Source organism: Microcystis wesenbergii FACHB-1317, from assembly GCF_014696875.1.
GTDB classification, from domain to species: domain Bacteria; phylum Cyanobacteriota; class Cyanobacteriia; order Cyanobacteriales; family Microcystaceae; genus Microcystis; species Microcystis wesenbergii_A.
In genome coordinates this window covers 1-45120 of the sequence record NZ_JACJQV010000205.1, presented here as the reverse complement: position 1 = coordinate 45120, position 45120 = coordinate 1, and the positions used below count along the sequence as shown (strand labels likewise).

The 45120-nt window shown below is 42.8% G+C and carries 56 protein-coding genes and 4 pseudogenes; 31 read left to right on the top strand and 29 right to left on the bottom strand.

The window, feature by feature from the left end:
- The coding region (locus H6F92_RS21575; RefSeq protein ID WP_190359426.1) for an IS607 family transposase at positions 1 to 396 on the bottom strand (396 nt) is incomplete at its 3' end.
- A 322-nt stretch (positions 397 to 718) separates the two neighbouring features.
- Here H6F92_RS21575 and H6F92_RS21570 point away from each other — a divergent pair.
- Entirely contained in the window at positions 719 to 1171 is a 453-nt protein-coding gene (locus tag H6F92_RS21570; protein ID WP_190359425.1) for a DUF29 domain-containing protein, read from the top strand.
- An 8-nt stretch (positions 1172 to 1179) separates the two neighbouring features.
- Here the strand turns inward: H6F92_RS21570 and H6F92_RS21565 are convergent, their stop codons facing one another.
- The 13 genes from H6F92_RS21565 to acsF form a co-directional block, all read right to left on the bottom strand.
- Complete coding sequence (locus tag H6F92_RS21565) at positions 1180 to 1968, bottom strand: hypothetical protein (RefSeq protein WP_190359424.1); 789 nt, start codon at positions 1966 to 1968, stop codon at positions 1180 to 1182.
- A 348-nt stretch (positions 1969 to 2316) separates the two neighbouring features.
- A complete protein-coding gene (locus H6F92_RS21560) occupies positions 2317 to 2823 on the bottom strand; it encodes a type IV pilin-like G/H family protein (RefSeq protein ID WP_190359423.1) in 507 nt (168 codons plus the stop codon).
- Between the two features lie 314 nt (positions 2824 to 3137).
- The gene (locus tag H6F92_RS21555; protein ID WP_190359422.1) at positions 3138 to 3662 is read right to left on the bottom strand and encodes a type IV pilin protein; all 525 of its coding nucleotides are present in this window, start codon (positions 3660 to 3662) and stop codon (positions 3138 to 3140) included.
- A gap of 133 nt (positions 3663 to 3795) precedes the next feature.
- Complete coding sequence (locus H6F92_RS21550) at positions 3796 to 4161, bottom strand: DUF4164 family protein (RefSeq protein ID WP_052278089.1); 366 nt, start codon at positions 4159 to 4161, stop codon at positions 3796 to 3798.
- Positions 4162 to 4246: 85 nt separating this feature from the next.
- Positions 4247 to 4591, bottom strand: a complete 345-nt coding sequence (locus H6F92_RS21545) for a DUF4164 family protein (RefSeq protein ID WP_190359421.1) — start codon at positions 4589 to 4591, stop codon at positions 4247 to 4249.
- A gap of 86 nt (positions 4592 to 4677) precedes the next feature.
- Positions 4678 to 4989 carry a DUF4164 family protein gene (locus H6F92_RS21540; RefSeq protein ID WP_190359420.1) on the bottom strand — a complete coding sequence of 104 codons (312 nt, stop codon included), beginning with the start codon at positions 4987 to 4989 and terminating at the stop codon, positions 4678 to 4680.
- Positions 4990 to 5047: 58 nt separating this feature from the next.
- The gene (locus H6F92_RS21535) at positions 5048 to 5377 is read right to left on the bottom strand and encodes a coiled-coil domain-containing protein (RefSeq protein ID WP_190359419.1); all 330 of its coding nucleotides are present in this window, start codon (positions 5375 to 5377) and stop codon (positions 5048 to 5050) included.
- Between the two features lie 44 nt (positions 5378 to 5421).
- The gene (locus tag H6F92_RS21530; RefSeq protein ID WP_190359418.1) at positions 5422 to 5697 is read right to left on the bottom strand and encodes a hemolysin XhlA family protein; all 276 of its coding nucleotides are present in this window, start codon (positions 5695 to 5697) and stop codon (positions 5422 to 5424) included.
- A gap of 44 nt (positions 5698 to 5741) precedes the next feature.
- Positions 5742 to 6116 (bottom strand): coiled-coil domain-containing protein, encoded by a 375-nt coding sequence (locus tag H6F92_RS21525; RefSeq protein WP_190359417.1) that lies wholly within the window; start codon positions 6114 to 6116, stop codon positions 5742 to 5744.
- Between the two features lie 44 nt (positions 6117 to 6160).
- Positions 6161 to 6421, bottom strand: coding sequence for a DUF4164 domain-containing protein (locus H6F92_RS21520; RefSeq protein ID WP_190359427.1), 261 nt, complete (start codon positions 6419 to 6421; stop codon positions 6161 to 6163).
- 250 nt (positions 6422 to 6671) lie between these two features.
- Complete coding sequence (locus tag H6F92_RS21515; protein ID WP_190359416.1) at positions 6672 to 7133, bottom strand: shikimate dehydrogenase; 462 nt, start codon at positions 7131 to 7133, stop codon at positions 6672 to 6674.
- 11 nt (positions 7134 to 7144) lie between these two features.
- On the bottom strand, positions 7145 to 7312 hold the full coding sequence (locus H6F92_RS21510; RefSeq protein ID WP_190359429.1) for a hypothetical protein: 168 nt from the start codon (positions 7310 to 7312) through the stop codon (positions 7145 to 7147).
- Positions 7313 to 7396: 84 nt separating this feature from the next.
- Positions 7397 to 8455: a magnesium-protoporphyrin IX monomethyl ester (oxidative) cyclase gene (gene acsF / locus H6F92_RS21505; RefSeq protein ID WP_190359415.1), complete on the bottom strand. Its 1059-nt coding sequence runs from the start codon at positions 8453 to 8455 to the stop codon at positions 7397 to 7399.
- Between the two features lie 189 nt (positions 8456 to 8644).
- Here acsF and rpmF point away from each other — a divergent pair, with 189 nt between their 5' ends.
- Both rpmF and H6F92_RS21495 read left to right on the top strand, forming a co-directional pair.
- Positions 8645 to 8827 (top strand): 50S ribosomal protein L32, encoded by a 183-nt coding sequence (rpmF, locus tag H6F92_RS21500; RefSeq protein WP_004161392.1) that lies wholly within the window; start codon positions 8645 to 8647, stop codon positions 8825 to 8827.
- Between the two features lie 88 nt (positions 8828 to 8915).
- Positions 8916 to 9515 (top strand): sulfite oxidase-like oxidoreductase, encoded by a 600-nt coding sequence (locus tag H6F92_RS21495; RefSeq protein WP_190359414.1) that lies wholly within the window; start codon positions 8916 to 8918, stop codon positions 9513 to 9515.
- A gap of 281 nt (positions 9516 to 9796) precedes the next feature.
- Here H6F92_RS21495 and H6F92_RS21490 read toward each other — a convergent pair whose 3' ends face one another.
- The gene (locus tag H6F92_RS21490) at positions 9797 to 10048 is read right to left on the bottom strand and encodes a BolA family protein (protein WP_002737239.1); all 252 of its coding nucleotides are present in this window, start codon (positions 10046 to 10048) and stop codon (positions 9797 to 9799) included.
- A gap of 71 nt (positions 10049 to 10119) precedes the next feature.
- On the bottom strand, positions 10120 to 10767 hold the full coding sequence (locus H6F92_RS21485) for a hypothetical protein (protein ID WP_190359413.1): 648 nt from the start codon (positions 10765 to 10767) through the stop codon (positions 10120 to 10122).
- A gap of 232 nt (positions 10768 to 10999) precedes the next feature.
- Between H6F92_RS21485 and H6F92_RS21480 the strand changes: the two genes are divergently transcribed.
- Entirely contained in the window at positions 11000 to 11563 is a 564-nt protein-coding gene (locus H6F92_RS21480; RefSeq protein ID WP_190359412.1) for a Uma2 family endonuclease, read from the top strand.
- A 132-nt stretch (positions 11564 to 11695) separates the two neighbouring features.
- A complete protein-coding gene (locus H6F92_RS21475; protein WP_190359411.1) occupies positions 11696 to 12265 on the top strand; it encodes a Uma2 family endonuclease in 570 nt (189 codons plus the stop codon).
- A gap of 58 nt (positions 12266 to 12323) precedes the next feature.
- Here H6F92_RS21475 and H6F92_RS21470 read toward each other — a convergent pair whose 3' ends face one another.
- Both H6F92_RS21470 and folD read right to left on the bottom strand, forming a co-directional pair.
- Complete coding sequence (locus H6F92_RS21470) at positions 12324 to 13334, bottom strand: hypothetical protein (RefSeq protein ID WP_190359410.1); 1011 nt, start codon at positions 13332 to 13334, stop codon at positions 12324 to 12326.
- A gap of 115 nt (positions 13335 to 13449) precedes the next feature.
- Positions 13450 to 14307, bottom strand: coding sequence for a bifunctional methylenetetrahydrofolate dehydrogenase/methenyltetrahydrofolate cyclohydrolase FolD (gene folD, locus H6F92_RS21465; RefSeq protein WP_190359409.1), 858 nt, complete (start codon positions 14305 to 14307; stop codon positions 13450 to 13452).
- 89 nt (positions 14308 to 14396) lie between these two features.
- On the opposite strand from folD, the gene H6F92_RS21460 reads away from it, so the two are divergent.
- From H6F92_RS21460 to H6F92_RS21440, 5 genes are all read left to right on the top strand, one after another.
- Positions 14397 to 15095 (top strand): single stranded DNA-binding domain-containing protein, encoded by a 699-nt coding sequence (locus H6F92_RS21460; RefSeq protein ID WP_190359408.1) that lies wholly within the window; start codon positions 14397 to 14399, stop codon positions 15093 to 15095.
- Between the two features lie 71 nt (positions 15096 to 15166).
- A complete protein-coding gene (locus H6F92_RS21455; RefSeq protein ID WP_190359407.1) occupies positions 15167 to 15520 on the top strand; it encodes a four helix bundle protein in 354 nt (117 codons plus the stop codon).
- Between the two features lie 73 nt (positions 15521 to 15593).
- A complete protein-coding gene (locus H6F92_RS21450) occupies positions 15594 to 16013 on the top strand; it encodes an NUDIX hydrolase (RefSeq protein ID WP_190359406.1) in 420 nt (139 codons plus the stop codon).
- A gap of 142 nt (positions 16014 to 16155) precedes the next feature.
- The gene (gene ctpB / locus H6F92_RS21445) at positions 16156 to 17481 is read left to right on the top strand and encodes a carboxyl-terminal processing protease CtpB (protein WP_045359621.1); all 1326 of its coding nucleotides are present in this window, start codon (positions 16156 to 16158) and stop codon (positions 17479 to 17481) included.
- 240 nt (positions 17482 to 17721) lie between these two features.
- Positions 17722 to 17913: a hypothetical protein gene (locus H6F92_RS21440; protein ID WP_190359428.1), complete on the top strand. Its 192-nt coding sequence runs from the start codon at positions 17722 to 17724 to the stop codon at positions 17911 to 17913.
- A gap of 130 nt (positions 17914 to 18043) precedes the next feature.
- Here the strand turns inward: H6F92_RS21440 and recR are convergent, their stop codons facing one another.
- On the bottom strand, positions 18044 to 18634 hold the full coding sequence (gene recR, locus H6F92_RS21435) for a recombination mediator RecR (RefSeq protein ID WP_071823408.1): 591 nt from the start codon (positions 18632 to 18634) through the stop codon (positions 18044 to 18046).
- A 149-nt stretch (positions 18635 to 18783) separates the two neighbouring features.
- Entirely contained in the window at positions 18784 to 19317 is a 534-nt protein-coding gene (locus tag H6F92_RS21430) for a DUF4330 domain-containing protein (RefSeq protein WP_004162552.1), read from the bottom strand.
- Positions 19318 to 19595: 278 nt separating this feature from the next.
- On the opposite strand from H6F92_RS21430, the gene speA reads away from it, so the two are divergent.
- From speA to H6F92_RS21400, 7 genes and pseudogenes are all read left to right on the top strand, one after another.
- Entirely contained in the window at positions 19596 to 21635 is a 2040-nt protein-coding gene (gene speA / locus H6F92_RS21425) for a biosynthetic arginine decarboxylase (protein WP_190359404.1), read from the top strand.
- 77 nt (positions 21636 to 21712) lie between these two features.
- Positions 21713 to 23728, top strand: a complete 2016-nt coding sequence (locus H6F92_RS21420) for a ribonuclease catalytic domain-containing protein (RefSeq protein ID WP_190359403.1) — start codon at positions 21713 to 21715, stop codon at positions 23726 to 23728.
- Positions 23729 to 23900: 172 nt separating this feature from the next.
- Positions 23901 to 24086 (top strand): annotated as a pseudogene (locus H6F92_RS26305) (hypothetical protein).
- 219 nt (positions 24087 to 24305) lie between these two features.
- Positions 24306 to 24581 carry a UPF0175 family protein gene (locus H6F92_RS21415; RefSeq protein WP_190359402.1) on the top strand — a complete coding sequence of 92 codons (276 nt, stop codon included), beginning with the start codon at positions 24306 to 24308 and terminating at the stop codon, positions 24579 to 24581.
- Complete coding sequence (locus H6F92_RS26865) at positions 24578 to 25063, top strand: PIN domain-containing protein (protein WP_190359401.1); 486 nt, start codon at positions 24578 to 24580, stop codon at positions 25061 to 25063. The genes H6F92_RS21415 and H6F92_RS26865 overlap by 4 nt, the downstream gene beginning before the upstream one ends.
- Positions 25064 to 25295: 232 nt before the next feature.
- On the top strand, positions 25296 to 25775 hold the full coding sequence (locus H6F92_RS21405; protein ID WP_002785264.1) for an excisionase family DNA-binding protein: 480 nt from the start codon (positions 25296 to 25298) through the stop codon (positions 25773 to 25775).
- A complete protein-coding gene (locus H6F92_RS21400) occupies positions 25759 to 26319 on the top strand; it encodes a PIN domain-containing protein (protein WP_190359400.1) in 561 nt (186 codons plus the stop codon). The genes H6F92_RS21405 and H6F92_RS21400 overlap by 17 nt, the downstream gene beginning before the upstream one ends.
- Positions 26320 to 27201: 882 nt before the next feature.
- On the opposite strand, the gene H6F92_RS21395 is transcribed toward H6F92_RS21400, so the two are convergent.
- The gene (locus H6F92_RS21395) at positions 27202 to 27921 is read right to left on the bottom strand and encodes a PEP-CTERM sorting domain-containing protein (protein WP_190359399.1); all 720 of its coding nucleotides are present in this window, start codon (positions 27919 to 27921) and stop codon (positions 27202 to 27204) included.
- 425 nt (positions 27922 to 28346) lie between these two features.
- On the opposite strand from H6F92_RS21395, the gene H6F92_RS21390 reads away from it, so the two are divergent.
- Both H6F92_RS21390 and H6F92_RS21385 read left to right on the top strand, forming a co-directional pair.
- Complete coding sequence (locus tag H6F92_RS21390; RefSeq protein ID WP_079209850.1) at positions 28347 to 28649, top strand: hypothetical protein; 303 nt, start codon at positions 28347 to 28349, stop codon at positions 28647 to 28649.
- Complete coding sequence (locus H6F92_RS21385; RefSeq protein WP_079209849.1) at positions 28624 to 28983, top strand: DUF5615 family PIN-like protein; 360 nt, start codon at positions 28624 to 28626, stop codon at positions 28981 to 28983. The genes H6F92_RS21390 and H6F92_RS21385 overlap by 26 nt, the downstream gene beginning before the upstream one ends.
- 125 nt (positions 28984 to 29108) lie before the next feature.
- Here H6F92_RS21385 and H6F92_RS21380 read toward each other — a convergent pair whose 3' ends face one another.
- Together H6F92_RS21380 and H6F92_RS21375 are read right to left on the bottom strand one after the other, a co-directional pair.
- Entirely contained in the window at positions 29109 to 29360 is a 252-nt protein-coding gene (locus H6F92_RS21380) for a type II toxin-antitoxin system RelE family toxin (RefSeq protein ID WP_004162546.1), read from the bottom strand.
- Entirely contained in the window at positions 29339 to 29533 is a 195-nt protein-coding gene (locus tag H6F92_RS21375) for a hypothetical protein (RefSeq protein ID WP_004162545.1), read from the bottom strand. Before H6F92_RS21375 ends, H6F92_RS21380 begins: the two co-directional genes overlap by 22 nt.
- Before the next feature lie 419 nt (positions 29534 to 29952).
- On the opposite strand from H6F92_RS21375, the gene H6F92_RS21370 reads away from it, so the two are divergent.
- Together H6F92_RS21370 and H6F92_RS21365 are read left to right on the top strand one after the other, a co-directional pair.
- Positions 29953 to 30204: a UPF0175 family protein gene (locus H6F92_RS21370; RefSeq protein WP_002764591.1), complete on the top strand. Its 252-nt coding sequence runs from the start codon at positions 29953 to 29955 to the stop codon at positions 30202 to 30204.
- Entirely contained in the window at positions 30197 to 30685 is a 489-nt protein-coding gene (locus H6F92_RS21365; RefSeq protein ID WP_190359398.1) for a PIN domain-containing protein, read from the top strand. The genes H6F92_RS21370 and H6F92_RS21365 overlap by 8 nt, the downstream gene beginning before the upstream one ends.
- 506 nt (positions 30686 to 31191) lie before the next feature.
- On the opposite strand, the gene H6F92_RS21360 is transcribed toward H6F92_RS21365, so the two are convergent.
- Together H6F92_RS21360 and H6F92_RS21355 are read right to left on the bottom strand one after the other, a co-directional pair.
- Positions 31192 to 31689 (bottom strand): type II toxin-antitoxin system YhaV family toxin, encoded by a 498-nt coding sequence (locus H6F92_RS21360; protein WP_190359397.1) that lies wholly within the window; start codon positions 31687 to 31689, stop codon positions 31192 to 31194.
- A 2-nt stretch (positions 31690 to 31691) separates the two neighbouring features.
- Positions 31692 to 32027, bottom strand: coding sequence for a type II toxin-antitoxin system PrlF family antitoxin (locus tag H6F92_RS21355; protein ID WP_190359396.1), 336 nt, complete (start codon positions 32025 to 32027; stop codon positions 31692 to 31694).
- A gap of 274 nt (positions 32028 to 32301) precedes the next feature.
- Between H6F92_RS21355 and H6F92_RS21350 the strand changes: the two genes are divergently transcribed.
- From H6F92_RS21350 to H6F92_RS21340, 4 genes are all read left to right on the top strand, one after another.
- Positions 32302 to 33480, top strand: coding sequence for an AI-2E family transporter (locus H6F92_RS21350; protein WP_190359395.1), 1179 nt, complete (start codon positions 32302 to 32304; stop codon positions 33478 to 33480).
- 714 nt (positions 33481 to 34194) lie between these two features.
- Positions 34195 to 34389, top strand: a complete 195-nt coding sequence (locus H6F92_RS27230; protein ID WP_012267246.1) for a TLTLP motif-containing protein — start codon at positions 34195 to 34197, stop codon at positions 34387 to 34389.
- Between the two features lie 161 nt (positions 34390 to 34550).
- Positions 34551 to 35060: an inorganic diphosphatase gene (locus H6F92_RS21345; protein WP_004162542.1), complete on the top strand. Its 510-nt coding sequence runs from the start codon at positions 34551 to 34553 to the stop codon at positions 35058 to 35060.
- A gap of 145 nt (positions 35061 to 35205) precedes the next feature.
- Positions 35206 to 35889, top strand: a complete 684-nt coding sequence (locus tag H6F92_RS21340) for an N-acetylmannosamine-6-phosphate 2-epimerase (RefSeq protein ID WP_190359394.1) — start codon at positions 35206 to 35208, stop codon at positions 35887 to 35889.
- 40 nt (positions 35890 to 35929) lie between these two features.
- Here H6F92_RS21340 and H6F92_RS21335 read toward each other — a convergent pair.
- Positions 35930 to 35998: pseudogene (locus tag H6F92_RS21335) on the bottom strand (DUF4164 domain-containing protein); the annotation flags it as partial.
- 252 nt (positions 35999 to 36250) lie between these two features.
- On the opposite strand from H6F92_RS21335, the gene H6F92_RS21330 reads away from it, so the two are divergent.
- On the top strand, positions 36251 to 38452 hold the full coding sequence (locus tag H6F92_RS21330; protein ID WP_190359393.1) for a PhoX family protein: 2202 nt from the start codon (positions 36251 to 36253) through the stop codon (positions 38450 to 38452).
- 65 nt (positions 38453 to 38517) lie between these two features.
- On the opposite strand, the gene H6F92_RS21325 is transcribed toward H6F92_RS21330, so the two are convergent.
- On the bottom strand, positions 38518 to 39891 hold the full coding sequence (locus H6F92_RS21325) for an ammonium transporter (RefSeq protein ID WP_190359392.1): 1374 nt from the start codon (positions 39889 to 39891) through the stop codon (positions 38518 to 38520).
- Between the two features lie 295 nt (positions 39892 to 40186).
- On the opposite strand from H6F92_RS21325, the gene H6F92_RS21320 reads away from it, so the two are divergent.
- Positions 40187 to 41512, top strand: coding sequence for a serine/threonine-protein kinase (locus H6F92_RS21320; protein WP_190359391.1), 1326 nt, complete (start codon positions 40187 to 40189; stop codon positions 41510 to 41512).
- Here the strand turns inward: H6F92_RS21320 and H6F92_RS21315 are convergent.
- Complete coding sequence (locus tag H6F92_RS21315; RefSeq protein ID WP_190359390.1) at positions 41509 to 42732, bottom strand: NB-ARC domain-containing protein; 1224 nt, start codon at positions 42730 to 42732, stop codon at positions 41509 to 41511. The genes H6F92_RS21320 and H6F92_RS21315 overlap by 4 nt on opposite strands.
- A gap of 174 nt (positions 42733 to 42906) precedes the next feature.
- Between H6F92_RS21315 and H6F92_RS26610 the strand changes: the two genes are divergently transcribed.
- From H6F92_RS26610 to H6F92_RS21300, 4 genes and pseudogenes are all read left to right on the top strand, one after another.
- On the top strand, positions 42907 to 43038 hold the full coding sequence (locus H6F92_RS26610) for a hypothetical protein (RefSeq protein WP_265795411.1): 132 nt from the start codon (positions 42907 to 42909) through the stop codon (positions 43036 to 43038).
- Between the two features lie 294 nt (positions 43039 to 43332).
- Positions 43333 to 43629, top strand: coding sequence for a hypothetical protein (locus H6F92_RS21310; RefSeq protein ID WP_190359389.1), 297 nt, complete (start codon positions 43333 to 43335; stop codon positions 43627 to 43629).
- Positions 43630 to 43725: 96 nt separating this feature from the next.
- Positions 43726 to 44391 (top strand): hypothetical protein, encoded by a 666-nt coding sequence (locus H6F92_RS21305; RefSeq protein WP_190359388.1) that lies wholly within the window; start codon positions 43726 to 43728, stop codon positions 44389 to 44391.
- 34 nt (positions 44392 to 44425) lie between these two features.
- Positions 44426 to 44638: pseudogene (locus tag H6F92_RS21300) on the top strand (hypothetical protein); the annotation flags it as partial.
- Between the two features lie 368 nt (positions 44639 to 45006).
- Here H6F92_RS21300 and H6F92_RS21295 read toward each other — a convergent pair.
- Positions 45007 to 45120, bottom strand: a pseudogene (locus H6F92_RS21295) (IS5/IS1182 family transposase); the annotation flags it as partial.

Below are 45120 nucleotides of genomic sequence, written 5' to 3'. Positions count from 1 at the left end.
AAATCTAAGTAATCTATCCTTATGAGTTAAGACCAATCTCTCTACTTTACTATCAACAATCAACCGAATTAATCGCTTTAATCCTTTTTTGTTGTAGTTAAGTCCTGAACCTAAGTCGTCTATAATTTCAACTTGCCAACCGTTTTGAGCGCAAAACAATTCGACAACTTCTTTTTGACGTTCTAAATCTTTCTTTTGATCATGACTAGAAACGCGACAATAGCCAACAGTATAGGAAAGATTCTCTTTTACTCCAAGCAACTGAGAGACGGTATAACGTCGATGCCCGTTAGCAGTTCTTTCTGGTATTAGTTTACCTTCAGACTCCCAACGTCTTAATGTCGATACGCTTACACCTTTTAATTTAGCCGCTTCTGATCTGGTCAACTTACTCATAGGACTATTATAGCATAAGTCATGAGTAATTTTGGATAGTATTAGTTAGGTTTTTGGTTTCTGTGATTAACCCTCGATCGGTGCAGTTTGTGGCTTGTTAGTTGTTGGGTTTTGGGGGCATCCCATATCACAGAAAACGGGTTTCTCCGAGAAACCCGTTTTCTCTCGGAGAAACCCGTTTTCTCTCGGAGAAACCCGTTTTCTACTCATGCACTCATGCAAAAAGGAGAATAAATAATCAGTCTTTGATAACCGGATTTAGTATGAATTGGCGAAGTTTCGGTAAAATAAAGGTAATTAGTCAACAGAGGAGGTCAAAATTATGACTTTAGCCAAGGTGAAAAATCTTTATGATCGAGATTTTGCTTTGTGGATAGAAGCAACCGTCAAGCAATTAAAATCTGGGGATTTATCTCAGGTTGATTTAGAGAATTTGATCGAGGAGGTGGAATCTTTGGGAAGACGAGACAAAAGAGAACTAAAAAACCGTTTAATTACATTATTTGAACACGCTTTAAAACGGCGTTATCTTCCTTTGTCCGAATGTTATCGAGGTTGGGAAGTAACAATTAAACGCTGTCAATTTAAGTTAAAAGATATTCTTAAAGATTCTCCTAGCTTATGCAGTTTTTTAACCGATATTTGCAATGATTGTTATCAGGAAGCACTGGAGAATATGCGAATTGAATATGATGCTAGTTTTCCCGATGTTTGTCCCTTTGCTAAGGATATTGATGGCTTATTAAATCATAAGTTTTGGCAGGAGGAAAAATAGGCCAGTTCCTAATCCTTGGGGGGAATTGCCATTACTTGATTATCATTAACCACAACCAATTTACCGCCCAATTTTTCGATATTTTCCTTAGCTAACCTGCGGGTTTCTTCTTCTTTGCTATTCAGCCAGACTAACATCCAGGCACCGACTCTGGGGGCGCGACTATCGGGATTAGTTTCTAAAAATTTTACCGTTCCCCTAGCGGATTTTTCGATAAATTCATTACCAGCAATTTTTGCCCAATCAGCGGCCCTTTGATTAGATTTTTTCGCCGCAGGAATATCACCTAAAAATAATAGTTCATCCACTCCTTTATATAACCAAAGAAAATAGGCATCGGTGACATCAGGAGTGAGTTTTGATAAACCTTTATTCATCACTTCAATGGTTCTTTCGGGTTTGCCAGCATTCACGGAAGAAGCCACGGACATCATCAAATAAGCGCGGATAAATTTCGGGTCATTTTTGGTGACAATCTCCATAAAATCGGGACTTAAACCGTAACCAGTTTCCCGGCGAGCATCCACATCGCCATAATACTGAATAAACTGCAACATTGCCCAATTAGCTAACATATTATCAAAGCCAAAGGAAGGTATATTTTTTAATAACTCAACCTGAGCATTTTCTAGGCGAGATTCTTGAGCATAATTCCTCTCTAATAACTTTTCTTTAGTCAAGGTTTTCACCTTTTCCTGTTGCATTTCCACAATAGCCATGATTAGTCCACCGATAATGGCGACTAAACCAAGAGTTTTAAGTAAGGATAGATTGAGAGATTTTTTTGCGCCTAACATATCTTTGAATAAAAGTCAATAATCAGTAACGTAAGTAGCTGGTTTTAATTAAATTAAAACATGGATTTTAGGTTCGATCCCCCCTGCCCCCCTTGATAAGGGGGGTGCCGATAGGCGGGGGGATCTTCCCTTTATCCCCCCTTAATAAGTAGGGTTAATTCATGAATTAACCCTACCATCGCGGTTAATTCATGAATTAACCCTACGATGAATTAACCCTACGATGAATTAACCCTACGATGAATTAACCCTACGATGAATCAACCTACGATGAATCAAGCTACAAAACACGACCTTCATAATTGAAACCATTTACTTATCAACAAAAAAAAGATTTTTGGGGTTATTTTAATTAATTCTAATGCCATCAACACAGCTAAGAATGCCGGCGGAATTACTGGTAGAAACATTATCTTCTAAAGGAGTTTCATCCTCACAAATAATACCGGTATAGGCCCCCGCTGCCGTTTGTCCGGCTGCCCCTGCATAATTTTTAATCTCGTCAGCAAATTGAGTCACAGCATTCCCTTGATAGGCGGCTCCAAAAGCATCGGGACTTCCTACGTCGCTGATATTATAGAATTTTAGGGAACTACTGCCAACTTCCAGAGATAGGTCAGACAAACGACCAAAAGTCCCTTTTTCATAACGATAACCCTGTTGGGCGCGATTGATCAAACCGAGAGCGACTCTAGCTTCTGCTTGCCTACCTTTGGCGACTTGTCCTAACAGAGTGGGTAAACTGATGGCAGCGAGAACTCCCAATAAAATCACCACTACTAACAATTCTATTAAAGTAAAACCCCTCGCTTTTTTTTCCTGTGATTTGATTGCTGAAAAAAGAAGGTATTTCATGGTTAGTACCTGGCAATATTGACTATATTTTGGGTGTTGGGGTTATCAGTTATCAGTTATCAGTTATCGGGAGACAGGAGACAGGAGACAGGAGACAGGAGACAGGAGATTGGTTTTATTTATTCTCCCCACTTCCCACTTCCCCCATTCCCCACTCCCACACTTCCCCACTTCCCAAAAAAACCAAAAGCGCAAGGTTTGCAAGAGAATATTCTCCTGCCACCTTCCGCTAAAGTATGATTAAAGTTGAGTTGTGAAATTGCCATTGTCAGAGAAGTATGCAAGCGCACCCCGCACACTCTTCTAGACTGGGATTACTTGATCTCACGAGCGTTGTTACAAGCTGCGCGTGCAGTAGCAGTACCCGGGGTAGTTAAATCACCTGGGTCTACGGTAGCACTGGGGTTAGTGGTTTGTTCACAGATAACAGCACTGTAAGTACCGTCCTGTTGTTGACCAACAGCAGAACCGTAATCGAGAATATCGTTTGTATAAGTATCGTTAGCTGTGGCAGAGTGCTCTGCACCAACAGCACTGGTAGCACCACCAGCAACGTTGCTATAGTAGGTAGAGGTGGTGACGACAGGTAAGTTACCAATAAGACCAAAGGTGGCGTTTTCCAAGCGGTAAGCTTGTTGAGCGCGGTTAACGGTACCTAAGTTGTTGCGAGCTTCCGCTTGTCTGCCTTTGGCTACCTGACCGAGGAGGTTGGGGAGAGCGATGGCGGCGAGTACACCGATGATGATAACGACAACTAGGAGTTCGATGAGGGTGAAACCTTTGTTACCGTTCTTTTTGTTGAGAGCTTGGATGAGTTTGAATTTGAAAGTAGAGTTCATGGGCGTATCGTTGTGTTAGGTAGGTGTGGTTTTTCTTTCCTACAAACAACTTACCCACCTGTTTCAGGAAACCTATCACCCCTGGCAAAAATTTTTTTTGAGGATTTGGGGGGGCTGTTTCCACAGGACACTTCTAGGGATTGGGGAAAAAACCAAAAAGTTTAGCAGCACCTCCTAAAACAGCAACCACTAAAGCGATGAGAATCCCCCGGTTGGTGAACTCCTGATAACCAACCCGTGCCGTTAATCCCTCGATTTTCTCGTCTAATACTTTAATATCGCCTTTTAACTCGGCCTTGAGTTCGGCCTGTCCGATTTCTACTTTGGTTAGCCGGTCCTCTACCTTGTCAAATCTCTCATCTACCTTGTCAAATCTCTCATTCATCCGCTTTTCAAGGGAGTCGATTTTCTCATCCATCCGTTTTTCCAGAGAGTCGATTTTACTCTCAATTCTGGTTAGGACAGCTTCTAGGGAATAGGTGACGGTTTCGTTAGACATTTGCTATACTCCTATGGGGTTTTCGGGTTTTTGAGCGGCCATTTATTATGATCATAAGGCCTCTAGCCTTGCCTAGGAGCCAGTTCTAGGGATTGGGGAAAAAACCAAAAAGTTTAGCAGCGCCTCCCAAGACAGCGACCACCAAAGCTATCAGAATCCCCCGGTTGGTGAACTCCTGATAACCAACCCGTGCCGTTAATCCCTCGATTTTCTCGTCTAATACTTTAATATTGCCTTTTAACTCGGCCTTGAGTTCGGCCTGTCCGATTTCTACTTTGGTTAGCCGGTCCTCTACCTTGTCAAATCTCTCATTCATGCGTTTTTCAAGGGAGTCGATTTTCTCATCCATCCGTTTTTCCAGAGAGTCGATTTTACTCTCAATTCTGGTTAGGACAGCTTCTAGGGAATAGGTGACGGTTTCGTTAGACATTTTGCTATAGTCCTATGGGGTTTTCGGGTTTTTGAGCGGCCATTTATTATGATCATAAGGCCTCTAGCCTTGCCTAGGAGCCAGTTCTAGGGATTGGGGAAAAAACCAAAAAGTTTAGCAGCGCCTCCCAAGACAGCGACCACCAAAGCTATCAGAATCCCCCGGTTGGTGAACTCCTGATAACCAACCCGTGCCGTTAATCCCTCGATTTTCTCGTCTAATACTTTAATATTGCCTTTTAACTCGGCCTTGAGTTCGGCCTGTCCGATTTCTACTTTGGTTAGCCGGTCCTCTACCTTGTCAAATCTCTCATTCATGCGTTTTTCAAGGGAGTCGATTTTACTCTCAATCCTGGTTAGGACAGCTTCTAGGGAATAGGTGACGGTTTCGTTAGACATTTGCTAAACTCCTAAAGTTATCAATAGTTTTCTTTTCGGGGTGTGAGACTGGAGAATTTTAGGGATTGTTACCGAGGAAAAGAATTCGGATAGCAACAGTGATAATTGCACCGATAGCGGCACTCATGGCACCGATAAGGATAGGGACAATCAGACCTCGAAAACCCTGTAGGTCAGAAATAGCCTTAACTAGAGTGGATTGCTCGTTTTCTACTTTTTCTAGTCTTTTATCCATCCCTTCGACTTTCTCGGTTAGTTTAGCTTGTCCTACCTTTAAATCATTTACATCTCTTTGCAAAGTATCGATTTTCTGATTGACTTCCTTGATGCTGTCTTTAATTTCCTTAAGGACGGATTCAAGGGAATAGGTGACAGTTTCGTTAGACATTTGCTAAACTCCTAGGGTTATTGGCTAAGATAAAATTGGGAATTTTAGGGATTATTGGTAAATAGCGCTCGCAAACTGACGGTGATTAAAGAACCACCCAAGAGGGTAATTAATGCCCAAATTTGATTTTTTTGAGTGCCTTTCATGTCTCTAACCTGTTCTTTTAAGTCTTTAACTTCGCTTTTGATTTCTGCTTGGGCTATTTTTATCTCGGTGACATCTTTTTGCAAGGTGTCCATTTTCTGATTGACATCCTTGATGCTGTCTTTAATTTCCTTAAGAACCGATTCAAGGGAATAGGTGACAGTTTCGTTAGACATTTGCTAAACTCCTAGGGTTATTGGCTAAGATAAAATTGGGAATTTTAGGGATTATTGGTAAATAGCGCTCGCAAACTGACGGTGATTAAAGAACCACCCAAGAGGGTAATTAATGCCCAAATTTGATTTTTTTGAGTGCCTTTCATGTCTCTAACCTGTTCTTTTAAGTCTTTAACTTCGCTTTTGATTTCTACTTGGGCTATTTTTATCTCGGTGACATCTTTTTGCAAGGTGTCGATTTTCTGATTGACATCTTTTTGCAGGGTATCGATTTTCTGATTGACATCTTTTTGCAGGGTATCGATTTTCTGGTTGACATCCTGTTGCAAGGTGTCCATTTTCTGATTGACTTCCTTGATGCTGTCTTTAATTTCCTTAAGGACCGATTCAAGGGAATAGGTGACAGTTTCGTTAGACATTTGCTAAACTCCTAGGGTTATTGGCTAAGATAAAATTGGGAATTTTAGGGATTATTGCTAAATAGCGCTCGCAAACTGACGGTGATTAAAGAACCCCCCAAGAGGGTAATTAATGCCCAAATCTGATTTTTTTGAGTGCCTTTCATGTCTCTAACCTGTTCTTTTAAGTCTTTAACTTCGCTTTTGATTTCTACTTGGGCTATTTTTATCTCGGTGACATCTCCTTGCAAGGTGTCGATTTTCTGATCGACATCTTTTTGCAGGGTATCGATTTTCTGGTTGACATCCTTGATGCTGTCTTTGATTTCCTTGAGGACGGATTCAAGGGAATAGGTGACATTTTACTAAACTCCTAGACTTATCAATAGTTTTCAGGGTGTGACTTTCTAGAACGTAGGTTGGGCTTCGGCCGTGAGATCAGCGTTCGACCGAGCGTTCGACTGATCTCACGCCGAAGTCTCACGCCGAGGTCCGAACGGTTGAAGCATGAAACCCAACGCCCGATTATGTTACGCTACCGCTAAGCCATCCTACAAATAATTGTGCTGGGGAATTTTAGGGATTGTTACCGAGGAAAAGAATTCTAATCGCAACAGTGATAATTGCACCGATAGCGGCACTCATGGCACCGATAAGGATAGGGACAATCAGACCTCGAAAACCCTGTAGGTCAGAAATAGCCTTAACTAGAGTGGATTGCTCGTTTTCTACTTTTTCTAGTCTTTTATCCATCCCTTCGACTTTCTCGGTTAGTTTAGCTTGTCCTACCTTTAAATCACTTACATCTCCTTGCAAGGTGTCGATTTTCTGGTTGACATCTCCTTGCAAGGTGTCGATTTTCTGGTTGACATCTCTTTGCAAGGTATCGATTTTCTGATGGACATCCTGTTGCAAGGTATCGATTTTCTGGTTGACATCTCTTTGCAAGGTGTCCATTTTCTGGTTGACTTCCTTGATGCTATCTTTGATTTCCTTGAGGACGGATTCAAGGGAATAGGTGACAGTTTCGTTAGACATTTGCTAGAGTCCTAGTGGGTTTTCGGGTTTTTGAGCGGCCATTTATTATAATCATAGCGATCTGTTTCTTTCTCCACCGGGTTTCCACTGCCCAAGGCATTGAGGTACACTTCCCTGTCCGAGTCAGTTTCAGCAAATCCCGCCGGCCGCTCAAAAATTCTTCGAGAAAAACTTTCCATGATTAACTCTTTTTGCGCTCGTCTTCAAACCTCAAACTCAGTCAACTGAAAACTCAAGTCTGATAACCGATCACTGATCACTGATTAAAGTACCATTTCTCTGGTGGCTTCTGCATCTATGGGTTTAATCAGATACAATCGCCATAGATCCCCGACGATACCTAACTGTAAGGGTAACTTACGCAATGTTTTTAGCCATTGGGGAACGCTACTTTCATCGATCGCTTTTAATTGTAAATTACGTTCGGCACAACGGTTTAAACGGGGGAAAAATTGGGGATGGTCCACATTTAAAATGGTGGGAAAAGCGCGAGCGGAGGTATTATTAGTCTGACGAATTACCTCTTGATCAAAAGCGATCGCATCCATTCCTAAAGCATCATAAAAGTCTGAGCGTTCCCGTACAGTTAAACTATGGGTAGCAAAGACGGAAAGCAGGAAAAAACGACTCCATAATCTCGATCGCCAATTATTCCACAATTGCGGTTGAGCGCGCAGTAAGGTTTTAAAGATATCTCCGTGGCGATTTTCGTCCTGACACCAACTCTCGAAGTAATTAAAAAGAGGATTAAATTTATACTCTGGATGTTCTTCTAAATGACGATAAATGAGGATATACCGCCAATAACCGATTTTTTCGGAGAGATAGACTGTATATAATACCCATTCAAGGGGGAAAAAGGTGTAGGTACGGGTTTTGGTAATTTTGGCTAGATCGAGGGAAATATTAAAGTCAGCCATGGCTTTATTGAGAAATCCTGCATGGCGCGCCTCATCTCTAGCCATAAGATGAAATATCTCCCCTAACAAGGGATTACGGCTTTTTAGTTGTCGTGACAGTTCCTTAAATAACAAAAAGCCAGAAAATTCGGAGATACAGGAGCGTTCTAGGTAATCTATAAAGGCGTTTCTGGTTTTTTCATCGAGATTGTCTTGATAGTTCTCAAATTCTTGCTGACGTTCAAAGTGATGCCGGTTATAATCGGTCCGCATCTCCTCTAACATCGCTTTGATTTCGGTTTCTTGCAAAGAAAGGTCAAAATTAGCGGCAGCCTCAAAATCGGTGGTGTAAAAACGAGGGGTGAGGATAGTTTCGCGCAGAACAGCTTTTTTCTGGGAGAGGGGTTCGACGGTAGTTACCATGATGGAAATTACTTGACTACATAGCTATATAGGATTTTAAACATAAATAGGTAAGCCAATGATAATTATTAACTTTTATCAATATTTTGGGCAGTAGTGAGCGAGGGAATCGGACAAGGGAGCGAGCCGATTAGGGAAATAGGGAGTAGAATAGAAAGGTTGTGAGTCTATAACTATCGTTAAAATACTATGGCTTGTCCCAAGAAGAAAACCTCAAATGCCAAGCGCGACCAACGGAGAGCGCACTGGAGAAAGCAAGCGGAGCGGGAAGCGCAAAAAGCCTTATCTTTGGGTAAATCTGTTCTTTCTGGTCGTTCTAACAGCTTTGTCTATCCCACTAAAGAGGAAGAAGAAGGGGAAGACGAGGAATAACTTGATAGTGGGGAGTGAGGTAGAGAAAACCTTTTCGCTCCCTAATATTTTAAGATTTGTTGAAAATTTTCGTTGCGAGTCTCAAATAATGTTAGGCAAATTCTTTAAAAAACCAGCATCTCCCGATCAAGACCGAGTTCCTCCGGGCCAATATCTCGCTAGTGGTTTTCCTGTGCTTACCTACGGGGATACTCCCCAAATCAAGACCGAGGAATGGTTATTCAAGGTTTGGGGAAAAGTGGCCACGACTAAAACTTTTAACTGGTCGGATTTTATGGCCCTACCGCAGTCGGAATTTACCAAGGATTTTCACTGTGTCACCCGCTGGTCAAAATTAGATGTGACTTGGACGGGAGTTAAGGTATTGGATTTTATCACCTTAATTGACCTGCTGCCGGAAGCTACCCACGTCATGCAACACTGTTACGGGGGTTATACCACTAACCTGACTCTAGAGGAGTTCCTGCACGAGGATAATTTTTTCGCTTTTCAATTGTTTGGTCAACCTTTACCCCCCGACCACGGTGGCCCGCTGCGCTTAGTTGTCCCCCATCTCTACGCTTGGAAAAGTTCTAAATGGATTAATGGCTTAGAATTTCTCGATCGAGAGCAATCGGGTTTCTGGGAACGTAATGGCTACCATCGACGAGGCGATCCCTGGTTAGAGGAACGTTATGGCGGTTTTTAACCAGTTTTGGCTTAAAATCGGGTGAGATAAGCAATCAAGTCCGCTAATTCATATCATTAAAACAAGCAAAAGTCAAGGGGTAAGCAACAAATTTTTACTCGATCGCAACTGGTTAATTATAATTGCCGAATTGCCTGATCACAATATTGAACATATCCTGCTAATCGGTCTCGCGTAGCGAGCGCGTTGCGACCGCCAGCAGAACTGTATCTTAGAATACATTTTACCCACCAAACCTAAGAGAGCCAAAAAATCAACTGATAACTGATAACTGATAACTGTTATTTTTCTGCTGCCCAACTGTCGGGAGTGTAGGTTTTTAATGCCAAAGCATGGATGGCTTCGGTAGCCAGTGCCGATTGTAAAGCGCCGTAAACCATTTGATGCTGTTTAACGCGGGTTTTGCCGGCAAATTCGCCAGAAATAACCACCGCTTCCAAATGATCGCCACCTCCCGTTAAATCCCGAATCATCACCTGTGCATCGGGGATTTGTTCTTGAATCATCGCTTCTACTTGGCGAAAGTCAACCATCGTAACTCCTCAAAACAATTAAAGATACTCTGATCCCATTTTTACCGAAAGCTCGTCAATGGGGATAAAATTCACTGCCGTGGGGGGGGATTGCTAGGAGTTGCGGAGGTGGGAGTCGGTGCGGAGATGGGTGTGCTGACAAATCCCATCTCGTAGAGTTGTTGATAGCTTTTTTGTCCTAATTCACTGGTGGGGTTTTGGGATTGAATCACCTGAATTAACAAAGGAACCGCCAATTCTGGCTGATTTTGCGCCCTATGGACCAAAGCAAGCTGATAGGTGGCTTCATCCCGCATTTGTCCCGTGTTTAAAGCACTTTGACGCTGAGAATCGAATACTTTCGGGTCAATTCCTGAGAAACTATTAGCTAATTGCAGATGATAGTTAGATAGTTGGTTAAAAATCCGACGCGCTTGATTGAGTTTGTCCACCGCGACATCGTATTTAGCGGCATTAATAGCGGCGTTCGCTTCTTCCACTAAACGTTGTCCCCCCTGAAGACTCAGGACACTATCGGCTTGATTTAAGGGTTTTAATTCGTTAGGATCGCTGGTGGGATTGTTAGAGTCGGGGGTTTGTGCTTGTCCGTCAGGTGCGATCGCAATCACTAAACCGATCACCAGAGTGAGCAGATAAATTAAACTATAAGGCTGTTTTCGCTTAACCATAAAATTTCTCGACTTAATGTTCCTGAGGGGAACGGCTATTTTTTTTAACATCGACAACTGACCTATAGTAGCTTTTTTGGGGCAGTTTCGATCCGACCCCAGCTTTCTAGACGTTAGATTTAGCGGTTTTGTCGCCATGGCAAGCGATGATTTTTCCCGAAGAATCAGCATAAGTCCCAAAAAAAGTTAGTTTATTCCCCCCGATTAATGGTTTAAATACCGATAATTCCCCCCTTGCAAGGCTGTCCAGATAGAATAAAGAGAAAGTAGGAGTTTAGTTAAAATGTCTTTATCGCTGATTACCCGTAAGTTTACGGTGGAAGAATACGAAAAAATGACAACCGAGGGAATAATCAAACCCGATGAAAAAGTGGAATTAATTCGAGGAGAAATTATCAAAATGTCACCGATGGGAACCCGTCATGCTGCTGGTATAGATAGATTAATACAATTATTCTCTCAAAAGTTAGGACAGAAAATTATTCTCAGGGTGCAAAATCCGATTAGATTAAATAATAATTCTCAACCAGAACCAGATTTAAGTTTACTAATACCTCGAGCGGATTTTTATGTTGCTGCCTATCCTTGTCCTCAAGATATCTATTTAATTATTGAAGTTTCCGATTCTACCCTCGATTATGTTCGCTATACTAAAATCCCTCTTTATGCAGAAGCAAATATTCAAGAAGTTTGGATTGTCAATCTCAAGGAAGAATGTTTAGAAGTTTATCGCCATCCTCTGCATGGTAGTTATCAAGCTATTCAGAAATATTATCGAGGTGAAAGTGTTTTTATTGAATCCTTTCCCGATATAGAATTCACTATTGCAGAAATTTTAGGAGTTTAGATGAACGTAGGTTGGGTTGAAGCATGAAACCCAACGCCCCGATGGGTTACGCTACCGCTAACCCATCCTACAAATGATTGTGCCTCCCTACTTAGAATTCACTATTGCAGAAATCTTAGGAGTTTAGTTAAAATGTCTTTATCACTGATTACCCGTAAATTTACGGTGGAAGAATACGAAAAAATGGCAACCGAGGCAATAATCAAACCCGATGAAAAAGTGGAATTAATTCGAGGAGAAATTATCAAAATGTCACCGATGGGAACTCGTCATGCTGCTGGTATAGCTAGATTAACTCAGTTATTTTATCGAAAATTTGGCGATCTTATTCTCTTAGGAGTGCAAAATCCGATTAGATTAAATAATAATTCTCAACCAGAACCAGATTTAAGTTTACTAATACCTCGAGCGGATTTTTATGTTGCTGCCTATCCTTGTCCTCAAGATATCTATTTAATTATTGAAGTTTCCGATTCTACCCTCGATTATGTTCGCTATACTAAAATTCCTCTTTATGCGGAAGCAAATATTAAAGAGGTTTGGATTATCAATCTCAAGGAGGAATGTTTAGAAGTTTATCGTCATCCGCTGCAGGGTAGTTATCAAGCTATGCAGAAATATTATCGAGGTGAAAGTATTTTTATTGAATCCTTTCCAGAAATAGAGTTAACTTTAATTGAAATACTCGGTAATATTTATTAAATTAAATTCTAGAGCGTTTATGATACCATTTTCTTTATTTCTGGCAGGCATCCTACTATTATTTTTCTAAGAGATGGCGGTACTTTTCTCCGAGATTTTCCGTTGCTTTGGTTAATTTCCCCTTTTCGTCTAGGATAGGCAGTTTCATGATTTCCGATGAAGCTTTAATTAAAAGTAGTACCTCCCGAAACTTGGCCACGTCTTCCTCTAGATGAGGATTAAAATTAGCTCGTGACTCCAGTTCGGTTAAACTCTGAATAGCTCTACTATTCAGACTATTAACGAGGTATTGTAACTCCTTAATTCTGCGCTGAACTTGTCCTAAAAAACCCTTACTTTTATCTAACTGAGCTATTTTATTATTCACTTCCTTGGCGTATTCGATAGCTTTACTTAGGGCTTTTTTGCCTTCTCCTCCTAAGACAAAACCACCAATCATTAAAGCAGGTCCAACGGTAATACCTCCTAAAACCACTGTTCCCAAAGCCATGCCACCGCCACCAGCAGCTAAAGAACCACCTCCTAACCATGCTAGGGTGGCATTCCAAGCGGCTGCCCCACTAAGTCCACTAATTGCTGTTCCTGTACTAGCAGTACCGAAAAGACCAATTAATCCTAGGGTTCCCTGACTGGCTGCCGAAGCGACTCCCACTACTTTTAAACCCCCCACAGCCAAACTTTGCGCGTCTAACACTTCTGCTTTAAATTCCTTGAATTGTTGGGCAGAAAATCCCTCAAACCCTTCTAAGAAGCGTTGATGGGATGGGGAGGAATTTTGACCAATTCTTTGACTATTTCTTAGATCAATTCGTCGAACAAACTTAACAAATCTGCCGATGGTGTTGATTTTGACATTAATTTGCAGTTGACCGTATTCTTCCGCAAATTTTTGGGTAGCTTGAAACTTTTTTTCTAGGGATTTATTGGCTTTTTTATATCTTTGTTCGGCACTTTTGCCAATTTTTTCCGCCTTTTGTAGCTTAGAGACACCATTAGCACCCGCACTAACTCCCACACCAGCAGTAACTAAGGCAGCCGCACCAAGAATAATCGGGATAATAAAGATCATGACCGAAAAGCTCCTAGTCTATCCAGTTTTGTAAAATTCTACCAACATACTTAAAAAAAAATCAAGGATTATATCGGTAGAATCACTGAATAGCTGATAGCTGGTAGCTGCGGATTTATAACTTGCGTTCGTAACTTAACAAGGTATTTTTTAATAACATTGCCACTGTCATCGGACCGACACCCCCGGGGACAGGAGTAAGATAACTAGCCACTTCTAAAACCCCAGCATAGTCCACATCTCCCACCAAACGGTCAGCGACGCGATTAATCCCCACATCCACCACCACTGCACCAGGTTTTACCATATCTTTAGTGATTAAATTGGCTTTACCGACAGCAGGTACTAAAATATCGGCACTTCTGGTTATTTCTGCCAGATTTTCCGTGCGCGAGTGAGCAATAGTCACCGTAGCGTTTTCCTCCAATAACATTAAAGCTAAAGGTTTCCCCACTAGAATACTGCGACCCAGCACCACCGCGTGCTTACCGGCTATGGGAATATTATATTCTTTCAGCAGTGCCATGACCCCCGCAGGAGTACAACTGCGGATACAGTCCTCACCCCGCACTAAACCGCCTAAATTGAGAGGATGTAAGCCATCAGCATCTTTTTTCGGGTCAATTTGGTAGAGAAGGGAAACCGCATCTAAATGCTTAGGTAAGGGTAATTGAATTAAAATCCCGTCCACCCGCTCATCTTGATTGAGACGGACAATTTCCGCTAAAATTTCTAGTTCACTTGTATCGGTGGGAAAATGACGACCAAAAGAGGCCATACCGATTTTAGTACAAGCTTTCTCCTTATTGCGGACATAAACGGCACTAGCGGGATTATCCCCCACCATCAACACCGCTAACCCCGGAGGTCGTCCCATTGAAGATTTTAGCGTCTGGATGCGCTCTCTTAGACCAAGCTGGATTTTTTGAGCTAAGGCTTTCCCGTCGAGAATTTGGCAAGTAGTTACGGACATTCTATGATAATACCGAGAACAAAAATCTTTCGGATCTATTCTATGGTCAAAAAGATTGGCTAATCGCACTCGTTAAGGTTAAAGCAAGAATGTCTATTCAGACTCGTGTAGGGCGCATCGGCAGTTTATTATTATTGCTAGGGTTATTCGGTTGTAGTACCCTTGCTGACCTCGGTATTGCCGTTCCCTACATCGGTGATCCTCCCCTAACAGCGATCGAGCAATTACAGGAAAAACCAAAAGGCTCTTTAGTTTATCTTAGGGGAACTGTGAGCAATTATGCCCCTTTTTTAGCGGGAGGGGCCTATCTTTTGCAGGATGGGTCCGGGAAGATTTGGATTCGCACCAATAGCAATAAATTACCCCGTCAAGGCGAGGAAATCGTTATTAAGGGCAAAATTGACTTTGAGGCTATTCCCCAGGGTTCCCAAACTGTTAACGAATTGTATGTGGTGGAATTAGAACAGATGGATGCAGTAGCGGTTAATTCTGTTCCTACTCCTTCCCCGTCCCCAGAAATTAAACCTTCCCCCACCTCAGAAGTTAAACCCCCAGAAAATAATTCTCCCCCGGTCTCCACTAAACCCCTGGAAAATCCCCGACAGGTGACAATTCCCAGCGCAGCTGAAACGAAACCCCCAGAAACTCCCGTCCTTACCCCCATTAAACCCAATCCCCCCGCACAACCCGTCGCGGAAGCGATTCCCCCCAAACCCACGGCAGTGATTAAACCCATCCCAGATCCCCTTGATGCTTTCTTTTTACCCCATAAACAAAACGAGAAATAGCAATCAGTAATCAGTAATCAGTAATTAGTAATTACTAATTACTAATTACTAATCAGTAGCGGGGTAAACAGATGGAGAGTAAAGTTTATGACAAAGCTTATAAATTTGCCCTTAGGATTGTTAAAGGCTATAAATATTTGTGTGAAACTAAACAAGAATATATTTTGTCAAAACAGCTATTAAGGAGTGGCACTTCAATCGGGGCTAACATTGCCGAGGCTAATGGAGCTATTTCTCAAGCTGATTTTCGAGCTAAAATGTCAATAGCCTATAAAGAATGTCTAGAAACAAAGTATTGGCTGTCTCTATTGAAAGACACGAATTACATAGAGGAAAGAGCCTTTCAAAGTATCAATGATGACGCGGAGGAAATTGGGAAAATGCTTATTCTAAAAACCTGCCAAGAAAATACCAAAAACCGATAACTGATAACTGATAACTGATAACTGATAACTGATAACTGATAACTGACAACTGATAACTGATAACTGATAACTGATGATATTTGTTGCTTTGGCGATTTTGGAACAGGACGGTCGATTTTTAATGCAGTTGCGCGACGACATCCCGACGATTCTCTATCCGGGGGTGTGGGGTTTATTTGGTGGTCACTTAGAAGCGGGTGAAAGTCCAGAAATAGGGTTAAAACGAGAGTTAAAAGAAGAAATTAACTACGAAGCCCCTAGTTTACGCTATTTTCGCTCTTATAACGATGATAATCTCTCCCGTTATCTTTATCATGTACCCCTGACCGTGGAATTAGAAAAATTAGTGCAAACGGAAGGGCAAGATTTAGCCTTATTACCCCCAGCTGCCATCCGTCAAGGGGAATACTATTCCCAGAAGATTAATCAGACTCGTCCTTTAGGAAAAATTCATCGCCAGATATTGCTCGATTTTATAGAACTAGAATTATAGTGGATATTAGAGCCAGACAAGGAACTCCCTTATCTATACAGAAGTCGTAGTTAACACTGCTCCTCACCTCCCTCGAAGGCAAAATGCTCCCGCTTTTTGAATGGCTTTATTGAAACGTCAATCTTATTTTGGCTTTGTCTTTATGAACCAGTCGCGTCCCTCGTTCGTTTCCGTGCAGAAACTCCTATCTGGAGGTGCGATCGCTACCCTAGCAGTTAGTTCCCTGATGGTTCTCACCCCCGCAGCCAAAGGGGAAAAACCCTTAGAAGATAACCCGAAAGCAGTCATCGACCAGGTTTGGCAAATTGTTAATAATGAATTTGTAGACCGTAGTTTTCATCAAATTGATTGGCAAAAAAAACGTCAAGAATTGTTAAGCAGAAATTATACTAATCCCCAACAAGCTTACACGGCAATCCGGGAAGCTTTAAAGGAATTGGGTGATACTTATACCCGTTTTTTAACCCCTAGTGAATTTTCTGTCCTCACCAGTCAAACTTCTGGAGAATTATCGGGAATTGGCATACGTTTAGCCCTCGATAAACGCACTAGCGATCTGATCGTTGTCGATACGGTGAAAAAATCCCCCGCCAAGGAAGCAGGAGTAAAAAGCGGCGATCGCCTGATCAGAATTAATGGCAAACCCACCGCTTTAATGACCTTAGAACAGGCAATGGAGGCACTACAGGGAGAAGTGGGTACTAGCGTTAGTTTACAGCTTGCCCGTCCCGATCAAGGGGTATTTGAAGTGACTTTAACCCGGGTAGATATCGAAATCCCCTCGGTTAGCTATACCCTGAAACAGGAAGGTGGGGTGAAAGTTGGTTATATTAAATTGGATGAATTTAGTTCCCACGCAGCCGAACAAATGAAAGAGGCGATCGAGGAATTAAGTCAACAACAGGTATCCGGCTATGTTCTCGATCTGCGGGGCAACCCCGGCGGGTTACTATTTGCTAGTGTCGATATCGCTCGTATGTGGATGAAACAGGGCAAAATCGTTAGCACTATCGATCGACGGGGCGGAGATCGTCAATTTATCGCCAATAACACCGCTATTACCGATTTACCCCTAGTAGTCTTGGTTAATAAAGGTTCAGCGAGTGCCAGCGAAATCCTCGCTGGAGCGCTAAAAGAAAATGGCCGGGCGACTTTAGTAGGTACATCGACTTATGGCAAGAGTACCGTCCAATCGGTACACACCCTCTCCGATGGTTCCGGTTTAGCGGTGACAATTGCTCGTTATTATCCCCCCAACGGCGAAAATATCTACAAAAAAGGCATTAAACCCGATGTGCAGATCGAGTTAACCCAAGAACAACAGCTGCGCTTCCGCGATGATCCTTCTTTGCTGGGAACTAAGGATGATCCCCAGTATCAACAGGCGATCTCGCTGTTACAATCCCATAGTGTTAAACGTCCAGGCACTGGCAATCTCAATAACCCTTTGAGTAGTCGGGCCGAATAATTGTCCTCAATAATGTCTAAGTAGGTAGGTGGAATTAAATATAAGATGAACGTAGGTTGGGTTGAAGCATGAAACCCAACGCCCGCTCATGTTACGCTACCGCTAACCCATCCTACAAATAATTGTGCCTCCCTACTTAGGGTTGGCGGCAAAAAGTACGGGCGAAGCATTCGGATAGAAAATCTACGTTTCACCGATAGGTTATTGCCCGAATGCTTCGCCCCTACAGGACACGGGCCGATGAAGACGCAAGGTGTTGAAGCACGATTCTTTCAAAATCTTGCACCTGTTTCACGAGAAAAGCCACAAAACCCTTACCTTGCCTACATTTCACATTTATTCAGCAAACCCTACTTAATGGGACTTAGGCATTTTCGGGCAGCAAAAAAGGCTCAAACCATTACGGGACAAAGGGTTAACCTCGATTTATGATTTTCCTTGATCTATCTGGGTTTCAGCGATTTTGGGCTTCTCGAAGTAAATCCCAAGCAGGGATTGGGGTTGAGGCTTTTCTCGATTTGTTTTTTGTCTAAGTCCCATTAATCCCAACCTTGGCGAGATTTTACAATTCCCGACGACCTTCTAAAGCTCTCGCTAGGGTTACTTCATCAGCGTATTCTAGATCACCACCCATGGGCAACCCAAAAGCGATACGGGTAACTTTAGTGAAGGGTTTCAGTAAACCCCCGACATACAAAGTCGTGGTTTCCCCTTCGACACTGGGACTGATAGCTAAGATAACTTCCTGAATTTTTTTCTGGCTGACTCTGGTGACTAAAGACTGTATATTTAATTGATCCGGTCCAATCCCATCCATAGGCGAGATAACACCGCCCAAAACGTGATATTTGCCCGAATATTCCCTTGTTTTCTCCAAAGCAATCACATCTCTGGAGTCAGCTACCACACAGATAGTCCCCGTTTCTCGGTTAGGATTGCGGCAAATTTCACAAATCGGTTCGGCCGAAAGATGAAAACAAACCTGACATAATCCTACTTGTTTTTTCGCTGCCACGATCGCCTGGGCCAATTCGATCGCATCTTGTTCCGGTCGTTTGAGAATATAGAGGGCCAGACGTTGAGCGCTTTTGGGTCCCACCCCGGGTAATTTTTGTAACTGCTCGATCAAACGAGCTAAAGGCGGTGTATAAATAGCAGTTAATCCTCTTATCAGTTATCAGTTATCAGTTATCAGTTATCAGTGGGTAAGTTATCAGTTATCAGATTTGAGTTTTCAAGTGAGCAGTGTTACATGGAAGTTTCCTGCTGTCTTTTCACTGATTACTGCTCACTGTTTACTAACTAAGACCTTTTTGGTAAACGGACATCGATAACACTGGTGTTGAAATTATAATTATCTCCTTCTAACTCGATTAAAGTGCCAATTTTCACCTTTTGACCGCCAACAACCGCACCAGTATCAGTAACTTCCGCTTGACCACTGAGAGTCATAATCATATCTTGAGAATAGTTTTCCGTGCGGGGATCGGGTAGGACTTTCACACTACCATCCGGCTGCGGAACTAAGACATTTCTCGATAAAGGTTTAACATTTTTTATATCCACTTGACCAGCCGGTTGATTACGAATAACAATATTAGTTTTCTTCTCGGTATTGAATTGATTAATCAAAGCATTGGGATTGAGAACACTTAAACCCCGGACAATAACATCCACTTCTATGGGTTCTTTGGTAACTTGAGCGATCGTACTTTTACCACTCGTCCCCGGGACAACAAAAATCCCGATAATTGTCAATAAAATTACTAAGGCCGCTCCAATATCAAGCAAGCTAAATTTACCGAATAAACGTCCTTTTGAGTCTAATAATTTCATAAGCGGTTCACTATAAAATTTTGGGGAGAAGGGAACAGGGGAACGGGGTGATGGGTAGGGTTGATTCATGAATCAACCCTACTATGAATCAACCCTAGGGTGATGGGGGATGGGGAGAAAATACAAATAATCTCCTATCTCCTGTCTCCTGTCTCCTGACTCCTGAATCCTGCCTCCTAACGGCTAGTAAATTCTATCACGATCGGAATCTTGGTCGCGGACAGGAAGTCTGACTTAAGATAGAAGATCGGAGTCTCACACGGAGCGATCGATAGACAATGGCGGGTAAAACTCAACTTAAGAAACTAGAAAAGCAATTATCTCAACTTGATCTGGCCCCTTCTGACGGTAACAACCTCGAAAAAGTTGCCCCCGTTAAACATTGGTCGATCGAAGATAGCGAAAATCTCTATCGCATCCAAGGCTGGGGAGAACCCTATTTCTCAATCAATGCCGCAGGAAATATCACCGTCTCGCCTCAGGGAGAAAGGGGCGGTTCTTTGGACTTATACGAGTTAGTTTCGGCGATTAAGCGGCGGAATATCGGTTTACCCCTGTTAATTCGGTTTAGTGACATCCTTGAGGATCGGATCGAGCGCCTGAATGCCTGTTTTAACCGAGCGATCGCACGTTATAATTATCCCAATGTCTATCGCGGTGTCTATCCGATCAAGTGCAATCAACACCGTCACATCGTCGAGTCTTTAGTGCGTTTTGGCAAACCCTATCAATTTGGGTTGGAGGCTGGTTCAAAACCAGAGCTAATGATTGCTTTAGCGACCCTAGAACCTTCCTTAAACGGCAAAAATGACAAAACACAACCACTGCTAATTTGTAACGGCTATAAGGACAAAGAATACATCGAAACCGCTCTTTTGACCACCCGTCTCGGTCATCGGCCTTTGATTGTCATCGAACAATTGGAAGAATTATATTTAACCCTGCGCGTCAGTCGTCAGTTAGGAATTGCCCCACATTTGGGAGTGCGTGCGAAACTGGGGACAAAAGGGGTGGGCCGTTGGGGATGTTCCACGGGAGACCGGGCAAAATTCGGTTTAACCGTCCCGGAAATCTTAACGGTGGTGACGGAATTAGAACAAGCGGGGATGTTAGATTGTCTGCAACTGCTGCACTATCATATTGGGTCGCAAATCTCCGCTATTAGCGTCATTAAGGATGCCATTCGCGAAGCTAGTCAGATTTATGTGGAATTAGCGAAATTAGGGGCAAATATGACCTATCTCGATGTGGGGGGTGGTTTAGGGGTCGATTACGATGGCTCAAAAACTAACTTCTACGCCTCAAAAAACTACAATATGCAGAATTATGCCAATGATATCGTGGCTGAGGTCAAGGAAGCTTGTGAAGATGCCCAGATTTCACCCCCAATTCTCATCAGTGAAAGTGGCCGGGCGATCGCTTCTCATCAATCGGTGTTAGTCTTTGATATCTTGGGAAGTAGTGAGGTTCCCCAAAATCCCCCCGATCCCTGCAATGGGAAAGAACATCTTATCCTCCGTAATCTCTGGGAAACCTACACGGGTATCGATGAGCGCAATTATCAGGAAGCTTATCACGATGCGGGACAGTTCAAAGAGGAGGCGATTAGTCTGTTTAATTTCGGTTATCTCAGTCTCAAAGAACGAGCTAGAGCCGAACAATTGTACTGGGCTTGTTGTCACAAAATTCTGCAAGTGGCCCGACAAGAGGATTATGTTCCCGATGACTTGGAAGACTTAGAGCAAATTATGGCCTCAATTTATTATGCCAATCTCTCGGTTTTTCAGTCAGTTCCCGATAGTTGGGCGATCGATCAACTATTTCCAATTATGCCGATCCATCGTCTCGATCGAGAACCTACTCAAAGAGGAATTCTCGCCGATTTAACCTGTGATAGTGACGGTAAAATTGCCCAGTTTATCGATTTGCGCGGGGACGTAAAATCAGTTTTAGAATTGCATCCTTTGGAGTACAAAAACGGTAAACATTCTCCGGAACCCTATTATCTAGGAATGTTTCTGGTGGGTGCTTATCAAGAGATTATGGGCAATTTACATAATCTTTTTGGCGATACTAACGTGGTACATATTCAGATGAGTCCCAAGGGGTACGATATCGAGTATCTAGTCAAAGGAGATACGATCACGGAAGTATTAAGTTATGTGCAGTATTCTGCGGAAGACCTGTTAGAAAGAATTCGTCTTCGTTGTGAACAAGCTTTGCAGGAAAATCGCATGACTGTGGAAGAATCCCAATTACTCCTACAGGATTATGAACGCAGTTTGCGACGTTATACCTATCTAGTGGGTGGGGATTGATGATTGCTCTTGCCGATCGAGTAATCGATCGAGGATGATAGAAAATAGACAAAATAGATAGGCAGTAAGGGGAAGCAGTGGAAAAGGGAACGCTGGTAGAATTTCGCGTCCAAGGAGAAAGGCGCTTAGGGGTGATCGATCGCCCAGAAGGGAAAAAAGATTGGATCGTCATCGATCAAGGGGGAAACCCGCATAAACTGCGTCCCCAACGCTTCGATTACATTATCAAAGCAGGTCCGTCCAACTATAAAGAGATTGGCAATTTTCTGCGGGAAGTCCAACCCTATCTAGATGCTAGTGGTTTAGAAGTGGCCTGGGAATTATTAGCCGGGGAAAATCAGTTAGTCACTCCCGAAACCATGGCCGAGATTCTCTTTTCCGATCGCGGTCCGCAGTTTTGTTATGCGGCCCATTGTCTCTTGAGTGATGATAAAGTTTATTTTAAAAATAAAGGGGATGGTTACGAGGCCCGATCGGAAAATCAGGTAGAGGAAATCAAACACCAGCTAGAGGTGGAACAACAGCGTCAACGGGAAAAAGGCCAATTTCTCCAACGTCTCCAACAGGCCCTGGCCGGTGAAACGGTAGAATGGTCAGAAAGCGATCGAATTCGTCTGGAATCTCTAGAAAAATTTATCCTCCAACCCGAACAAAAATATCCAGCAGCCATGGACATACTCTCGCTGCTGGGCCGTTCTCAAACCCCCGAGGCCGCTTTTGAATTGTTAGTCGATTTGAAATGGTGGAGTAGTCACGAAAACCTTTTCCTGCGACGCAGTTCCTACCCCGTTCAATTCTCGAAAAAGGTACTTGATGTGGCGCGTCTTAATTTACTCAATCCCCCTGCGGATGCGGATGTCAACAATCGTCTCGATTTAACCCACCAAAAAATTTATACCATCGACGATGAAAGTACCGAGGAAATCGATGACGGATTATCGGTGGAAATGCTTGCGGATGGTGGTCATCGTCTCTGGATTCATATTGCCGATCCTAGCCGTTTAGTGCGTCCCGATGATGAATTAGACCTAGAAGCGCGTCGTCGCAGTACCAGTCTTTATCTTCCCACGGGAATGGTTCCCATGTTTCCCCTAGAGTTGGCCGCCGGTCCAATGAGTTTGGTACAGGGTAAACTTTGTCCCGCATTGAGTTTTGGGGTAATCCTCGATGAAACGGGGGCGATCGCCGATTATCGTATCCATCCTAGTACAATTAAACCTACCTATCGCCTCACCTACGAAGATGTGGACGAAATGTTACATCTGGATCTGCAGCATGAACCGGAAGTAAGGATTCTCAACCGTTGGGCAAAACAACGCCACGCATGGCGCAAATCTCAGGGATCGATTAACATCCAAATGCCAGAATCATCGATTAAGGTGAAGGATAACGACGAAATTATCGTAGAATTGCAGGAAGTTTCCCCATCTCGGCAATTAGTGGCGGAAATGATGATTTTAGCTGGAGAAATCGCCGGTCGCTACTGTCAGGAACACGAGATCCCCGTGCCTTTCCGCGGACAACCACAACCGGAATTACCCCCCGATGAGGAGTTAATTTTACTACCTGCGGGCCCGGTGCGTTCCTGTGCCTTGCGTCGCTGTATGCCGCGCAGTGAGATGACGACGATTCCTAACCGTCATGCTAGTCTGGGATTGAATACCTATTCCCAAGTAACTTCGCCAATTCGCCGTTATACCGACCTTTTGACCCATTTTCAACTAAAAGCCCATCTCCGGGGCGATAAACTGCCTTTTACCCGGGATAGAATGCAGGAAATTCTCTATAGTGTCGCTAGTTCGGCCCAAGAAGCCACCTCGGTGGAACGACAAACTAATCGTTATTGGAGTTTGGAATTTTTGCGACGACAGGGAGATCAAGTCTGGCAAGCTTTGGTTTTACGCTGGCTGCGGGAAGAGGAAAATTTAGGCTTGATTTTATTGGAGGAATTGGGGTTAGAATTACCCCATCGTTTTGAGCGCTCGGTATCTTTAGGCGATCGCTTTCAAGTACAAGTTAGTCGCTCTGATCCCCACCGCGATGAGATCCGTTTTCGCGAGTTATCGGGTTTTGTCTCCTCCCAAGCAAGTTAATCTCTCGCGGAGTCAGTATTCAGGAGTCGGGAGATAGGGTGATAGGGATTTACGGGGTTTAGGGAAATTTCAGCCAAATGCTCCACTACCCTACTACCCCACACCCCCACACCCTGCCACCACCGAAAAGCTTTTTGCCGCAAACCCTAAATAAGGTTCTTCGGTTTGTGTTATGCAATGGACGGAGGTTATAAGGGATGGAACCCTTATAGAGAAAGGCATTTGGCGATTTTGATCAATTGTTTTCGATCTAGAGGGAACTAATCAATTAAATCTCTTGCCAGATAAGAATTTAGTCGATTTATGCCACCCTATCGAACTATACCAAGTAACGAAGAACCGTCTGTTTTTACTCTAGAAAAATGATAGATCAAATCAACCTACGGGCGAAAATCTGTTGTAATACTAAATCTGGTTATTAAAGACTGATTATTTATTCCCCTTTTTGCATGAGTGCATGAGCAGAAAACGGGTTTCTCCGAGAAACCCGTTTTCTGTGCGTTACTCAACGGATTTAGTATAAAATGTTAGTATCTGGCAGTTAAAAGAGCCAAAAACTTCTGCATAATCCCAACGTATGACCATAACAATACGATTTGATTTGCCTATTAATATCTCGGAATCTCTCCATTCACAAGCAGAGGAACAGGCTAAGATAGCATATATCATGACTTTGTTAAAACATGGAGAAATTAGTAGTGGGATAGCTGGCAGGCTATTGGGAATCTCTCGTTTAGAAGTTCTCGAACTTATGGGTCAATATGGGGTTGCCATCTTTCCCGACCAAAATCGAGAAGAGTTAGAACAAGAAATTACAGAAACCCTCCAATTATTGGAAGATTCTCCCCCGTGATTATTGTCTCTAATACCACTCCGTTAAGTGAGTTAGCTAAAGTTGGTCAACTTAACTTACTCCAAAAACTCTTTGGCAAAATTATCATTCCCCAAGAAGTTTATAATGAAGTCACCACAGGAAATCATCGGGCTGCTTCGGTTGTTCCTGCTGCTAAGTGGATTGAGGTATTTACCCTTCAATCTCCCGCTCAATTATCACAATTGCAAATTCAGTTTAAACTAGATTTGGGTGAAGCGGCTACAATTATCTTGGCAGAAGAATTAAAAGCGAATCGAGTCTTAATAGACGAAAAATTAGGAAGAAAAGTCGCTCAGTCTAGAAATTTGCCCGTAACTGGAACAATTGGACTTTTATTAATCGCCAAGAAGAAAGGAATTATTATTGAAGTTAAACCCATTTTAGAGCAGTTTTTGAGTCAAGGTAAAAGAATTAGCCCAATTCTTTATCAAGAAATATTAGGAATGGCTGAAGAAAGCTAGAAATTAATTCCACACACAAACCAGAAGAGCCAAGTGAGATCTTCTAGGTTGTGTGTGAGGATGGTATAACTGGAATTCCTCGTATAAATATACTAGCTATGGCTAAAAGTCTTACAGAGCCTGAGTTAAATCAATACAATTGATGTATCGATTTCAGGGTTCTTGTCCCCCTGTCAGATTGGTATGTTAAAATGAGGTGAAATAATATCAATGCGTGGAGTCATTCTTTGATATGAGTAAATATTCTAATTTTGACCCAACTCATTTTGTTGTCGAACCCGAAGAAACTGAACAAATAACCCAATTAAATCAGCTGCTTAATAGAGAAATACCGACGAGACTCGTAACTGAACAGGGAGAAAATGTCCATATTCCCGAATCGGTTTTAATGGTACTTCGTTACAGTGTAGCTGCCTTAGCATCGGGACAGGTAATTCAGTTAAATGTTACCCCTCAGGATTTAACTATAGAAGAAGCGGCTAATTTGTTAAATGTTTCTAACTCTTATCTAATAAAATTACTAGAACAGGGGCAAATTTTATCGACTAATGTAGGCAGTGATAAACGAATAAAACGAGAAGATTTGCTAATATATAAAGAGAAAAAATATCGAGAAAGAGAACAAATTTTAAATAACCTTGTAGCCATGACTGAAGCGGAAGGACTATACAGAAAAGATGAGGAATTAAACCTAGATGACAGCAGAGCCTAGGGTTGTTTTAGATGCTTGTGTTCTTATTCCTCAGTATTTACGCGATACTTTATTATCAATTGCTTGGCGAGGTTTATACTCCCCTTACTGGTCGAAATTAATTTTAGAAGAAACAACCCGCAATCTGATTAATCGATATAATATAACTTCAATAAAAGCCCTTAATTTAGTGGAGACAATGAAAGCAGCTTTTCCCGAAGCCATGATTGAAGTGCCATCTGGTTTAATTGAGTTAATGACAAATGACTTAAAAGACCGTCATGTTCTAGCAACTGCTGTTATGGCTAAAGCTAATCTAATTTTAACTAATAATCTTGCCGATTTTTCCCTGTCAGCTTTAGAAACTTGGGGTATAAAGGCTCAATCTCCTGATACTTTTTTAAGTCATTTGTTCGATGAATATCCCGAAGAAATTAAATTCAGTCTAAATCGGCAGGTCGAGAAATATAAAAATCCTCAAAAATCTCTAGCTGAATTACTAGAGTTTTTAGATAAAAAAGCTAATTTATCTAATTTTTGTCAAAAGATAACTAAAATTCTTTGATATAACTGAACTTCTCCAGTGTAAATGTACTAGCTATCTAAACATGGCTACAGAGGGAATCGCTTACTCTAGAGATTGATGACACTATCTGTTACGATCAAGTTAGCGATCGCTATACAGCGAACTCTAGGGAATCGCTCCACTCCAGATACAGTCAACGGTAAAGCCATTTTCAAGTGAAAAATGTACCCAGTAGCCTCTTTTCAATTTTTTCTGAGAAGCTCCATAAGGGTTTTGTTAATTTTTTAGTATTTCTGTATGGGGGAAGTCCAGTTATTACAGGATTCAACGTTTCTGACCCTGATGTTCTCTATTCTCTGGTTACTCATCAACCCATTCAACTCTTACAAAAAAGCCAGAATCAAGATTCTTTAAGTCAGGCAATTGTTTAGACCTCTTGCAAAAGTCTTAAGTCGATCCTTGTACAGCAACATTTTTGAAGATTATCAACTACTAATAAATAATTAACTGAAAGTCCCTCCCATTATTGTTTCTATCGTTTGTTTTCGGATTTATGCAAGAGACCTTTTAGATTAACTTGATTGCCTGGGAATTCAGATTGGGATGACTAATTAACGTGAGTACGGGTTAAGCTGAAACTCTTATTCTGTCGTTGGCTTGAACACTGATTCCCTCGTTGAGGAAGTCTCAAAATAGCCTTAACGCGAACATCAGATTAATTTAACCACGAGTTATGATCGCAAAAAAAGGTGATTTTTTAATTATCGATACTTATCAAGGGATTCCAATTATCAATTCAGCCGAGTTTCTCACCCTTTTCTAAGATCACTGAGATTTTTTTTGGGTTAAAAAAGATGGTAAAAATAAACCCCTTCAAGAGAGTGAATGAAGGGGCGATCGCAAGTTTTTTATTGATGGTTTTTAGGAGACTGTTGTGGTTTCCTTTTCTGTCGATTTAGAGGGTTTCAGTTTGCGTTTGAGGGTTGAGGCTGCACCGAGAGTGCCAAGGGCGAGAAGGCTGAGAGTGGAAGTGGGTTCAGGCACCACTTCTACAACCCCAACGCAAGAACCGGGACAGCCTGCATAGTCAGAAAAGCCTGGTGGGTTCGACCAAGTTGAGTTAAAATCTGAGCGGGCGAATACTTGATAGGGTTCTATCAAAGTTCCTTCTTGGATATTGAAAGCTATACCACCAAAAGAAAATTTACGGAATGTGTCTCCTACTGGCAATAATGGGAAGTCCGGTGCAAATCCACCATCGGGATTGAAAAGGTTGTCTGTAGGGGAATGAGGAATCTGATCACCAGCAGCGGAAACAATCGAACCAACTGGAAGAAGTCCAACAATAGGATATGTGATGCTTTCGTCGGTGTATGTCCCCGACACCGACGTGACTCGGTAACCAGTAAAGGTATAAGCTGGGGAAGTACCAGCGAGTGGCCCCCACAGAGGGTCAGTGTAAGACGGATAACTTTCAGTTATTAGTGTATCTTCAGTGGTTAGGATTAAATCGAATGAATCATCATCAGTTCGTAACCCATCGAACCGGAATGTAAGAGCGTGAGCGGATTCAGCAACCAAGCTAAGAACTGTAGTAACTACAGCAGTCCCAAGAGCCAAAGCTAATGTGCAATTTTTCATTTTTTACTCCTGAGTAGTGTTTTTGTTGGTGTAAGGTTGTAGTTTTACTTTTTCAGGTTCGGAGTGCGATCGCCCCTCTTGCAGCCTAGTTCAAACAACAGCCCAACTCAACAACAAAGATGGACAACAGAACAATACACGCTCCCCCCCCGATAAAGTATCAAAAGCTACAATTTTAACAAATCTTTATATTTCTCTCCCTAGCAGCGACTCCCAAAGGAAGGAATCTCAATTAGTTTCCCCTGTTTTACTCCTTCTCTGGCGAACATCCTCTTCCGTGAGGGATTGTGGCGCGGTATGTCGGATTCTCCTTTGCGTTCTCCCTTGACTGCCCCTCAACTCGATCGCTAACCCAAATTAAGCACGATTACCCCGCACCAACCAGATGATAGACTAGGGATACGAGCTTTTATCAAGGCATCGCCATGACCACCAACGCAGCAAAAACCCAATGGCAGTATTTAGAGAAGCGTCCTCATTCCTGGCGACAGCAGCTTTACCTTAAGGGAAAGAAACTAAGAGCCTATACAGTTTGGTCGGATCTGCTGGTCAACGGTGATACCGTCCTAGAAGCAGCAGATAATTGGGATTTACCCTTAGCCGCGATTCAAGAAGTTATTTGTTATTGCCAAACCCATCAGTCTCTTTTGCAACAAGAGGCAGAAGAAGAACGCCGTTATTTAGAAGAAAGGGGAGTAGTGCTTGAGCCTTCGGTTACTCATCGATGAAGACTCCCTCGCCAAGGTTCTTGTCAAAATACTGAGAGTTGCTGGTCACGATGTCATAACGGTCAACGAAGTAGGACTTTCTGGACAGCCTGATCCTGTTGTCTTGAACTATGCCCGACAAAACAATCGAATCCTGCTAACTCATAATTGCCGAGATTTTGAAGCCCTCCATCAAGAAAGCCCCCGCCATTCAGGTATTTTGGCCATTTATGAGAATAGGGACTACTCAAAAAATCTCAGTAGAGGGGAGGTTGTTAAGGCAATCGCCAATCTTGAAACGGCTAACATCCCTCTGTCTAATCAGTTCATCTCCCTGAACCACTGGAACTACTAATCCTAGCTCTTCCTGAACAGCGACTCACAGAAGAAACAGTCTCAGGTGCTTTCCCCCGTTTTACTCCTTCTCTGGCGAACATCCTCTTCCGTGAGGGATTGTGGCGCGGTATGTCGGATTCGGTATTATTTATAAATATCACCACGAGAACCGATCTCAGTGATAATGAAAAGCCGTTCTTCTCGATTGACTTGCATTAATACCCGATAATTACCAACTCGCAGACGATAACCCTCACGTCCTTTAAGTTTTTTGAAATCTGTCTGAGTAGGACTAACCAGCAATTGATCCAGTTCATTTAAGATACGCTCTTGGCTACGAGGCTGTAACCGTTTTAGGTAACGCTCGGCTGGTTTTAAGATGATGTAACGCCACATCCTAATTCAGCCTTTAACTTAACTAAGGATTTGCCAGGATCGCGCCCTTCTAGATACTCCTGATAGGCTTTCTCTGCCGCTTCAATTTCTTCGGGAAGCACGTCATCAGCCGTCTCAGAAGTTTCTAAATACTCTAGGAATTGCTCAATATCTACAGCACTTTGGTCGTTCATGCTACTGCCCTTACCTCCTTATTGTTTTTCTGGCTTTCATTTTAAATTTCACCACATTTATAAGTGTATCCTAAGATTGCGATCGCAGCGATTCACAGGAGAAGGAGTCTCAAGTATTTTCCCTGTTTTACTCCTTCTCAGGCAAATCATCGTCTTCCGTAAGGGATTGTAGCGCGGTATGTCGGATTCGCCTTTGTGTTCTCCCTTGACCACCTCTCAACTCGATCGCTAACCCAAATTAAGCACGATTATATTGCCATAAAGCCGAAGAGGCTTGGTCTCCAACCCCTTGAGGACAAGATAGACTGCACCTGCTCATTCTGTCGGTTGGAGAGGGGAAACCTGTTACTAATTCTGCTCACAGAGAAAGACTAATTTTATTGGTGTAGAATAGAGACAATTATTGAGAGAGAAAGAAAATGAGCACTATTTCCCTTGAAATTCCTGAAGAAATCTTAATTAGTCTCAAAGAAACTCCTGAAAATCTATCAAGAGAATTAAAAATATTGGCAGCCGTTAAACTTTTTGAACTTGACAAACTATCTTCAGGACGTGCAGCCCAATTAGCCGGAATGTCACGAGTAGAATTTTTAACTATTTTGGGGCGTTATCAAGTCTCCCCTTTTTCTTTAACGACTGAACAATTGGAACAAGATATTGTCAATGCCTAATCCTCAAGTCATTGTCAACACCTCTCCTCTACTGTACTTACATCAAGTGGGCTATTTGGAATTGCTCCAACGCTTGTATTCTCAAATCTTGACTCCTCCAGCAGTAATCGAAGAATTAGCAATCGGTAAAAATCAAGGAATTGATGTTCCCAATATTCAGGTAATTGAATGGATTTCAATTACTCTGGTTAAATCAGTCAGTCTAATTCCAGCTATTATTGATTTAGGGCAAGGAGAAGCAGAGGTATTAGCTTTGGGATTAGAAAATCCAGATAGTTTACTGATTTTTGATGATCAGTTAGCCCGACGTATTGCCGATTTATATCGCTTGAAATATTCAGGAACGCTTGGTGTTTTAGTTAAAGCGAAGCAGCAGGGCTATCTATCTTCTGTTGCTCCCGTTATTGCTAAGTTACGCCATCAAGGAATGTGGCTAACTGATAAAGTTGTCAATGATGTTCTTCGATTAGCTGGAGAGTAAGTATGCTTAAAAAAAAGGCTCTTCGTTACTTGGTATGGTTCGATAGGGGAGCATAAATCGACTAAATCCTTATCTGGCAAGAGACTTAATTGATTAGTTCGCTCTAGATCAAAAACAATTGACAAAAATCGCCAAATGTCTTTCTCTATAAGAGTTTCATTCCTTATAATCCTGTACGTTGCATAAGACAAACCGAAGAGCCAGATAACTAAAATTCTTTGATATAACTGAACTTCTCCAGTGTAAATGTACTAGCTATCTAAACATGGCTACAGAGGGAATCGCTTACTCTAGAGATTGATGACACTATCTGTTACAATCAGGTTAGCGATCGCTATACAGCCAACTCTATAGAATCGCTCTACTCCAGATACAGTCAACGGTAAAGCCATTTTCAAGTGAAAAATGTACCCAGTAGCCTCTTTTCAATTTTTTCTGAGAAGCTCCATAAGGGTTGTGTTGATTTTTTAGTATTTATGTATGGGTAAGTCCAGACATATCTATCATTAAATTTCGGTTTCAGCAGCTTCGCGTAAACGGCTAATTGTACTTTTCGCCTCTTTGAGTAGGTCATTCCAATCATCTGGAGGATGACCGGTCTCCAGCATTTTTCTAAAGACTCTATAAGCGTCTGTACTACTCTCATAAGCTCGTTTAGAGTTTTCATCATTGACCCAAGCGAGAAGAATTATTTTACTCTCTTGATGATATCGAAAAAACAGTCGATACTGCTGAAAAAACTTGGCTCTAAACCAGTGTTTGTAATCGTCTCCAAGCGCAGTTCCCTGTCGATAATCACTGCGAGTTGGGTCTTGAGGAATAGTATCAAAGGCTAACTTTGCTATGGCAGCTAGACGCTTTGTCGCATTTTTCCTTTTATAATCTTTAGGAAACTTGTGACGCAGCTCTTCAACCTGCGTCACAAGTTCTTCAAACTGTTCAAGGAACAGAGGATGAGCAAATATGTTCCATCCATTAATTATTAGGGGCTGATCTATAGACAACCTTATTCGTCCTCATCCAGAAGTGGTGCATCAAGCTCCAGATCAACGCCAGAGACCAAGTATTGAACATGATTGACTAGGTTAGAACTAATTGGCTGTATGTGTTGAGGGTTCTGTTCCATATCTTGGGCAAGAAAATTCAGAAATTTCCCAAGCACTGGATCATTTTCTTCTGTCCCGTCAGCCCTGGAAATCCATACTTTGCCGTCGGGCTGTATGTTGTAGCAGATTTTATCGCGCTTATTCAAGCCAAGGGCTTTGCGAACGGAATCGGGAATTGTAGTCTGATAGCGATCGGTAAGAGTGGATTCTGGGCATGGGGCCATCGTTGCAGCCATAGCGACCTCTAAGCCTGTCTATAAAAACTAGATATTGATGGTAATGCAACTGCATTGTCTTGTCAAGTATGGAGTGACTAGATCTACAGCCTAACGGATGCGTTCACCTTAAATGTCGGCAGCATGCCCCCGTTACACCCATAAGGTTGTTGTAATAAACCTACACCTGTCAGCATCCCACACCCCATCACCCCACTTCCCCCCGGTTGAGTTAGCGGGTTCGGCTTCGATCTGTCAGAATACAAGTATTGAAACAACCCTTTTAAGAGGCTTCATGGTGGAAGTTAAAGTCGTTCCCCCGAAACGCAATTGGGTTCAGACGTGGTGGCAATCCCTGAATTCCTTATCCCGCTTACTGGTGATTGCTCTAGCTGCACCACTTGTCGTCCTGAATGTCTGGGCATTATCGGCAATTTTTGGCTATTTTGAATCTTTATTTGTTATTTTACTGATAGCGGCCGTTCTATCTTTTCTCTTGGGTTATCCGGTGACTTGGTTGGAACGTCAGGGATTAAAACGGGGTTTAGCTGCGATCGTGGTTTCCCTGATCACGATTTTAATTTTTGTGGCCGTGGGAATAACCCTAGTTCCCTTAGTCTTCACCCAAGCACAGCAATTTGTCAACAGATTGCCAGAATGGTTAGACTCGGGACAGCGCCAACTGATGCAACTAGATACCAAAATCGACACGATGAATCTGCCGATTCCGATCAGTTTCGATGGTGTTATCGCTCAGTTTAACAGTCGTTTAGGGGCAGAATTGCAGATTCTAGCGGGAAGAAGCGTTAATTTAGCCCTTAATCTCACCGTTTTTACCGTGGTGCGCGTGCTTGATGTGCTGCTAACCATTATCCTCACCTTTTATCTACTTCTCCACAGTCCCGATATCTGGAGGAGTATTATCCAATGGTTGCCCAAACCCGTCCAACAACCCTTTTCCCTAACCCTACGGTTAAGTTTTCAGAATTACTTTGTCGGCCAGGTAATTTGTGCCACTTGCATGGCCCTGGGATTAGTCACGGCATTTTTATCGATTAAAGTCCCTTTTGGTCTCCTATTCGGCCTCTTGATTGGCACCATGGCTTTAATCCCTTTTGGGGGAACTGTCGGCATTGTCACAGTGACAGCTTTACTAGCTTTGCGCGATATTGGTTTAGCTCTGCAAGTTTTAGCCGTAGCTGTAGTGGTGCAGCAAATTGTCGAAAACGGCATTGCTCCCCGTATTTTGGGCAGTGTCACCGGGTTAAATCCCTTTTGGGTGTTAGTCTCGGTCTTGACGGGGGCGCGAGTGGGCGGTTTACTGGGGGTGATTGTCGCGGTTCCCATGGCAGTAATGATCAAGGAAGCTTTGGAGGTTATCCGTCAAGTGACACCAGAGGAGACAAAACACGGGATAATTAAACCCTCTCTCCCCCTAGAATCAGAATCCTCTAGCGAGGTGGTTTCTCGCTGAAGAATGACTGACGGCATGATCTGAGGTGATCGGCATTTTTCTCGCAGGTTCTTGGCTTTTCTCCCTCGATCGAGTTATGATATCTATATTGGTGGATTAACTCCACTTGCCCTGATCGCTGTCCATGGCAAGCAAGGACAAATCAAGGCTTGAGGATGCCTTGCTGGTCTCTGAGACCTAGCTTATGGGGAAATTATTACTAACCAATTATCTCTAAACTCGGATAATTTCTAAGAAAAGGTGATTGTCTATCCCGATAAATCAGCAAAAAATCGATATTTTGGTTAAATAGGCTACATTAACAGCCAGGTTTCTATCGTAAGCTCAAAGTTAAGACATAAAGTCAATATCACCCTCCGATTGCAATGAAAGAATGTTTGGATCGCTTAATATTTAAGCCTTTCAGACATTTTTTTTGTGGATTGATACTAAATCCAGTTATTAAAGACTGATTTAGTATGACATGGACAAACACCAACAGACCATGATCTGGAGAGATCGTCAAGAAAAGTATCAGAGTGAACTCTTGGAAAAGAATTGGTAAAATATAATTAGTAGGGAGAGTATTGCCGTTAATGTTTCGCTTTTTAACGGGACATTAACCAAGCTCAAAAGCAAAAAATAGCAGTAATTTGCCAAAAGCTCAAGGCCGATGGCTGACTGCTCTATATATCTCTCGTATTCTTTACTTGTCGAGTTCAACACGACCCCTTTATGGAATCAAGCAACCCGTCAGGGAAGACTTCCGAACCTCCTAGTCATAGGTGGGCCAATTTACTCGGAACCATGATCGCAATTCTGACCCTAACGTTACCCTTGTTAGCGATTGGATATAACTCCACGCCTAACTATACCGAAGAACCCCTTACCGGTAACACATCCTACTCCCTAACGAGGCAAATGAGGTGACAGAATTGAGATAGACGATTGCCAAAATAAAAATTTTTTTCTTCGTCCCGATCCCCCTTATGGGTAGAATTTGGATCGGAGTCAATCAAAGTGTCTTTTAATTTTGCTTGCGCTTTTAGGTGACTCTAAAGGCGCTATTGTCTTGTATTTGGAGAAAGTTTGTGGATTTATCGCGCATTCCTGCCCAACCGAAACCCGGTTTAATTAACGTTTTAGTGGAAATTACCGCCGGTAGTAAGAATAAATACGAGTTTGATAAGGATTTAAACGCCTTTGCTCTCGATCGCGTTCTCTATTCTTCGGTACAATATCCCTGTGATTATGGTTTTGTTCCCAATACCCTCGCCGATGATGGCGATCCTTTAGATGGTATGGTGATCATGGATCAGCCTACTTTCCCCGGCTGTGTGATTACGGCGCGTCCCATTGGTATGCTAGAAATGATCGATGGTGGTGATCGCGATGAAAAAATTCTCTGTGTTCCCGCTAAAGATCCTCGTTATGCAGAGGTAAAATCTCTTAAAGATGTCTCTCCCCATCGCTTGCAGGAAATCGCCGAGTTTTTCAAAACCTATAAGAATCTAGAGAAAAAAGTCACAGAAATTCTCGGGTGGAAAGATGTGGACGCAGTAACCGCTTTAGTTGAACAGTGTATTGCTGCTTATAAGTAAGGTTTGCGGCAAAAAGTTTGTTGGTGGGGTTAGTTATCAGTTATCAGTTATCAGATGTGAGTTTTCAGTTCACTGATTACTGTTTACTGATCACTGAAAAAAGCTTCTCCCTACACCCCACACCCCACACCCCACACCCCAATTTATGCGAATAGAAACCTTAAAATCGGGTTTAATCGTCTCCTGTCAAGCGCCAGTGGAGTCATCTCTGCACGATCCTGTAATTATTGCCGCCATGGCTCATGCTTGTGTGGATAGGGGTGCTTGTGGGGTCAGAATTGATAGTCCCGCTCATCTGAAAGCCACCCGTCAACAATTGCCGGATATACCGATAATTGGACTCTGGAAACGCAATTATCGCGATTGTTCGGTATATATTACTCCCAAATATCAAGATGCTCTCGCCATTGCCGATGCCGGTGCCGATATAATTGCCTTGGATGCTACCCCAAGAAAGCGTCCTAATGATGAAAATTTAGCCACAATTATCGCTCGTATTCATCAAGAAACTGGTAAATTAGTCATGGCAGATATAGACTCGATCGAAAGTGCTATTTATGCCGTGGCAGCTGGTGCTGATATTGTCGGTACAACTCTTTACGGTTACACAGAAGCCACTAAACAGCTGCAGCCGCCGAGTTTTTCTTTCCTAGAAGAATTAGTTAATAAGTTATCAGTTCCTGTTATCTGTGAAGGAGGAATATCGACTCCAACAGAAGCAAAAAAAGCCTTAGAAGTTGGTGCATATTCGGTAGTTGTTGGCACAGCAATTACAGGGATTGATTTAAAAACTACCGCTTTTTTACAAGGAATTTTATCAAAAGATTAATGACATTGATCTTGCTCCTAGACGTGCCTAGTAGCCACTTCTAGGGATTAGGAAAAAAACCAAAAAGTTTCGCCGCACCACCCAAAATGGCGACGACTAAAGCGATTATTCAGTTATCAGTTATCAGTTATCAGTTATCAGATTTGAGTTTTAAGTGTGCAGTATGGATTAAGCGAGCAGTATTAAATGGCAGTTTTCTACTGTCTTTGCACCGATTACTGATCACTGATTACTGATTACTTTTAACTGGCTGTTAACTTAGTCATAACTTGGATAATATATAATACCTATGTCAAGTTTATGTAATAAAATTTAACCTAATCAAGGTCTGAACACCAGTTTTGACTTTATTTCTGAAAATATGAGTATTTCTCGCCGTAATTTCCTCACCTTTTTAACTGCCACTGCTGGTGTCTCTTTTTTCAGTCTGCAAGAGAAAAAATATTCCTCTCTGATTAGCAGTCCTGCGATCGCTGCCAATAGTTTCGGGTTAAACTTTTCTCCAGTCAAACTGCCAATTCCCTTAAAAATTGACGGGATGAGCGATGAAAGCCAAAAAAGTGCCTATCAAACCTATAAAGTCCTAGATGATCTCGTTCTTCCGCAAGGATTCACCTATGATGTGCTGGCACAGTGGGGGGATAAAGTGGGTGATTCCCGTTTCGGTTATAACAATGATTATCTATCTTTTATCGAAACCAGTCCGGGTCAAGGTTATCTAACCGTTAATTTTGAATATATCAGTGGTCGTACTTGGCTACAAACCTTTGAACAAGTGATTGGTAAAACCCTACCCGTCAAGGAAGTACGGGAAAAAACGAACGAAAAGGGCGAAATTGCCGCCTATCGCCTGCAAGATGCCAGCTTAAGGGCAAAAATCGAGGAAATCTCCCTAGAAGGCTTAATTGATCAGGGAATTGGCGTAATTTCCCTGGCTAAAGATCAAACGGGAAAATGGCAACGTACCTATAGTAAAGCCGATCGCCGCATTACCGGTATCTCTGGACTAAAGGACGGTCGTTACCTGAAAGCCACCGGTCCTGCTGTAGCAATTTTTACCAAAACCGATAAACTTGGCTACGATGACGGATTAGGGGCAAAAATTATCGGAACGTTTCAAAATTGCGCTGGGGGAACAACGCCTTGGGGGACCGTATTTAGTGCCGAGGAGAACTTTCAAGACCAAGTGACGGAGGTAGTGTTAAAAGATGGTTCCTCTTTGCATCCCGATACTACTCCCTTTATTCTCAATAGTGGGGAAGTGGATGGCCGGGGTAACGTTTTTGGGTTAGCGGGAAATAAATACGGTTGGATGGTGGAGGTGGATCCGGCCAATCCCGACGATTACGGCACAAAACACACTTGGTTAGGGCGTTTTCGCCATGAAGCGGTCGCTTTTCTCGCTCAAACGGGGCAATCCTTGGCGGTTTATTCAGGATGCGATCGCAGAGGCGGTCATGTCTATAAATTCGTTTCCGAGGGCAAAATTAGCGATATTAAGGCGAAAAATAACTCAAAACTCCTAGAAAAAGGAATGCTCTACGGGGCCAAATTCAACCCCGATAAAACCGGTTATTGGATACCCTTAAATCCCGACACGGAGATAAATCCCGTCCTACCGAGTCAAATTGCCGCTAGTCGCGGGGATGGGGTGGTAGCCTTGCCGAATCCCGAAAGAACGGTCAATGATACTAAATTACTGCTATTTAAGGACGATGAGGAGATTCTGGCCTACAAAGCTAAATATAAGACCCTCGCAGACCTGTATGAAGGTAATAGGACGGAAAAACAGGGGGCAATTCTCATCGATGCTCATTTTGCCGCTAACGCCGTTGGGGTCACTTGTACTGGTCGCCCGGAAGATACGGAAGTGGACGAGAATGGCACTTTATATATGACCTTTACCTCTGGTAGTCCCAGTGAAGCGGAGGGAGGAGCCGATAGGGAGATATTTAAGGGACCAAATGGCGAAATCCCCTACGAATTTGGTTGGATTATCAGCTTAAGGGAAGATAACAACGATGCTGCTTCCTTAAGTTTTCGTTGGGATGTGGTCGCTTATGGAGGGGAACCGACAGAGAAAGGTGAGGGTTTTTCTAATCCCGATAACCTCGCTTTCGATAAACAGGGAAATCTCTGGATGGTTAGCGACATTTCCACGGGTGGGTTAAATCGAGAGATGAAAACTCGTTATCCCCAAGGGGTCCCGGTTAGTCAACGGGATTTATTGGGTATTTTTGGCAATAATAGCGCTTGGGTGTTTGCCAAGGGTCAAGAGCATCCCTATCCTTTTGCTATCGCTCCCATGGATGCGGAATTAACGGGATTGTACTTTACTCCCGACCAAGAGACGTTATTTCTGGCAGTACAACATCCGGGGGAAGCGGGGGGAATTCGTCGGGATTTGGCCTTTGAAAACCGCAAATTTGCCCTTAAAACCACTAATGGGCAGGAATTTGAACAAATGCGACAAGTACCCCTAGGGTCGAATTGGCCCAGTGGTCAAGTTAATCAACCTCCCCGGCCGGCAGTGGTGGCGATTCGCCGAATTGAGTCAAAATAGACTTTAAACGAAAGTTTCCTCTTTCTTTTCTGGCTATGCCGCCATTGTATCGACTTCCTAAACTATTACTTCTCTTCCCATTCCGCAAACAGGGAATCAATTCCCTTTTCCTCTTCCTCTTGCGAAACCCGTAACCCCTTGTGCGGACGGAAACCAAAATTACTGGGATTCGACAGGCGATAGAAGAACCATCCCACACAGATCCAGAGTAATAGACTACAACTGGCGACCAAAAAGCCTATAACCCCGATCCCGATCAATTGCGCCATAAATAGATCCACTCCTCCCCCGAAAAGTAACCCCCCTTTCGGCAGCTTTAAATAGGTATCCGCCCAAGGAATATCTTTGGGGGCTAAACAGAAAATCCCCACGGCCAGAGTACCCCAGATACCGCAACCGAGATGAACGGGAACGGCTCCCACCGGATCGTCGATTTCCCCTTTTTCGAGCCAAATACTACACGGAAGAACGATCACCCCACCGATAAAGCCGATTAGCGCCGCGCTCAAAAAATTCACGAAGGCACAGGGGGCGGTAATACTGACACAACCCGCCAGAATGCCATTAATAATAAAGGTTAGACTCGTCCTACCGAAGAATCTCCAAGCGAGAGTGGTGGAGGCCAGCGCGCCGAAAGCCCCGGCGATGAGTGTCGTCAGCAGGATATGAGAAATTGCGTCCGCATTGGCCGCGAGGGTAGAACCCGCGTTAAAGCCGAACCAACCCAACCAGAGAATAAAGCATCCCAAGGTCGCTAGGCTCGGATTACGGCCAAAAGTCGCCATGATTTTATGGCCGCGATAGCTAGTATTTTTGAAGGAACGGTTTTCCCCTTGTCCCCAAGGGATATATTTTCCCGCACGAGGCCCTAACAGACACGCCCCCGTCAAAGCCGCCCATCCTCCCACCGAGTGAACCACCGTCGAACCCGCGAAATCCCGAAACCCCAACTCGTGCAACCAGCCCCCTCCCCAAATCCAAAAACCGGCAATGGAGTAAATCAGGATAAAAAAGGCACTAAAAAGGACGAACGCCCCGAAGCGAATCCTCTCCGCCACCGCCCCCGATACGATCGTGGCGGCAGTTCCCGCGAAAGTGAGTTGAAAGAAGAATTTAGCCGTTAGAGGAATATCCGCCGAATCTAGGGAGGGAAATTGACCATTGAGTGGAGGAAAACCCGGTGTTCCGACAAATTTGCCGCCATCCCCGAACATCAGCCCGAAGCCGATCAGCCAATAGACTGCGGTAGCGACGGTAAAGACGATCGTGTTTTTGGCGAGGACGGTGATCGCATTTTTACTCTGGCAAAAGCCCGTCTCTAGCATGGCGAAGCCGCAGTTCATGAAGAAGACGAGACTACCCGTGAGTAACACCCAGATCGTATTTTGACCGCGGTTTAACTGCGCCACTTGCTCGGATAATCCGAGATCTTGAGCCATTACCGCCGATATACCGATGCTCAGGCTCAAAATAGTACAGAATAAACCGATGTATTGAAAATTCCGCCTATTTTTAGCAATCAATCCTTGAGATAGCCTTTTTATTCTGTAAAATCGCATAGCTACAATGGGTAAATCGCATTACTAGGAAGAGAGTGCTTACAAGATAAATGTAGGTATTATATAAGAGTAAGCGAATGAACGAGTGATTTTCCATGTATGAAAACTAGATCAAATCATAGATCGGTAAAATCGCAAGATGTTCTTAATAATACAATCTTGACTATCTGAATCTATGGCATTATGTATCAATCCCATCTGTCCCCGGCCGGAGAACTCCGAAGATGGGAGTGTCTGCGAGGCTTGCGGTTCCCACTTGCTAATACAGAATAGATATCGGGTGATGAATGTACTACACCAGAGGGAGGACAGAGTAACTACCCTTTACGATGTGGTGGATATGACGGATCAAGACAATCCTAAGGTTCTCAAAGTTCTCCACACAGGGAACCCGGACACGATTTCTCGGTTTGATCGAGAGGCAGATTTATTAAAAAATTACTGGATCGAGGGACTTCCTACAGTAGGACAAGACGGATATTTCCCGATCGAGTTTCCCAATAATTCTATTCCCGCTTACTGTCTAGTGATGGAGAAAATCCCAGGACTAAACTTAGAGCAGTGGCTAGAACAGCACGGGGCGATCGATGAAAGGCGGGCGATCGACTGGTTAAAACAAGTAACTACTATTTTAGAAAGACTACATTATAATAATTTCATCCATCGCGATATTAAACCTTCTAATATTATGTACCGCGATAGCGATAACAGGATATTTCTAATCGATCTAGGTGCGGTTCGTTTAATTAATCAAAATATAAACGAGCAAACTACGACAAGGATCGGGAGCTTCCCCTATATGGCTCCCGAACAGTACCGAGGCAGAACCGATTTCAAATCCGATTTTTATGCTCTCGGGCGTACTTTTGTCCATCTTCTAACCAACAAGAATCCCTCTCAAATCGAACAAGATACTCAAGAAAAGTTACTGTGGCGTGCAGAATCTACACCCGTATCGGATCAATTTGCCGCCTTAATCAATAGTCTTTTAGAGCGAAAACTTAACGGGCGGCCCGGAAATACAAAGGATATATTGAAACGAATTCAAATCATTGAAGATAAGGTTAATTCACAGGAAAACTCTGGTTCTATATTTCAAACAGTAGTCTTGTGGGCTATGGTATTAGGGTTTTTAGTTTTCGGATATTTCGCGATCAAGCCGGATCGTTCTCCAACTAATCCTAATACTAGCAATGACACCCAATGCAGGATTAGAAAAGATGGCAAACAGGATAGCAATGCCCTAGCTAGAGATGCCCAAAAAGCGATTAATGCCGCTAAGTTAAAAGATAGCCCTTATCCTATCATCCAAAAATACTCGAATATTATTCTCGATCCCAAGCAATATGGTTGTACCGTGCAGGTGGAAATCCTCAGAAAACGAGACGAGATCATTCTCCCAGAACTAGCGGAGGAACTAGAGCAAGTTATCCGAGAGAGTGTTAATAATAGTGTTAAAGACGCGATAAAAGTTAACATCGTTCCTCGCTATCTCGATTAAAGTCCTAGAACGTAGGATTTAATCAAATTCGGAAGAATAAAGCCTGAATCTCTGCTTGCGATGAACGCTCGCTTTCTCAAAGAATCAACTGCGTCCGTCAGTCCGGGTTTATTGAGCTTCGATCGTAATTCCGAGACAGAAATCGCTTCCTCTTCCCTCGCCAAAACCTCCAATATCTCCCGCTCGATTTCCGAAAGCCTTTGCAACTGCACCTCGATCATCCCATTAATATCACTAAAATTTATCGTCCCAGCTTGTAAAAACTCCGCAATATTACCACTGAAGAGATCGACGATTCTAGCCAAAGCAAGCTTAAGAAAAAAAGGATTACCCCGATACAGTTCGATAAAATCCCGAATCTCCCTCTCTGTTCCTTCTCCTCCCTCCTTATTTACCATCTCCCTAGCCGATAGTTCATCGAGTCCTCCCAAGAACAGAGACTTTACTGTATTCTGCCGCTTTTCTAGAAAATCGATATCCTTGGGTTTCTCCCGACTCATCAATACTAAACAACTTCTATGCGGTGCTTCTCCCACCCGTCTCAATAGCTTTTCGTAGTTTTCAAACTCCTCTCGATATCTCCCGCTTAAATCGCCGCTTTGCAGAATTTCCTCGCCGTCATCCAATAACAAAAGACACCGATGATAGGTCATTCGATCGATTAGCCTAGCCAAACGGATATCGATACTATCAGGTAACTCCCGGCGGGGAGAATTTGTCAAAATCTCTAACCAATCCCCCAAAAGTTCCGTAAGGGGAGAAACTTGTTTAAGGGAACGATAGATGAGGTAATCGAAATCTCCCTCGATCCCCTGCGCTAGTTTCACCGCGAGAGCGGTTTTTCCCATCCCTGCCATCCCAAAAACCGTAATTAAACGGCATTTGTCACCGATGATCCACCGTTTGATCTCGGCGAGTTCTTCCGTCCGTCCGTAGAAAAAATCCGCCTCCGGTACCCCTCCCCAGTCCTTCCGATCAATTTCCCCTTTCCCGAACGTTTCTTCTAGCAATGCTATCTCTTGCCAGTTTAAACCTAATTCCTCGCAAATTATCGTAAAATTCTCATGACTAATCGGCTTACCTGTGAAAAATTTGGTAACTGTCGCTCTAGCCAAAGGAATCAATTCGGCGAAGGTACTTTTATTCGTGTATCCCTTTTGTTTAAGAGCGAGTTCGGCTTTAGGGATGTATTCGGGATTGATTTTCAGCGATCGAGACATAAGCAGTTATTCAGAAGTTACTCAGAAGTTATCCGGAAGGAATTTAAAACTATAATAAAGCAATTCTTAGGGCAATTCATTTATATATACAAAGTTATGAAATATGTAAGATCTCGTCCTACGAATTAGCCAAGATAATAAGGAAAGAAAATCAGAAGATAGGAAGTTATCGAAATGCTAGAAATTATCAATTATATACAGCTTGCTAAAATGAGCGTCGATCTTTTGAGAGCGATCCTCGATCTGATCGATGAATTTCGCAACCCCGAGGCACAAGAGGAGGAAGAACAAGAAGGAAAACAGTAGTCATATAGATGCTATCGCTCTAGGGTAATGAGCCAACAAGACTATCCTTGTTGGCTTCTCCTTTGTTTGGGCGAAGTTAGCTTTAAAATGGATTCCAGAGGGATTTCTAATGATCTAGGCATAAATGGTAATTTTAGGTATATGTCTATAGTAGCATAAGTTAGTCAGAAGTTAGTCAGAAGTTAGTCAGAAGTTAGTCAGAAGTTAGTCAATTAGTAGTAGTTTTCTGTTCTTTTCTTTGTAAAATCACTATAGTAAGAGTGTTTCCAGTGTATTTTAAAGACACTAAAATCAATGATCCCCATCACTACTCAAGAATTAAAACGAAATATTCAAGAAGCTTTGGAGGCAGGAGTACCGGAATCGAGGATCGAGCGAATGAAGGACTGTCTAAATAAACTCGAATCTGGAGTGTTCGCCAATCAGAAAAGTACGGGAGTAATGTATCGGGAAATCGTTCGCGACGGCAAAAAAATAATCGAGATGGCAAGCGCTCCCATCCTGCCGGAAGATCCAGAGAAGGACCCGTTCGATGAGTTGGATGACCGGCAACAGCCAACTATCTTTGACCCTTCAAGCAAGAAAAAATAATATCTCATAACACATATAATATAACCCAATCTACGATGTTGGGCTAGGTTATATTATTAGAATAGTCGGTTAAGAATCTACGAAAATCACGTTGCGATGCCTAGGATAGAAGACTTTAGTAATCAATATACTCTAGAAGAATTAGAATCACTATCGGATTTTGTCGAGCAGGAACTTCGTCTTTCGTCACCAATCGAATTAGCGTGGTTGGATGCAATAGAAATTAGGGATTTGGGACTAAATACCAATGGTGATTGGTACGGACGATATGATGGACAGACATTTAAAGCGAGAATTCGCCTCAACTCTCTTGTTTTAGGTACGATCGAGCAATTACAACGAACCTTAGCCCACGAATACGGACATCACTGGACTCTATCCTATCTCGCTGTTCATCACAACTTACGAATTTATAAAGAACGATTACCCAGAACCTATTACAAAATACGAGGTTTAAGCGAAGAGCATTGCATTTATAGTCCCCAACAGATTAGAACTTTTGAAGACTGGATGAGATGCGATAAAGAAATTATCGCCGAGGATTATCGGGTTCTATTTAGTCCTCATCCTCACAATCAAGATCATCAAATGGTAGGAAATTTACCGTTGATTAGGCTCTCGGCCCATCCATCCATCAGGGAACAAGCTTTAAACATCTGGAGATCGATCCAAAATTTCTTCTACACGGTATTCAAGCTAGGGATCAGCCATCCCGATGATCGAGTTCAGGAATATATCAGGAATCTCCCCACCACTCCATAGTATTGGATTTTAGCAAAGCTTGATGAGGTTTTCTTCTGTATTTTTGGCAGTACAACATCCGGGGGAAGCGGGGGGAATTCGTCGGGATTTGGCCTTTGAAAACCGAAAATTTGCCCTGAAAACCACTAATGGGCAGGAATTTGAACAAATACGACAAGTACCCCTAGGGTCGAATTGGCCCAGTGGTCAAGTTAATCAACCTCCCCGGCCGGCAGTGGTGGCAATTCGCCGAATCCAGTCAAAATAGGTGAGGGAAGTGGGGAAGTGGGGAAGTGGGGAGGTGGGGAAGTAGGGAAGTAGGGAAGTGGGGAAGTGGGGAAGTGGGGAGGTGGGGAGAAAAAGGAAATAGATTGTTTCCTTGGAGTAGAAAAGCGATCTTTTTCAGGAAAAATCGTTAAATTAAGGATTTTAAGGGCAAGGTCGCCATTAAAATCTCACTTTTGCCGGAGATATGTTGTGATTTTGTCCTTGAGTTTCCCAAAGATGGGCTTACTATGAGAGTAGGGGGAAAAAAGATAATTTTAGCGATCGATTAACAATGACTAGGGATCTCTGTAGGATTTTATTGATAGAGGACGAACCGACGACTGTTAAATTAGACCTCCTGCAAAAGTCCTATTCAGCTACTTGATGATAGCCTAAAGCAAGTTCATAGTTGTAAATGCCAGCGATTAAATTAAATCTCAGACCAAAACGCCGTCTCCGATTCCTATATCTTGATGATAAAAT

Bases quoted from the DNA above. Each gene is read 5' to 3' on its own strand.
- H6F92_RS21570 (WP_190359425.1), top strand. From the start codon at position 719: ATGACTTTAGCCAAGGTGAAAAATCTTTATGATCGAGATTTTGCTTTG.
- H6F92_RS21565 (WP_190359424.1), bottom strand. From the start codon at position 1,968: ATGTTAGGCGCAAAAAAATCTCTCAATCTATCCTTACTTAAAACTCTT.
- H6F92_RS21560 (WP_190359423.1), bottom strand. From the start codon at position 2,823: ATGAAATACCTTCTTTTTTCAGCAATCAAATCACAGGAAAAAAAAGCG.
- H6F92_RS21555 (WP_190359422.1), bottom strand. From the start codon at position 3,662: ATGAACTCTACTTTCAAATTCAAACTCATCCAAGCTCTCAACAAAAAG.
- H6F92_RS21550 (WP_052278089.1), bottom strand. From the start codon at position 4,161: ATGTCTAACGAAACCGTCACCTATTCCCTAGAAGCTGTCCTAACCAGA.
- H6F92_RS21545 (WP_190359421.1), bottom strand. From the start codon at position 4,591: ATGTCTAACGAAACCGTCACCTATTCCCTAGAAGCTGTCCTAACCAGA.
- H6F92_RS21540 (WP_190359420.1), bottom strand. From the start codon at position 4,989: ATGTCTAACGAAACCGTCACCTATTCCCTAGAAGCTGTCCTAACCAGG.
- H6F92_RS21535 (WP_190359419.1), bottom strand. From the start codon at position 5,377: ATGTCTAACGAAACTGTCACCTATTCCCTTGAATCCGTCCTTAAGGAA.
- H6F92_RS21530 (WP_190359418.1), bottom strand. From the start codon at position 5,697: ATGTCTAACGAAACTGTCACCTATTCCCTTGAATCGGTTCTTAAGGAA.
- H6F92_RS21525 (WP_190359417.1), bottom strand. From the start codon at position 6,116: ATGTCTAACGAAACTGTCACCTATTCCCTTGAATCGGTCCTTAAGGAA.
- H6F92_RS21515 (WP_190359416.1), bottom strand. From the start codon at position 7,133: ATGTCTAACGAAACTGTCACCTATTCCCTTGAATCCGTCCTCAAGGAA.
- H6F92_RS21510 (WP_190359429.1), bottom strand. From the start codon at position 7,312: ATGGAAAGTTTTTCTCGAAGAATTTTTGAGCGGCCGGCGGGATTTGCT.
- acsF (WP_190359415.1), bottom strand. From the start codon at position 8,455: ATGGTAACTACCGTCGAACCCCTCTCCCAGAAAAAAGCTGTTCTGCGC.
- rpmF (WP_004161392.1), top strand. From the start codon at position 8,645: ATGGCTTGTCCCAAGAAGAAAACCTCAAATGCCAAGCGCGACCAACGG.
- H6F92_RS21495 (WP_190359414.1), top strand. From the start codon at position 8,916: ATGTTAGGCAAATTCTTTAAAAAACCAGCATCTCCCGATCAAGACCGA.
- H6F92_RS21490 (WP_002737239.1), bottom strand. From the start codon at position 10,048: ATGGTTGACTTTCGCCAAGTAGAAGCGATGATTCAAGAACAAATCCCC.
- H6F92_RS21485 (WP_190359413.1), bottom strand. From the start codon at position 10,767: ATGTTAAAAAAAATAGCCGTTCCCCTCAGGAACATTAAGTCGAGAAAT.
- H6F92_RS21480 (WP_190359412.1), top strand. From the start codon at position 11,000: ATGTCTTTATCGCTGATTACCCGTAAGTTTACGGTGGAAGAATACGAA.
- H6F92_RS21475 (WP_190359411.1), top strand. From the start codon at position 11,696: ATGTCTTTATCACTGATTACCCGTAAATTTACGGTGGAAGAATACGAA.
- H6F92_RS21470 (WP_190359410.1), bottom strand. From the start codon at position 13,334: ATGATCTTTATTATCCCGATTATTCTTGGTGCGGCTGCCTTAGTTACT.
- folD (WP_190359409.1), bottom strand. From the start codon at position 14,307: ATGTCCGTAACTACTTGCCAAATTCTCGACGGGAAAGCCTTAGCTCAA.
- H6F92_RS21460 (WP_190359408.1), top strand. From the start codon at position 14,397: ATGTCTATTCAGACTCGTGTAGGGCGCATCGGCAGTTTATTATTATTG.
- H6F92_RS21455 (WP_190359407.1), top strand. From the start codon at position 15,167: ATGGAGAGTAAAGTTTATGACAAAGCTTATAAATTTGCCCTTAGGATT.
- H6F92_RS21450 (WP_190359406.1), top strand. From the start codon at position 15,594: ATGATATTTGTTGCTTTGGCGATTTTGGAACAGGACGGTCGATTTTTA.
- ctpB (WP_045359621.1), top strand. From the start codon at position 16,156: ATGAACCAGTCGCGTCCCTCGTTCGTTTCCGTGCAGAAACTCCTATCT.
- H6F92_RS21440 (WP_190359428.1), top strand. From the start codon at position 17,722: ATGAAGACGCAAGGTGTTGAAGCACGATTCTTTCAAAATCTTGCACCT.
- H6F92_RS21430 (WP_004162552.1), bottom strand. From the start codon at position 19,317: ATGAAATTATTAGACTCAAAAGGACGTTTATTCGGTAAATTTAGCTTG.
- speA (WP_190359404.1), top strand. From the start codon at position 19,596: ATGGCGGGTAAAACTCAACTTAAGAAACTAGAAAAGCAATTATCTCAA.
- H6F92_RS21415 (WP_190359402.1), top strand. From the start codon at position 24,306: ATGACCATAACAATACGATTTGATTTGCCTATTAATATCTCGGAATCT.
- H6F92_RS21405 (WP_002785264.1), top strand. From the start codon at position 25,296: ATGAGTAAATATTCTAATTTTGACCCAACTCATTTTGTTGTCGAACCC.
- H6F92_RS21400 (WP_190359400.1), top strand. From the start codon at position 25,759: ATGACAGCAGAGCCTAGGGTTGTTTTAGATGCTTGTGTTCTTATTCCT.
- H6F92_RS21395 (WP_190359399.1), bottom strand. From the start codon at position 27,921: ATGAAAAATTGCACATTAGCTTTGGCTCTTGGGACTGCTGTAGTTACT.
- H6F92_RS21390 (WP_079209850.1), top strand. From the start codon at position 28,347: ATGACCACCAACGCAGCAAAAACCCAATGGCAGTATTTAGAGAAGCGT.
- H6F92_RS21380 (WP_004162546.1), bottom strand. From the start codon at position 29,360: ATGTGGCGTTACATCATCTTAAAACCAGCCGAGCGTTACCTAAAACGG.
- H6F92_RS21375 (WP_004162545.1), bottom strand. From the start codon at position 29,533: ATGAACGACCAAAGTGCTGTAGATATTGAGCAATTCCTAGAGTATTTA.
- H6F92_RS21370 (WP_002764591.1), top strand. From the start codon at position 29,953: ATGAGCACTATTTCCCTTGAAATTCCTGAAGAAATCTTAATTAGTCTC.
- H6F92_RS21365 (WP_190359398.1), top strand. From the start codon at position 30,197: ATGCCTAATCCTCAAGTCATTGTCAACACCTCTCCTCTACTGTACTTA.
- H6F92_RS21355 (WP_190359396.1), bottom strand. From the start codon at position 32,027: ATGGCTGCAACGATGGCCCCATGCCCAGAATCCACTCTTACCGATCGC.
- H6F92_RS21350 (WP_190359395.1), top strand. From the start codon at position 32,302: ATGGTGGAAGTTAAAGTCGTTCCCCCGAAACGCAATTGGGTTCAGACG.
- H6F92_RS27230 (WP_012267246.1), top strand. From the start codon at position 34,195: ATGGAATCAAGCAACCCGTCAGGGAAGACTTCCGAACCTCCTAGTCAT.
- H6F92_RS21340 (WP_190359394.1), top strand. From the start codon at position 35,206: ATGCGAATAGAAACCTTAAAATCGGGTTTAATCGTCTCCTGTCAAGCG.
- H6F92_RS21330 (WP_190359393.1), top strand. From the start codon at position 36,251: ATGAGTATTTCTCGCCGTAATTTCCTCACCTTTTTAACTGCCACTGCT.
- H6F92_RS21325 (WP_190359392.1), bottom strand. From the start codon at position 39,891: ATGGCTCAAGATCTCGGATTATCCGAGCAAGTGGCGCAGTTAAACCGC.
- H6F92_RS21320 (WP_190359391.1), top strand. From the start codon at position 40,187: ATGGCATTATGTATCAATCCCATCTGTCCCCGGCCGGAGAACTCCGAA.
- H6F92_RS21315 (WP_190359390.1), bottom strand. From the start codon at position 42,732: ATGTCTCGATCGCTGAAAATCAATCCCGAATACATCCCTAAAGCCGAA.
- H6F92_RS26610 (WP_265795411.1), top strand. From the start codon at position 42,907: ATGCTAGAAATTATCAATTATATACAGCTTGCTAAAATGAGCGTCGAT.
- H6F92_RS21310 (WP_190359389.1), top strand. From the start codon at position 43,333: ATGATCCCCATCACTACTCAAGAATTAAAACGAAATATTCAAGAAGCT.
- H6F92_RS21305 (WP_190359388.1), top strand. From the start codon at position 43,726: ATGCCTAGGATAGAAGACTTTAGTAATCAATATACTCTAGAAGAATTA.